This is a genomic window from Methylophilus sp. (assembly GCF_008015755.1).
Taxonomy (GTDB): domain Bacteria; phylum Pseudomonadota; class Gammaproteobacteria; order Burkholderiales; family Methylophilaceae; genus Methylophilus.
The window spans coordinates 1-57,671 of record NZ_SSGF01000001.1; the positions used below are offsets into that span (position 1 = coordinate 1).

Here is a 57,671-nt window from a genome sequence, read left to right on the forward strand (position 1 = left end):
GAATTGATGATGGCAGGTGCTTAAACCATGAATTATATGAACGCGAACGAAGGCATGATGCAACAACGTATGGAGCCGCAAGGTCTTGGCTATATTCCAATGGTCATTGAGCAAAGTGGCCGGGGTGAGCGTTCCTATGACATCTATTCACGCTTATTGAAAGAGCGCGTTATTTTCCTCGTTGGCCCTGTCAATGACATGACGGCCAATCTGGTTGTGGCGCAGCTTTTGTTCCTGGAAGCTGAAAACCCGGACAAAGACATTTCCTTGTACATCAACTCCCCGGGCGGTTCTGTAACGGCGGGTATGTCGATTTATGACACCATGCAATTTATTAAGCCGGATGTCAGTACCTTGTGTATTGGCCAGGCGGCCAGCATGGGCGCGTTCCTGCTGACTGCAGGGGCAAAAGGCAAGCGTTTTTGCCTGCCTAACTCCCGTGTCATGATCCACCAGCCATTGGGTGGCTTTCAGGGTCAGGCCTCTGATATCGAGATCCATGCTAAGGAAATTCTGTACCTTAAAGACAAATTAAATGGCATTATGGCTCATCATACTGGCCAGAACATTGAAACCATTGCCAACGACACTGATCGTGACAATTTTATGAGTGCTGACGCTGCCAAGGCTTATGGCCTGGTAGACCAGGTGATTGCCGCACGTAGCGCTGTTTAATCAGCGAGCAACCAGCAGGGGAATAGCATGGCAACTAAATCTGATAGCGAGAAGCTTTTATATTGCTCGTTTTGCGGCAAGAGCCAGCATGAAGTTAAAAAACTGATTGCGGGCCCGTCTGTCTTTATTTGCGATGAATGTGTTGACTTGTGCAACGACATTATTCGTGAGGAAATCCAGAGCCTCAACGAAATCAAGTCTGCAGACAAGAAACTGCCGACACCGCAAGAAATCTGCTCTATCCTTGACCAATATGTCATTGGCCAGGTGCAAGCGAAAAAAAACCTGGCAGTGGCAGTTTACAACCACTACAAACGCCTGGGATATAATCCTTTATCTGAAGGCAACCAGTCTGGTAAAGACGATGTCGAAGTGCAGAAAAGTAACATTCTGCTAATTGGGCCAACCGGTTCAGGTAAAACCTTGCTGGCGCAAACCCTGGCGCGTTTGCTGGATGTGCCATTTGTGATGGCTGATGCGACGACATTGACCGAAGCCGGTTATGTGGGTGAAGACGTCGAAAACATCATGCAGAAACTGCTACAAAAATGTGACTACGACGTTGAAAAAGCCCAGCGCGGCATTGTCTATATTGATGAAGTCGATAAAATTTCACGTAAGTCTGACAACCCGTCGATTACGCGTGATGTATCAGGCGAGGGTGTACAACAGGCTTTGTTGAAACTGATCGAGGGCACGATTGCCTCCGTCCCGCCACAAGGTGGCCGCAAGCATCCTAATCAGGAGTTTGTGCAACTGGACACTACCAATATCCTGTTTATCTGCGGCGGTGCCTTTGATGGCTTGGAAAAGGTGATCCGTCACCGCTCCGAAAAAGGCGGTATCGGCTTCGGCGCTGAAGTAAAAAGCAAGGAAGACGTACGCGCCGTAGGTGAAGTCTTGCGCGAGGTTGAGCCGGAAGATCTGATCAAGTTTGGCCTGATCCCAGAGTTCATTGGTCGTTTGCCAGTGGTGGCGACCTTGGAATCCCTGGATGAAGAAGCACTGATGACGATTTTGGTCGAACCGAAGAATGCGTTGACCAAACAGTATATGAAACTGTTCAAAATGGAAGGCGTGGAGCTGGAGTTTGAAGAGTCTGCCCTGCGTTTGATCGCTAAAAAAGCGCTTGAGCGTAAAACTGGTGCCCGTGGTTTGCGTTCCATCATGGAGCATGCCTTGCTTGACCTCATGTATGAGTTGCCATCGCTCAAGAGCCTGTCCAAGGTGATTGTAGACGCTGGTGTCATTGAACACACTTCTGAACCGATTCTGATTTACCAGGATACGCAAAAACGCGTCGAAAACGCACACTAAATCTTGCTTGCAATAGCCGTCCGGCTATTGCAAGATAGCATCTACAACATTAGATGCTGCTTCTATTGAATTCTCAAAGAATGTTCCCATCTAAATGCAAAGGGCTTGGTCCTTTGACACTTTACGAAAGAAGCTATGACTGAACACACTTTGCTTGACTCCGAGACGCCTGACACTGCTTTAATCCCGTTACTGCCGTTGCGTGATGTTGTTGTTTATCCACATTTGGTGATCCCACTGTTTGTTGGCCGCAGCAAGTCGGTCAAGGCATTGGAGCGTGCATCAGAGGGGGACAAGAAGATTCTGCTGGTGGCGCAGAAATCTGCCAATAAGGACGACCCGACGGCTGAAGATCTGTACGAGATCGGCACGCTGGCGACTGTATTGCAAATGCTGAAACTACCTGATGGCACGGTTAAAGTGCTGGTAGAAGGCCTGCACCGCGTACGCGTTTCCGATTTTGTCGAGACCGATGATTGCTTTATGGCATTGGGCGAAGAAGTCGAACAAACCGACCAGGACGATAAAGAAGCAGAAGCCTTGATGCGCACTGTCATGACGCAGTTTGACCAGTACGTCAAACTCAACAAGAAAATTCCGCCCGAAATCCTGACTTCACTGGCGACCATCAATGAGCCTGGCCGTCTGGCAGACACGATTTCTGCACACCTGACCCTCAAGCTGGAAGAAAAGCAAAAAGTATTGGAAATGCTTAGCGTGATTGAGCGTCTGGAGCATTTGCTTTACCTGATGGAGTCTGAAATCGACATCTTGCAGGTAGAAAAGCGTATCCGTGGCCGTGTGAAACGCCAAATGGAGAAAAGCCAGCGCGAGTATTACCTGAATGAACAAGTGAAAGCGATTCAGAAAGAACTAGGCGAGCAAGATGAAAACGCCGAGATGGAAGAGCTGGAACAGCGCATCAAAAATGCCGCCATGCCTAAAGAGGCGCTTGCCAAAGTGACTGCTGAGTTCAAGAAACTCAAATTGATGTCGCCGATGTCGGCTGAAGCGTCTGTCGTGCGTAATTACATCGACACTTTGCTTAACTTGCCATGGAAAAAGAAAACCAAGATCAGCAAAGATCTGCAGGCTGCAGAAGCGATTCTGGATGCCGATCATTATGGTCTGGACAAGGTTAAAGAGCGTATCGTTGAGTACCTGGCGGTGCAACAGCGGGTAGGTAAGCTAAAAGCCCCAATTTTGTGTTTGGTGGGGCCGCCTGGGGTAGGTAAAACTTCGCTTGGACAAAGCATTGCCAAAGCCGTGAACCGCAAATTTGTACGTATGGCTTTGGGTGGTGTGCGTGATGAAGCAGAGATTCGTGGTCATCGCCGGACTTATATTGGCTCCATGCCAGGTAAGGTGCTGCAAAGCATGACCAAAGTGGGCGTGAAAAACCCATTATTCCTGCTGGACGAAGTCGATAAGATGGGCCAGGACATGCGTGGTGATCCTTCTTCAGCCTTGTTGGAGGTGTTGGACCCGGAGCAAAACCACACATTTGCCGATCACTATGTGGAAGTCGACTATGATCTCAGTGATGTGATGTTTGTGGCAACCGCCAACAGCATGAATATTCCCGAGCCATTACTGGATCGTATGGAGATTATCCGTCTGTCAGGGTACACGGAAGACGAGAAAATCAATATTGCGCAGCGCTACCTGTTGCCCAAGCAGCTCAAGGCGCACGGTTTGAAATCCACTGATATTTCGGTGGCTGAAAGCGTATTGCGCGATATCGTGCGTTATTACACCCGTGAGGCTGGCGTTCGTCGTCTGGAACAGGAAATTGCGAAGATTTGCCGTAAAGCGGTAAAAGAGCAGTTACTGGCCAAAGGTAAGAGCAAAACCGTCAAGAAAATTAACGTCACCAGCAAAAACATTGAGCAATATCTTGGCATCAAACGCTACGACTTTGGTGTGGCAGCCAAAGAGAACCAGATAGGGCAGGTGACAGGACTGGCGTGGACCTCCGTGGGTGGTGAATTGCTGACGATTGAAGCCGTGACTTTGCCTGGTAAGGGTAAAACCATTACCACGGGTAAACTGGGTGATGTGATGCAGGAATCAGTGACTGCTGCCATGAGTGTGGTGCGTAGCCGTTCCGAAGGCTTGGGTATTCCTACTGATTTCTACGAGAAGAAGGACATCCATATCCACTTGCCTGAGGGGGCTACACCAAAAGACGGCCCAAGTGCCGGTATTGCGCTGACAACTGCCATTGTTTCAGTGCTGACAGGCATTCCAGCGCGCGCTGACGTGGCAATGACCGGGGAAATTACTTTGCGTGGTGAAGTGTTACCTATCGGTGGTTTGAAGGAAAAACTGCTGGCTGCGCATCGTGGTGGCATTAAAACGGTGTTGATTCCATCTGCCAATGAAAAAGATTTGGTAGAAATTCCGGCCAATATCAAAAAAGACCTGGATATTCATTGCGTAAAATGGATAGATCAGGTGCTGGATTTGGCGCTCGCCAGTGCACCACAGCCGTTAGCTGTGACTGCACCCGCCGTCGAGATTGTCGCTTCTGGTGATGCGAATCCGGAACAAGCGGTCACGCATTAGTAAAATTGATGCGAATTATTGTCAAAAGGCCGGATTAGCGCTTGACAGCTCGTTTTGCGGCTTGATATAAAGACGGTACAGGATGTACCTGTCTTTTTAACTAGTTATTAGGGGAAACACGTGAATAAATCAGAATTGATAGATCATATTGCAAGTGCAGCTGGTATTTCTAAAGCGGCAGCGGCTCGTGCTCTGGATGCAACAACTGAGGCTATTTCCGGCGCATTAAAAAAAGGTGATCTGGTAACCTTGATTGGTTTTGGTACATTCTATGTAGGTGAGCGTTCTGCACGTTCTGGCCGTAACCCGCGTACCGGCGCAACAATTAACATCAAAGCTGCTAAATCTCCTAAATTTAGGGCTGGTAAAGGTCTTAAAGATGCTGTAAACTAGCATTCTTTGGTTGAGCAGCTTTAGTTGCTCTGCCAGCAGTAGCACCACGCAGTGGTTGTTACGGGTGCTTAGCTCAGTTGGTAGAGCGTCGCCCTTACAAGGCGAATGTCAGCGGTTCGACCCCGTTAGCACCCACCAAACAATTTAAATTAAGAGTGCGATGTATGCGCTCTTAATTTTTTGAGTGACACTGCACTTAAGAAGTTACTTTAACAAGTGAAGCTAAGTGCAAGTTAATAATTAAAAAAAGTTGTTGATTTTATAATAAACAGTGTTATAATTTCAGCTTAACGATTACCGGGAGCGGTAGTTCAGTTGGTTAGAATACCGGCCTGTCACGCCGGGGGTCGCGGGTTCGAGTCCCGTCCGCTCCGCCAAATTAAAGCCCTGATTTATTCAGGGCTTTTTTCTTTTCAGCTTGCAAGGGTTCCAAGCCAGCCAACCCTAATCGACCAGCCTTGTTTATGCCTCTTTTAGTTTGGCGTGTTTTTACACACCAAACCCTGCCATGTGATTCAATACTTTATTTTCTGACGACAGCGCGTGTGAACATATTCATGCTGATGCCATAGTAAGCCTCCCGTCAAAAGGCGTGTGTTTTTCACCACGCCAGCAAAGTCAGCATTCGTCTATAGGCACTCGGCTTCAGTCCGGCGATATTGGCAGGTTTATGGTATAGTTTGCTGTTGTAAAAATCAGGTAATGGAAACCATAAAATGTTGGAAGCATTAAGAAAACACACACAAGGATGGATGGCAAAAATCATTCTGGCGCTGATTGTGGTGCCGTTTGCATTGTTTGGTATCGACTCTTATTTAAATCAGGCAGGTGGACAGGTCGCCGTGGCTAAAGTCGATGGTCAGAAAATCTCATTGCAAGAGTATTCAAATGCCGTTGAGAATGCCCGTAACTATTTGCAGTCACAAGGCCAAAAAGTCGATGCAGCCATGCTGGAAAGCCCGGCTTTCAAGCAATCTGTGCTAGATGGCATTATTACCCGCCGCCTGGTAGAAGGTGCGGTGCAGGATTACCGCTTCAGAATCAGTGATGAGCAATTGAGCCAGCACATTCTGGGCATGCCTGAATTTCAAAGCAATGGTAAGTTCTCTGAAGAGACTTATAACCAGTTGCTGACGCAAAACAAGCTGACCCCAGCCAAGTTTGAGCAAAGCGTGCGCAAGGATCTGGCGGTACAGCAAGTACGCGATGGCCTGACCAATCTGGTGTTTATGCCGAAAAAAGTGGCTGAGCAATCTCTGATGTCAGAATTTGAGCAACGTGAAGTGACCGTTGCTGACGTGAAAGTGTCTGACTTTATGAGCCAGGTGAACGTGACGCCAGAGCAGGTTCAAGCCTATTACAACCAGCATAAAACCAAATTCATTGCGCCAGCCAAAGTGAAACTGCAGTTTGCGTTATTGACCGCTGCTGGTTTAATGGGGCAGGTGAGTGCGTCAGATGAAGAAGTGAAGCAATTTTATGACGAAAATGCTGCCAAGTTGCAAGGCGATGAGCAGCGTCAAGCCAGCCACATTCTGATTGGTGTTAGCAGCACGGCGACGCCAGCGGAAAAAGCGGCGGCAAAAGAAAAAGCAGAAGCTATTCTCAAGCAAGCCAAAGCCAATCCTAAAAACTTTGAAAAACTGGCCATTGAAAATTCGCAAGACACGGGTTCTGCCAGCAAGGGTGGCGACTTGGGTAGCTTTGGCCGTGGCGCCATGGTCAAACCATTTGAAGATGCTGCCTTTGCCATGAAAGTGGGCGATATCAGTGACCTCGTTGAATCAGAGTTTGGTTACCACATCATCAAGCTGACTGGGATTACCGGCGAGTCCTCAGACTTTGACTCGGTAAAACTCAAACTCAAAGCTGAGTTGCTGTTCCAGAAGGCGCAAGCCAAATATGCAGAACTGGCCGATGACTTTGGTAATACCGTGTACGAGCAATCCGGTAGCCTGGACCCTGTTGCCAAGAAGTTTAATGTACAAGTACAAACCTCACCGGCCATGAGCAAAGAAGAAGTGTCCAAGTTCTTCAAGAGTGATCGTTTTGCAAGCCTGGTTTTTTCAGATGAAGTGCTGAAGGAGAAGCGTAACACTGAAGCCGTTGAAGTGTCGCCAAACAATTTGGTGGCTGGTCGTGTGGTTGAATACACACCAGAAGCCCCACGCAGCTTTGATGAGGTGAAAGCCGGCATTGAGACACTATTGAAAGTAGAAGCTGCAGGCAAACTTGCACAACAAAAAGGCGAGGCCTTATTGGCCGATCTTAAAGCAGGTAAAGCGACCGACACTGACTGGATCACCCCAGTGACGATTGACCGCAGAAACGCTCAAGGCCTGAGCGATGGTGTGATGCGTAACGTGTTCAAGGTCAATACGCATGCCTTGCCAGCCTATTACGGTTTTAACGAGGCTAACAAGGGTTACACCGTGATTAAAGTGATTGCGGTAAGTCAGAAGCTCAAAGATCAGCCTGATGTCGCTGACAGAGCGTTTAAAGCCTATCAGGCAGCGCTGGGTGATGAGATGTCACATGCTTATGTCGGCTCACTCAAAGCGAAAAAGGATATTCAGTTCAACGCGAAAGTATTGTTATCTAAAAATAACGAATAATTAAGCGTACTGAAGTAAAAAAGGAGGGCATTGCCCTCCTTTTTTTATTGCGGTGCTTTCGGTGTTTTAAATACTACGAACGATCAAGTCAAGAAAAGTCGCCCCTAGGGACGAAAGCAGCCAGGCAAATGCCAAACAGTTAAGCATGACCGTTGCCGAAAAAATGATTTGAAAAGACAGTTTTTTGGATTTGTGGCGAAATACTCTTTGCGCCAAAATTGCCCCCGGCCAGCCGCCAACCAATGCCAGTAGGTGTAGGGTTTTTTCTGGAGTGCGACTTTGGTAACGGATGGCAGCCGATTTATCTCGTCTGTAAACGATGAATGTTATGGCGCTTGCCACCCAATAACTCCAGAAAACCAATTCAGGCAGTTCGCCAGCCAGCATGGCAATGGTCACGCATGCAAGAAAGGTCATGGCAAAAAGCAGTTGCAGTGTGCCGTGATTGGATTGTGTTGACCGTTCCCTCTGTTGAAGCTTTGCTGGTTTGCGTATTTTTTTAGGGGTGTTTTTAGGATTGGTCACAATTGCTCACTTTAAGTCACCAGGTTTGATCAGTTCGCTGCACTTTTTTCTAAACCTTATTTCTAAACTTTATTTTTAATTGTCGAATCACGCCCTGAAGCAATGGTATGGACGCGTGACAATGACTTCAATGTGATTGTCATGAACATGCATTTTGATAATTATTAAGTGTGGTGTATATCAATAATATTTAAATATTATTATGATTAAAAACAATGAATTTTTTAATTTTATGGCACCTTTTTTTTGTTATTTTTGCCTAGGGATAGAGCGCCTATCCGCCATAAAAAACGCCTGTCTTTACAGAACAGGCGTTTTTGTTTGCAGCAATCCACTTAGTCGATTTGACCCGCAGCAGTGATATTCATACCACCATCTACATAGGTGATTTCCCCCGTCACACCAGAAGCCAGATCGCTCGATAAGAAGGCTGCGACGTTGCCGACTTCTTCAATGGTCACGTTGCGGCGCAGCGCTGCGTGTTTTTCGTTAAAGCCGATCATTTTGTCAAAGTCAGCAATACCGGAAGCGGCCAGCGTTTTGATCGGACCGGCGGATACTGCGTTGACACGGATGCCACGTGGGCCGAGGCTTTGAGCCAGGTAGCGCACGTTGGCCTCCAGGCTGGCTTTAGCGACGCCCATGACATTGTAGTTAGGCATGGTGCGCTCGGCGCCCAGGTAGCTCAGTGTGAGCAGGCTGCCGTTACGGCCTTGCATCATTGGGTAGGCGGCTTTAGCCATGGCGGAGAAGCTGTAGGAACTGATGTCATGCGCGATGTGGAAGTATTCGCGGCTGATGTTGTCCAGGTAATCGCCATCCAGGGCGACTTTAGGCACGAAGGCGATCGAGTGTATCAAGCCATCGAGGCCATCCCAGACTTTGGCCAATTCTACGAACAGATTGTCGATTTGTGCATCTTCGGCCACGTCACAGGGTAAAACGATGTTGGAGTCGAAGTCAGCGGCCAGGTCGCGTACACGCTTTTCGTGTTTGTCGACTTGATAGGTGAAGGCCAGTTCGGCCCCTTCACGTTTCATTGCGGCTGCAATGCCGTAGGCGATTGAACGGTTGCTCAGCAAACCGGCAATCAGAATTTTTTTTCCAGCAAGAAATGCCATGCTTGTTCCTGTTTGGTAGGTAGTTAGTTAAATCGGCTAGCGTGTGGTGTTGGAACGCGGGTCAAACACGTCACGCAGACCTTCGCCGAGCAGATTATACCCTAACACGGTAATTAATATGGCAAGTCCGGGGTAGAGCGAGAGCCACCAGGCAAACTGGATATACTCTTTGCCGTCGGTGAGGATATTGCCCCACGAGGCTTGTGGCGGCTGCACGCCCAGACCAAGAAAACTGAGGCCAGACTCAAGCAACACGGCACTGGCAATGCCTAGCACCACGCTGACGAGTACCGGCGTTAGGCTGTTGGGCAGGCAGTGTTTAAAAATCACCCGCCAGTCTTGCGCGCCGAGGGCGGTTGAGGCAGCGACAAATTCACGTTGAGTCAGGCTTAAAAACTCAGCCCTGACCAAGCGCGTGACACTCATCCACGAGGTGAGGCCGATCACAATCATGACATTGGTAATCGACGGGCTTAAAAAGGCAATCACCGCCAGGATGAGGAAAAAACTGGGGATGGAGAGCATGATGTCGACCAGGCGCATGATGACAGTGTCTACCCAGCCGCGGTAGTAACCCGCCAGGGCGCCCAAGATCACACCGATGGCCGTGGAAATACCCACCGCGACCAATCCCACCAGCAAAGACACGCGCCCGCCAAACAGCATACGGCTCCAGACATCGCGGCCGAGGCCATCGGTGCCCATCCAGTGTTCAGCAGAAGGGCCAATCAGAATTTGTTTGACTTGTACTGCATCGGGGTCATACGGCGCGATCCACGGTGCAAGCAGTGCTAGCAATAAAATGATGCCAATTAAACAGAGCCCGGTGACGGCGAGCGGATTTTGCAGGAGTTTTTGCATAGTGTCTGTGTTGCCTCGCGTATTGTTTGCCTAGCGTTGTGGCATGACGCCTCTGCGCAGACGCGGATCTGCCCAGGTATAAGCGAGGTCTGCCAGCAGGTTACCCATCAGCGTGAGCGCTGAGCCGATGGTGAGGATGCCCATCACCACCGGAAAGTCACGCATCATGACGGCGTCATAAAACAGTTTACCCATGCCGGGGATGGCAAAAATCGTTTCGGCAATCACTGAGCCGCCAATCAGGCCTGGCAGTGATAAGCCGACCAGGGTAATCAGTGGCAGCAGGGCATTACGCAAGGCGTGTCGATAGGTGACCGTGCGGTCACTGAGGCCTTTGGCGCGTGCAGTGGTGACGAAGTCCTGGCTGAGCACGTCCAGCATGCCGTTTTTCACAAACATAGTGACCCCGGCTAGGCCTGTGATGGCCGGAATGACCACAGGCAAGAATAAGTGCATTAACAGGTCTTGCGCTTTTTGCCAGGCATCCAACTGAGTATAATTCAGGCTGTGCAAACCAGAAATCGGAAACCACGGGTGTATGACACCCAGCCAATACATGAGCAGTAAAGACAGCCAAAAGCCGGGGATAGAGAAGCCGATAAAGTTAAACAGCGTAATGCTACGGTCTGGCCAGCGGCCATATTGTTTGGCCGCGATAACACCCAACGGTACGGCCAGGGTTAAGGTGAGCAGCAGGCCAACAATATTCATCAGCAGGGTGATGGGTAGCGCTTCCTGAATCATGCCAGGCGTGGTGTTGCCGTCTTTATCGGTTTCTGCCCAAAACACCGGTTTTTGGTGGCTGGCAAACGAGTGGCCAAAATCGAGGTGCACCATGCGCTCCAGCCAGAGCCCATATTGGACGATGATGGGTTTGTCCAGGTGATAGAGTTCGCGCAGCTTTTGGCGAGACTCTTCAGATGATTTAGGGTCAAAGGCGGCCTCGGTGCTGGTGATGTCGCCCGGAGCCAGGTGCATGATTAAAAAAGAAATCAGACTGATGCCGATTAGCATCGGAATCATCCACAATATACGTCTGACTAAATAATGAAGCATGCTTATTCTGCCTGTATTTGCGTGCGCCTGAGCGGCTCAGGAATATACCATTTTTGTGAATCATAACTCACCCCGGCGGGTGGCACCGGGTGCATAATGCCTTGCACGCGTTTGTGGATAGCGGTCAGGCCATAACCGGCAGACAAATACACCAGTGGGCTATCGTCATAAAGCCTTTTGGCGAAATCATGGTAAATCTGCATGCGTTTTTGTGGGTCAAATTCCAGGCGGCCTTGTTCCAGTAATTGATCAACAGCAGGATTGTTGTAACCAATAAAGTTAAACTGGCCCGGGCCTTGCTGGCTGGAGTGCCAGATCGAGTATTGGTCAGGGTCCAAGCCCAAGCCCCAGCCCATGACCACGGCGTCAAAGTCTCCAGGTTTGATAAAGTTCGTGAGCAGGCTAGCCCATTCCAGCGTGCGGATACGCGTATCAATACCGACTTCTTTTAAACGGCGCTGGATAATCACGGCCGTTTTTTCACGCTGTTTATTACCGAGGTTGGTCAGCACCTCAAAAGACAACGGTTTGCCGTTGCGCTCGATAATACCGTCACCATTGGTGTCTGTATAACCGGCTTCGGCCAGTAATTGCTTGGCTTTGGCCGGGTCAAACGGGTAGGGCGTTAAGTGTGGGTTGCTCCAGCGTGTGCCAGGCTTGTAGGGCGAGGCAATGGCAATGCCCAGGCCGAGATACACGCCGTCGATAATTTCTTGTTTGTCTATGGCGTAATTAATCGCTTTACGCACACGCACGTCGTCAAACGGTTTGCGTTTAAGGTTAAAACCAAGGTAAGTGTAGCTGTTGCCTAGCTCTTTATACTGATTCAATCTGGCCTGCAGCGCCGGGCGCGACGGGATAATGCGCGCATAGGTAATCGGGTCCAGCGTCATGCTGTCGATGTTGTCCGCCATCAGCTCCAGAAACTGCGCCGCCGGGTCCGGGATAATACGTTCAATTAATTGATCAATATTGGCAGGTCCTAGCACTGATTTAGGGTTTTTTTCGAGCTTGATATATTCGCCATGCCGCCATTCTTTTAACTGGTAGTAATGGCTGCTCAATGGTTTTTGCGCAAAATTGGTGGTGTGGATATCTTGCCCGGCCAGTTTGTGTTTGGGGAGCACTTGCAGGCTGGCCCAGCTTTCTAGGGCCGGTGCAAACGGCTGTGAATAATGCACAATAAACGTCTGTGCATCAGGCGCTTCTGCCTTGGTGACCAACTGGTAGTCAGACGCGTACGGGCTATGCGTTTTTTCGTCAGTAATCAGTTGCCACGTAAACAGCACATCGGCACTGGTCAGCGGTTTGCCATCCGCCCATTGCAAACCAGGTTTAAGCTTAAAGGTAATGGTTTTTTTGTCATCAGCCACTTGCCAGGCGGCCGCCAGCTCTCCAGCGAGGTCCAAGTGCTGGTCATATTTGAGCAGGGAGTTAAACAGGTTGGCGCCGATCGCCAGTGAGGCCGATTCGCCAGCCACCATGCCTATCATGCCACTCGGGTCTGACGGCATGGCGCTGATCATGGTGCCACCAGGCTGGGCAGGATAGGTTTGGTTTAGTGCTGCTGTCTGCGGGCCCTCTGACTCAGGGCTACAGGCAATCAGCCCGCTACACAGCAGGCCCAAGATCAGCCGCTGACCCGCCAACGCATGCGCTGTGGTGCAATTGAAATGCATACCGGGCAATGGTCGATGGGTCATGGTGGGTGGCCGTGTCAGTGTTTAGTCTATTTGGTTTTTTTACTATGCGAAGTACTTGTCTTTTTGTGCGAAGAAGACTGCGCACTGGATTGCTTTTTGCTTGAAGCCGATGTTCTTTTATGACTAGTATTAGCACTGCTTTTTGAGCTGCGAGACTGGCCACTGCTACTAGAGTTACTTTCCTGTTTTTCCAGCTGCAACACCTGGCCAACCGCCAGATTCTTCGATTTCAGATGATTTTGTTGCATGATCTGTTTACTGCTGATGCCGTAACGTTTCGCCAGTTTTGCCAATGTATCACCTTGTTTAACCTTGTGCGAGATAGCACTCGATTTACTCGACGATTCTCTTTCAACCGGTATCTCAATCGGCAATTGTGCCATGGCCGCGACATCAATCGGCCGGGTCAGCCCTGATTGCACACTGGCAGGGACCAGCAACGGCCTACGCACGATGAGATTACGGTTGGGTTTGAGGTTATTGGTCGCGCTTAGTTCATAAATACTGATGCCAAACTGGCTGGCAATGGCGCCCAGGCGCTCACCACGCTTGGGCTGGTAGCTATGCCAATTAGACAATGGGCGGTTATAACCACTGAGGTTGTTGGTGAAGTTGCTGGCCGCCCAGGTGGGCAGTAATAGCTTTTGATAGCTGTTTTCGGTAATCAGCACGGGGCGCGTAAAGCTGGGATTTAACGCATTAAATTCTTCTAGTGAAATCCCCGCCAGTTCCGCAGCCAGTTTGGCGTCAATCTTGTTCGGCGCTTGCACGGTGGTGAAATACGGCTTGTTAGGAATCTCGTTGAGCGTTAAACCATAATTTTCAGGGCGAAAAATAATGTTTTTAATCGCCTGCAATTTAGGTACGTAATTGCGGGTTTCGTCTGGCAAAGACAAATGCTGGTAATCAGTGGGCAGCCCTAGCTGGCGGTTGCGCTCAATTGCGCGTGCCACGGTACCTTCACCAGCGTTGTAAGCGGCGAGTGCCAGGTCCCACGCACCAAACATGGTATAGAGCTTTTGCAGGTAATTGAGTGCCGCTTGGGTGGCTGCCGTGACGTCTTTACGCGAGTCTTTCCAGTAATTTTGCTTGAGGCCAAAATCCTTACCGGTGGAAGGAATAAACTGCCAGATGCCTGAGGCTTTGCTGGTAGAAAGCGCCTTCGGGTTAAAGCCGCTTTCAATCATGGGCAGCAGGGCAATTTCGGTCGGCATGCCTCTTTTTTCAACTTCAACCACAATATGGTAAAGATATTTTTTGCTGCGCTCCAGCATGCGTGACACATAGTCCGGGCGCGAGGCATACCATTGCTCGTGCTTGTTGGTGTAGGTGGAGTCGATGTCCGGCATATTAAAGCCGTCACGCACGCGATCCCACAGGCTGTCCTGCAGGGTTAGTGAGTCTTCAAACTGGTAGCTGGAATTATAATTTTCTGTGTCCGGGCCGCCATAACTCTCATCATAACTGCCGTTGTCATCCGACATATTGGCTGGCTCTACATATTCAGCCAATGCCAGTAATGGAAAGGCTGAGAGTGCAGCACATAGCAATAATTTTTTAAAACGCATGACGGTAATACTTAATCCTGAGGCTGTTGCACAAGCTGATCCTTGGAAAAACTTGCACATGCATTGATAAACCGGGTGGCCGCTAAGGCCATACCAACCAGCACGTGATTGACGTAACGCACACAAGCGCCTGAAAGAGGACATCATTCTACGTTAATTTTTCAGTGAGACAAGCCCTTGCGACGGTGCGGGCTTTGTGTGTGCAAGCTGGCTTGTGCGCGCCATGCCTAGAATTGGTTGCGGCGTGCACGTAGTTCGGTAAAGACATCCAGCGTGGGCCAATTTAAAAAGGCAGGCAGATGTGACAATGCCTCGCAACGCAAAAAGGGATTGGTGGCTAGTTCCAGGGCGAGGGTGGTCGGCAGTGTTGGTCGTTCTCTGGCGCGTAAGGCTGCCGCGTCTTGCGCACGTTGTTGCAACTCCGGGTTGTCAGGGTCCACCGTTTGCGCAAAAGCAATGTTGTGCGCTGTGTACTCATGTGCAGGATAAATCAGCGTGGTAGTGGGCAGGGCGGCGATTTGTTGCAATGAGGCATGCATTTGTGACGGCGTGCCCTCAAACAGGCGGCCGCAGCCAGCACCAAACAGCACGTCACCGCTAAACAAGTGCTGACGATTAAGGTAGTAGGCGATATGGTCCAGCGTATGGCCTGGCAACGATAGCACGTCAATCGTGAGTGTGCCAAAGTGGCTAAAGTAGATTTGGTCGCCTTGTTGCACGCGGCTGGCTTGTAATGCGCGGTAGACCGGCAGATCACTGTACGGTGCGTAGACCGGGCACTGCCAGTGCTGTTGAAGCACGGCGGCACCGCCAACATGGTCAGAGTGGTGGTGGGTCAGCAAGATGCCGACTAGCTGCAACTGGTGAGCTTGTAACGCTTGTTCTACCACTTCGGCATCGCCAGGGTCGACCACCAGGGCATGCTGGCCGCAGTGAATCAGCCATAAATAATTATCGCTAAAAGCGGGCAGTGCGCTGATCGCTAGGCTTGCAGAAGTGTCGTGCATCCCGCATCATTGAAAAAAATGGTCATGCTTGTCAAGGCACAATCGTGTTTAACTGCTTGTTTGATCGCTTTAGGTTTATTTGTAGCGTGTTATTTTTGATTAGTGTTATTTCTGGCATTTTTGGGAGTTACTCTTGCAATCCAGCCAGCCTGTTACCTCGAGTGCGGCCACTTTTGATGCGATAGCGTTGGGCCGATATATTGCGCAGCACGAGATTCCGCGATATGCGCAAACCGTGGCTGATGTGTTTGGTTTTCACGCCTTGCAGATCGGCTGGCCGACCCATGATTTGCTTGAGCATTGCCGTATTCCCTATAAACACTCATTGCAGCTAAGCCCCACGCCCAATGCATCGCTGCTGTGTGAAAGCGAATTTTTACCGTTTGCCGAGCAGTCAGTCGACCTGGTGTGCATGCCGCATGTGCTGGAACAATGTGCTGATCCGCAACAAACCCTGCGCGAAGTGTTCCGCGTGCTGGTACCCGAAGGCACGTTGGTGCTGACAGGCGTGACGCCAGTGAGTGGCTTGGGAGTGCGTGCGCGTGTCGGTCAGTTTAAAGAGGCTGGTCACTTTCGACGCCTGTTCACCGCCAGGCGTATACGCGACTGGCTGAATGTGCTTGGCTTTGAAGTTGTGCACAGTGGTAGCTTGATTCACGCTTTACCCATTAATGATCCGCTATGGCTAGCACGACAATCTTGCCTCGAGCGCTGGGGTCGCCACACTTGTGGTATGACTGGCGGCGTGTATTTTTTGGTGGCGAAAAAGAGAGTGTTGAATGTCCGTTTGCTCAAACCAGAATGGAAAAAATCGCCGCTTAACCACGCCTTGCAGGTTCGAAAAGGCCAATCCAGCATACAAAAACAAGTACAAAAACAGTTAGAATGCGCGGATGTCGACTCAACAATGGATAGAAATGTACGCTGATGGCGCCTGCAAGGGCAACCCAGGCGTCGGGGGCTGGGGCGTTTGGCTCAAAGCGGGTGAACACGAAAAGTCACTGTGTGGCGGTGAGGCGCTCACCACCAATAACCGCATGGAAATGACGGCAGTGATTCAAGGGCTGCAAGCATTGAAAAAACCCTCACAAGTGAAGGTGTATACCGACTCTAGTTATGTGCAAAAAGGCATGACAGAGTGGCTGGCAGGCTGGAAAAAGAAACAGTGGCGTACGGCGGATAAAAAGCCAGTCAAGAATGCCGACTTATGGCAGATACTGGATGGATTGGCGGCCACGCACCAGATCGAATGGATCTGGGTAAAGGGCCATGCGGGCAATGAAGGCAATGAACGCGCCGATGCATTGGCTAATCAGGGCGTGCTGACCGTGGCGGCGAGTTAAAAGGACTGATTGATGAGACAGATTTTTCTCGATACGGAAACCACCGGTTTATACCCGGACCAAGGGCATCGCATTATTGAAATTGCCGCGGTGGAAATTTTTAATCGCAGACCGACCCAGCGTCATTTCCATATTTATATCAATCCAGAGCGCGAGATTGACCCCGGTGCGCAAGAGGTGCATGGTATTTCGCTAGAGTTTTTGCAAGACAAGCCTTTGTTTGCAAGCATTGCCGCAGAATTTATTGCGTTTATCCGTGGTGCCGAGTTGATTATCCATAATGCGCCGTTTGATGTTGGCTTTTTGAATATGGAGCTCGCCAAACTCGGCCAAGATAAGCTGGAAACTTATGTCAGCGGTATTGTCGATACCTTGAAAATGGCCAAGGACATGCGGCCAGGCCAACGTAACAACCTGGATGCCTTGTGCCGACACTTTGGTATTGATAACTCGCAGCGTACTTTGCACGGCGCGTTGCTGGATGCGGAGTTGCTGGCTGAAGTCTATATCGCCATGACGCGCGGCCAGGAGAGTTTGCTCATGGAGTTATCCAGTCCGGTCGAGCAAGCAACGCAGGCAACTCTGTCGGTAGATTTTTCTGCCTTAAAGTTGTTGCCTGCAGATGAAGAGGAGTTGGCCGCGCATCAACAATACATCGCCGGCTTGGCCAAGGCTGGCGCAACAAGCTGGTAAGGCAGTCAATCTTGATTAACGTGGTGTCATCTGTGTTGATCAAGTATTTGAAACGCTTACTGCTGCGCTAGTATTAAACAAATATCAATCAGCACAATCACTTTGAATGTAGGTCTTTTATGCTCACAGAAACCATTGTAGTGACCGGCGGCGCCGGTTTTATTGGCAGCAATTTTGTCAATGCCTGGGTCAGGCACCAATTGGGGACCGTGATCAATCTGGATAAGCTGACCTATGCTGGCAACATGGAAAACCTGGCCGACATCAGCCAACATCCTCAGCATATATTTGTGCATGCGGATATTGGTGATCGTGCCGCTGTGAAAAGCTTGCTGGAAACGCACCGGCCACGCGCGGTCCTTAATTTTGCGGCTGAGAGCCATGTTGACCGCTCCATTCATGGGCCGGATGCGTTTATTCAAACCAATGTCGTTGGTACTTTTAATTTACTGGAAGAGGTACGCGCTTATTGGCAGGCCTTGCCGGTAGACGAGCAACAGCAGTTCCGTTTTCTGCATGTCTCTACAGACGAAGTGTACGGCTCGCTGGGGCCGACTGATCCAGCGTTTAAAGAAACCAATACCTACCAGCCCAATAGCCCGTATTCAGCCTCAAAAGCGGCCTCTGATCATCTGGTCCGTGCCTATCACCATACCTATGGCTTACCCACGCTGACGACCAACTGTTCTAACAATTACGGTCCGTATCACTTCCCTGAGAAGTTGATTCCGCTAGTGATCCACAATGCCTTGTCTGGCCAACCATTGCCTATTTATGGCAACGGCAGCAACATTCGCGACTGGTTATATGTAGAAGACCATTGCAGTGCGATTCGTGAAGTGTTGGCTAAAGGCAAAGTAGGGGAAACCTACAACATTGGTGGCTGGAATGAAAAAACCAACCTGGAAGTCGTGCATACATTGTGCGACATCCTCGATCAGGAGCGGCCCAAAGCGCAAGGCAGCTACCGTGACCAGATGACTTTTGTGAAAGATAGGCCGGGCCATGATGCGCGCTACGCCATTGATGCCAGCAAGATTGAGCAAGCATTAGGCTGGAAGCCGCAAGAAACCTTTGAAACCGGCATCCGCAAAACCGTACGCTGGTACCTAGAGCACCATGAGTGGGTGGCGAGAGTGACCAGTGGTGAGTATCAACATTGGTTAAACAAGAACTACCATGAACGTGGTGAGGAGCTCGCATAATGGCAAGAAAAGGCATTGTATTGGCAGGGGGCTCCGGCACGCGTTTATACCCGGTGACACAGGTGGTTTCCAAGCAGTTATTGCCAGTGTATGACAAACCCATGATTTACTACCCGTTGTCGGCACTCATGCTGGCTGGCATACGAGAAGTGCTGATTATTTCTACGCCCATGGATACGCCACGCTTTAAAGAATTACTCGGCGATGGCAGCCAGTGGGGCATGCGGATTGAGTATCAGATACAACCCTCCCCAGATGGCCTGGCGCAAGCATTTATTTTGGGCGAATCTTTTATTGGCAACGATACCAGCGCGCTGGTGCTGGGTGATAATATTTTTTATGGTCATGAGCTGGGGGCCATGGCGATGGCGGCCGGGCAGCGCGCACAGGGCGCCACGGTGTTTGCCTACCCGGTGAATGATCCTGAACGCTATGGCGTGGTGGAATTCGATGCGCAAGGTGCTGCCATTAGCCTGGAAGAAAAACCGACCCAGCCAAAATCCCGCTACGCAGTGACTGGCCTGTATTTTTATGATCAGCGCGTGGTCGAGATTGCCAAAAATCTGAAACCATCTCCGCGTGGTGAGCTGGAAATTACCGACGTCAATAAACAGTACCTGGCTTGGGGCGACCTCAACGTTGAAGTGATGGGGCGTGGCATGGCCTGGCTGGATACTGGCACGCACGAGTCTTTGCTGGAGGCGAGCGGCTTTATTCAAACCATAGAAAAACGCCAGGGCTTGAAAATTGCTTGCCTGGAAGAGATTGCCTATCGCCAGGGCTTTATCAATGCCGAACAACTGGATAAATTGGCGGATAAATACGCCAAAAATGGCTATGGACAGTATTTGAAACAGATTCTTAAAGAGCAGGTGTTTTGATGCAGGTGGTGGCAACAACGATTCCAGAGGTGTTGATTCTGGAGCCCAAACTCTTTGGCGATGCGCGTGGTTTTTTTCTGGAAAGCTTTAATGCCAACACCTTTAAAAACTGCACCGGGCTCGATGTACAATTTGTGCAAGATAACCATTCGCGCTCTGGCAAAGGCGTGTTGCGCGGCCTGCATTACCAGATACAACAGCCGCAGGGCAAACTGGTGCGCGTGGTGCAAGGCGAGGTGTTTGACGTGGCAGTTGATATGCGTAGCCAATCAGCGACCTTTGGCCAGTGGACGGGCGCGCATTTGAGTGCAGACAATCACCGTCAATTGTGGATTCCACCTGGGTTTGCTCATGGTTTCGTCGTACTGACAGACACGGCAGACTTTCTGTATAAAACCACGGACTATTATGCGCCGCAGCATGAGGCCTGCTTAAAGTGGGATGACGCTAAGGTTGGCGTGCAGTGGCCATTAGCGCAGGCGCCTAGCTTGTCAGCCAAAGACCAGCAAGGATTGTCGTGGGCAGAGGCACCTAAATTTGATGCGATTTGAACAGTGTTAATGTCGTCATGAAAAAAATTCTATTAACCGGCGTCAGCGGTCAAGTTGGTCACGCATTACAACAGCAATTGGCCTTAGAACTGGCCGATGAGTGGCAGGTGGTGGCTTGTGATCGCCAACAACTGGATTTAACGCAGCCTGAGCACATCCGGCGTGTGGTGCGCGACATTGCGCCAGATTTGATTATTAATCCGGCAGCGTATACGGCGGTCGATAAAGCCGAGTCTGAGCGTGAATTGGCTGATGCGATTAACGCGACCGCGGCAGGCGTACTGGCCGAAGAAGCGGCAAGACTAAAGATCGGGCTGATTCATTTTTCAACAGACTATGTCTATGACGGTACAAAAAATGGCGTTTATACAGAAGATGATGCTGTCAACCCGCTCAGCGTCTATGGTGCCAGCAAACTGGCCGGTGAGGAGGCCATTAGACGCGTTGGATTGCCGCACCTGATTTTGCGCACCAGTTGGGTCTATGGCAGCTATGGCAAAAACTTTCTCAAAACGATTATCCGCCTGGCCCAAGCGCGTGAAAACCTGCGCATTGTGGCAGACCAATATGGGGCACCGACGGCGGATATTGCCATCGCCAGGGCGGTGACAGAATTAGTCACACGCTGGCATCCGGAAGATGCAGCGCAAACCGGTGTGTATCATCTGGTCAATCGCGGGGAAACTTCCTGGTGTGGTTTTGCCAGTGAAATTGTGGCGCAGTACCGAGCATTGGAAACTTTGCGTGGCTGGCCTGCATTGGCGGTGAAAGAGATTGCGCCGATTGCTACAGCCGAATATCCAACACCCGCCAAACGCCCGGCAAATTCAAGGCTGACTACAGCTAAGCTTGAGCAAACGTTTGGCGTGACCCTGCCTGAGTGGTCTATCGCCTTGAATCAGGTGATGGCTGAGTTAGTGGTGAGTGTGGCTGATTAATTAGAACGGCTAATTAAGCCAAAGCAACATTAAGTAGCGTCAAACGCATCCGTCCAGCTATTGGGCGTTTCGTAGAGCCTGACTTTCATAAGCTTGAGATGATTGCCAAAAGTGTCAGTATATTGTGCTTTGAGTAACCTGAATGCTTCCGCAGCCATGTTTTCGGCTGTCGGAATGGTCGGGAAGATAATGGTTTTGTGATTGGGCAGGCTATTTAAGAAATCCAGCACTGCCACGTCCCCCTTGTAGACCAGAAAAGCATGGTCCCAGCGGTCAACAATGGTTTCACGGGCAATCCGTTTAACGTCTGCGAAGTCCATCACCATGCCATTTTCTGAGGCATGCTCAGCATTGATGATCTCACCCGAGAGGGTAATCTCTATGGCGTAACGGTGGCCGTGCAAATTGCGGCATTGGCTTTTGTGATCAGGAATGCGATGTCCGGCATCGAATTCCAAGCGTGTAGTAATTTCCATCCAAGTATTATATCAGGCAACGATATATCAGTAACCTGACAACACAGCTAAACCAAAGTAATACCAGTCATCTTTGCGTGCGAGTTGCGTGATGATGACATCAGGCGCTCTTGGCCTGCATGCATACTGTCGGGCTGATTAATACAGGTCGTCAATATTCATCAGAACATCTTCATCCGCAGAGTAGTGCTTGTGGCTCTTTTCATAATTGCCGTAGCTGGACTCAAAGTCATCGACTTCATCGCCAGCAAAATCTTCCAGCATTTGGTCAATTTTTTTAAATTTGTCGGTAGGCGTTGCTTTTTGTAACATGGTGATCTCCCAGTACATCATTAACTTACTCAAACATGTCAGTCCTTGCTGTTCTTGGTAAAGCATTAGCATAGACTATGCCAATGATCATTTTTGTTCCTTACAATTTTATTAACGGCAACTATTAAAAAAAGTAAAATATGCGTCATTCATACAGAACAATCAAGCTAACTGATTGTCTGTAAAGGCACAACATAAACATAAGACTCAGGAGAGATGCAATGCGCGGTGTGATATTCATGTTATTAAGCTTAGGCAGCTATTCGTTGGCGCAGGCTGACTGTGCGCCGCTATATCAGCACCAATTTAAAACCTTGCAGGGGCAGACTGTCGATTTTTGTCAATTTCAGGACAAACCCATCCTGATTGTGAACACCGCCAGTAAATGTGGCTTTACGCCCCAGTTTGAGGCGCTGGAGGCCTTATATGAACAATATAAGGACAAAGGTCTGGTCGTGATTGGCTTTCCGTCAAATGACTTCAGGCAAGAGCCAGGGAATAACAAGCAAATTGGCGATTTTTGCAAGCTGACGTATTCAGTCAAGTTTCCCATGGTTGAAAAATCCAGTGTGGCTGGCAGCACGGCCAATCCCTTGTATCAGCAATTAATCAAACAAACCGGCCAGGCACCGCAATGGAATTTTTACAAATATGTGATCTTGCCAGGCGGCCAAAAAGTTTATTCATTTAATAGCATGACGCGGCCTGAGAGCGAAGAGATCATAAGCAAGATCAAACCTTATCTCAAATAGCACTTATGTTAGCAGCTGACCTGCTGCTTTTTTCAGCAGGTCAGGGCGCCAAATAAAACGATATGAAGTTTTTTTCATGTTTTGTCGTGAAAGCCGTTGACAAGACTTCTAGCCATCATTAATATGGCGCCTTCTTTGAATTGCACTGCAAAACGAAGAGCAGCATTACCAGAGATTCGGGGGTATAGCTCAGCTGGGAGAGCGCTTGCATGGCATGCAAGAGGTCAGCGGTTCGATCCCGCTTATCTCCACCAAGTGATTGAAAATATTGAATTTTTTAAAAAATAAATATTTTAATTATTTGAAAAACTGGTATAATGTTGAGGTTGTTAAATTTCTTAGGTCCCCATCGTCTAGAGGCCTAGGACACCTCCCTTTCACGGAGGCGACCGGGGTTCGAATCCCCGTGGGGACGCCAAAAATCACTTACGTGATTTCTAGCTTTAAATTCAAAGTATTTAGAAAAGCAATATGTCGTCATCTGTCGCACCAAGGTGCTTCCTTTATTGTTTTTTTTGATGCTATCTTAATAGCCTTTGTACATAAAAACCTCAGGGATTTTTCCGTGAGGTTAAATGCGTTTGTGCTGCGGCCTAGGCAGTATTATCATCTGTAGGTGACGCGTTATCACATGAGTAGCCTGTGCTGATCAACTTGAACAATCCCTGCAGTGGCTAGTCATTCAACCTTACCCAAACAAGGAAACAACATGAGAAAATTATTAGTCACTATCCAAGTGGAGTTAGATATTCCTGAAAGCTGGGATTTGGTCGAGCATCCAGACCAGGTGCAAGCGATTAAAATGGACGATGGGCAATACATGCACATGAGCTTTTTGCCGATGTTGACCAGAGACTTCACTGAAGAGGCTGAGTGGTCTAGCGAATGTTCTGAGGCGTTTACCGAGAAAGTATTAGATATGGTCGCCGATGAAGAAGTCTATATGAAGCTTGAAACGCACTAAAAGGTGACTGTCGTTTAGTCAACATCATAAAAAAGCCCGGCACTGCCGGGCTTGTTATTTCTGTCATTGCTTGGATTTATCCGCGGATATTACTTTGCGCAGAAAACTGCGATAACTCGACATAGGGTTGTGGCTGCCAACCTGCTGCGCGATGCTCTGCGACGACATTGGTAAAGATGCCGCCACGCACATAAAATTTGGCAGTGACGCGCATGAATTTTGGATCAATCGCGCTGACCAGATCATCTAGAATTTGATTGGTCACGGCTTCATGAAAGCAGCCTTCGTCGCGGAATGACCACATATATAGCTTCAGGCTTTTTAATTCCACACACAGCTTGTTAGGAATATAGTCCAAGTAAATGATGGCAAAGTCTGGCTGACCGGTTTTTGGGCACAGGCAGGTGAATTCAGGGATTTCCATGTGAATATGGAAATCACGGTGAGGATTCGGGTTATCAAAGGTTTCCAGTGTTTTCACTGGTTGGGCTGTCGGTTTGCCGCCAAGTAAATGTTCGTTCATCGCACTCATGTTTATTGATGGTTTCTGGGTAAAAATGGGTATTATAACGCTTAAGCAATCATTCAAATTCTTATAAGCGTTTTTCTTACTTTGCGTCTGACACATTTAAAACTTGCGGGGTTCAAGTCTTTTGTCGATCCGACCACCATACATCTGCACGGGCAGCGTGTGGGCGTGGTCGGCCCCAATGGCTGTGGCAAATCAAATGTCATGGAGTCGGTACGCTGGGTGCTGGGGGAATCCTCCGCCAGGGAAATGCGTGCAGATGCCATGGATGCCGTGATTTTTAACGGCTCGGCTAACCGTAAACCGATCTCCCGTGCCAGTGTTGAGCTGATTTTTGATAATAGTCTTGGCGGTGCCCATGGCGAATGGAGCCAATATGCCGAGATTGCCGTCAAGCGTGTGATCGAGCGCGATAAAGGCTCTACGTATTACATCAATAATATGGCGGTGCGTAGACGTGATGTTGCCGATTTATTTTTAGGCACTGGTCTAGGCGGCCGTGCCTATGCCATCATCGGCCAAAACACCATTTCTCGCATTGTTGAGGCCAGGCCAGAAGAGCTACGCGTGTTTCTGGAAGAAGCGGCTGGCATTAGCAAGTATAAAGAGCGTCGGCGTGAGACTGAGTTACGGCTGCGTGATACCCGCGAAAACCTTGAACGCGTAGAAGATATTTCGCGTGAAATGAACAAGCAGATTATCAAGCTGGAGGCGCAAGCGCTGGTCACACAGAACTTTCATGCTTTGCAGCAAGCGCACCAATTAGCCGAGGCGCAATGGTGGTGGTTACGCAAGCGCGATGCCGTGCTGGCGCATGAGGCGGCCTCACAGGTCGTTGAGCAAGCGGTGAATGCGCTTGAGGCGCAAATGGCTGGTTTACGCAATCACGAGTTGCAGCTTGAGCAGGCGCGCCAGCAGCATCAAGAAACTTCAAGCCAGTTGCACGCTGCACAAGCGGCATTTTATGAAGTGAATTCGCAGGTGTCTCACCTTGGCTTACAGGTCAAGCAGTCTGAAGAGGCAAGGGATCGCTTGTTGCAAGAGCAGCAGCAATTATTGCGGCAGATGGAGCATAGAAGCCAGCAACAGCAACAATTAAACAGTCAGCTCACTGAAAAAACAGCAGCCTTGGCCAGCGCTGCAGGTGCCGTGGAGCAGCATGTGCTGCATTTGCACACTTTGCAGCAAGGCTTGCCTGAACAGGCGAGCCAGTTACAGGCCATTCAGCAAGTGGCGAATCAGGCGCAGCAGGCGGTACAGCAGAGCCGTCAGCAGATGCAGCTTGAACAGAATAATGTGAATTTTATCCAACGCAACCTGACCGACGTCACGCAACGCCAGCAGCAATTGCAGCAAGAGCTAGGGCAGTGGGCATTGCCGGACATGCAGGCCTTGGATGTGCTTCAGCAGCAGCTTGCTGAGCAGCAATCGGCTTTACAGCATGAGGAGTCGCAATTGACGCTGTTGCGGGCAGAAGAAGCCGCGCAACAGCAGGCATTGCAAGAGGCGCGTCATCGCTGGCAACAGGCGCAACGTGCCTTACATCAGCAAGAGGCCGAAATTCAGTCGCTGCACAAGTTACAGCAAAGCATCAAGCAGGATCAGCAACTCGGGCCATGGCTGCAGAAAACAGGCATGCAATCGGCGCCGCGACTATGGCAGGCCATACAGATCGCTAGCCAATGGCAACCTGCGCTGGAGGCATTTCTGGGACATAAACTCAATGCCTTATTGCCGGAAACGCTCAGCGACTGGTCGCAATTGCCACATCCGCAAGCCGCGCTGGCGGTGGCCCAAGCCGCATCAGCGACAGAAGCCTTGCCAACGCAATGGCACGATTTACCTAGTTTATACAGCTTGTTGACGATTAAGCAGGCAGAGGCATCAGCTGCTTTGCAGCACTGGCTGGCGGGCATCTATGTGCTGGAGGATGTACAACAGCTAGCGCGCTATCAATCCCAGTTGCCAGTGGGCGTGAGTTTGCTGACCAAGAGCGGTGATGTTTACCAACGCCATAGCGCTGTGTTTCATGGTCGACAAAATCAAATACAGGGTGTGCTTGAGCGGCAGCAGCAATTGGATACCCTGCAAGTGCACTTTAGTGAGTCGCAGGCAGCTGTGACGGCTGCGCAGCAGCAGGTGCAATTGCTTGAGGCCAGCTTGCAAGCGGCTCGCCAGCAACAACAACACAGTCACCAGCGTATCAAGCAAATCACGGCCAGTATGCATGATACGCAAATGCAGGTGTCACGCCTGCAACAGGCTTATGACAATGCTGTGCGTCGACAGACGGCCTTACAGCAAGACATGGCTCAGACTGAAAGCCGCCACACCGCTTTGAGCGCAGAAATTGCGCAAGTACAAGCCAGCGTGATGCATCACCAGTCACAGTTTGCCGGGCTTGAGCACGCCGCGCGCGAAGCGCAGACACATAAACAACAAGCCGAGCAGGCTTATTTTAACTTGCGTGAAACGGTGCAACAGGCGGAAAAAGCGCATCAGGCGCAAGTGTTTGAGCAAACCTTACTGAGCAATACGGTCGCTGATTTGCAGCAACGCCTAACGCAAAATGAGCAAGAACATCAACACTTGCAGCACCGCCTGGTTGAGACCGAGCAGGCCTTGGCGATTAGTAATATGGAGGCGCTCAAGGCCAATTTGGCACATGCGTTAACGCAGCAGCATGTGTGCGAGCAAGCGCTGGCGCAAGCGCGCAACACCTTTGGTGAGCAAGAAGATGCTTTACAGGCGCTGGAGCGTCAGCGCTTGCAAGTCGAGCAGCAACTGCATCCGCTTAGAGACGCTCTGGAGCTAAAGCGCCTCAAGCAGCAAGAGTGCCGTTTGCAGGTCGAGCAATGTCAGTCTGCCTTGGCGGATACCGGGATGGATGAAGCGCTTATACAACAAGGCCTGGATATGTCAGGCACCGTGCAGGCTCTGGCGCAAACCACGCAAAAGTTACAGCAACAGATCCAACAGTTGGGCCCGGTGAATATGGCGGCCATTGAAGAACTGGCAGTTGAAAAAGAGCGCAAGGGCTATCTGGATAGCCAGCTTAAAGATTTGCTGACGGCGAGTGAAACGCTGGATGAAGCGATACAGAAAATAGACCGTGAAACACGTGGCAAACTGCGCGCAACCTACGATGCGGCCAACCGCAATTTTGGTGAGTTGTTCCAGACGTTATTTAACGGGGGCAATGCCAAGCTGGAACTGTTGGGAGATGAAATTTTGGATACCGGCGTGCAGGTATTTGCGCAGCCGCCTGGCAAAAAGAACACCACCATACAATTACTTTCTGGTGGCGAAAAAGCACTGACGGCGATGGCGCTGGTGTTTGCCTTGTTTAGATTAAATCCGGCGCCTTTTTGCCTGATGGACGAAGTGGATGCACCGCTGGATGACAGTAACACCGAGCGTTTCTGCCAGTTGGTGCGCGTGATGTCGGAAAAAACCCAGTTTCTGTTTGTGTCGCACAACAAAATCACCATGGAGATGTCACAACAGTTAATTGGGGTCACCATGCAAGAGTCTGGCGTATCGCGCATTGTCGATGTGGATATCGACGAGGCAATACGCATGCATGCGGCTTAATGTCAGTTTTGTTGTATCATTATGCAAGCGTTATTAAGGATTGTAAGGTCACATGTCTGATTTGTGGATGATATTGGTGTTGCTTGGGGTCAGCATCGTTCTGGCAGTGGTAGTTTTTAACTGGTGGCAGGAAAAAAAATATCGCAGAGATGTTGAATATCGTTTTAGCCATACCCGTGGTGATGTGTTGGATAGCGATGCTGCCGCGGTGAAAACTGCCGATGTTGCTCAAGCCGATGGCCAGAAAAAATCGCCGCTTAAAAAAGCCGATACCGATCAACGCGTGGTATCAGAAGACGTCGAAGGCTGGATGTCTGAGCCGCGCGTGCGCCAGTCAACCCAGTCAACCAAGATTGAGCCAGATTTCACTGTGGGTGAGTCAGCCAAAACAAAAATTAATGCTGCGACCACCGCTAGTTTTGATAAAAATGGCCTGAATTTACACAAACAGCCAGCGCAGCCACCTGCAAAGTCAACGGTGACGCCGTTGAAACCTGAGCCTGCAAAAACAGAACCCGCCAAAATTGAGCCCATCATTACTGCAAAGCCAGAGGTAAACGCCCCGGTTGCGCAATCTTTCGATGAGCCAGCTCCGGTGTTTGAACAACCAGTGTTGGACTTTCCAACCGCAGAAGAAGTTGTTACAGCGGAAGATGAGCCGCCATTGCCAGTGGCCGTGCATCCTTCTATGGATTGGATCGGCTTGATTGATGCGCCATTGGGCGTGATGCTGGCAGAACTAGAAGATATGCAAGCCGAAGTCAGAACCTTTCCTCAACATGCGGGCTTGTGGGCGCAAAGTTCGACCACGGGCGACTGGCAGGATGTGCTTGCACTGGATGCAAAAGCGTTGCAAGACCAAATACCCGCCAGCCAGGTTGCCTGCAGCTTGCAACTAGCTGACCGAGGTGGCCCGGTCGATGAGGAGACACTCAAGCGTTTCCAAAAGTCTATGGAAACCCTGGCGCGTTCGCTCGGCCTCACTGTGAACTGGCAAGGCGGCTATGAGCCCTCTACGCAGGCACAGTCTATCGATGCATTTTGTATCGAGGTGGATAAAGCGGTTGAGTTTCATGTGCTGGCCAATCAGGGCATGTTTCATGCCACCAAATTACGCGGACTGGCTGAAGCGTGCGGCATGGAATTAAGTGCGGATGGCCGTTTTGAGTGTTTTAATGCAGATGGTCAGCTTGCGTTTAGTGTACGCAACTACGAAGGCAAACCGTTTTCGGCCGAGATGCTGAAAACAGCAGTGATGACTGGCGTGACTTTTCAGCTGGATATCCCAACCACCCCAAATAATTTGCAAGTGTTTGACCATATGGTTGACATTGCTACCAGTATGGCGAGTAGCCTCAGTGCGAGCATGATTGATGTCAACCGCAAGGCCATCGGTGAGACGCAACTGGACAAAATTCGTCAGCAATTAAACAATATTTCTAAAGCCATGGCGGCACAAGGCATCATGCCTGGCAGCAGTCACGCCAAACGCCTGTTCTCCTGATCTTATGTCCGTTCCACAAGCTGCGCTGCATTTACAACAGCTCAAGCAACGCATTGCCGAATACGATTATCACTATTATGTGCTCGATGCACCACTGGTGAGTGATAGTGAATACGATGGCATTTTCCGTGAACTGCTAGCGCTTGAGCAGCAATATCCTGAACTGATTACATCAGACTCACCTAGCCAGCGGGTGGGTGGTCTGGCCTTGTCCGCGTTTGATAGTGTGCAGCATCGGCAAGCCATGCTCTCACTCAATAACGCGTTTAGCGACGAAGAGCTGGATGCTTTTGATCGCCGCGTGCGCGAAGGCACCGATCAACCGCAAGTAGAATACGCAGTTGAACCGAAATTCGACGGCCTGGCGATTACCCTGACTTACGAACACGGTGTGTTTGTGCAAGGGGCGACGCGTGGTGATGGGTATACCGGCGAAAATGTCACACATAACCTGAAAACCATCCGTGCGATTCCTAGTCGCTTAAACATGGTGCAGCCGCCAGCCTTGCTTGAGGTGCGCGGCGAAGTGCTGATGCTGAAAAAAGACTTTGAAAAGCTCAATCAACAACAAGCCGCCGCGGGCGCCAAACTATTTGCCAACCCACGCAATGCCGCAGCAGGCAGTTTGCGTCAGCTAGACTCGAATATCACCGCCAAGCGGCCTTTGCATTTCTTCGCCTATGGCCTGGGTGCCAGCGAGGGCGTGCCTGCCTTGCATTCACATGCTGAGGCTATGCAATATCTGGCCGATTTACGTTTCCCTGTTTCTGCCTTACGTGGTGTAAAAACTGGCGCACAAGGCCTGCGAGACTACTATGCCGAGATCGGTGCCAAGCGCAGCAGCCTGCCATTTGATATTGATGGCGTGGTATACAAAGTCAATGCTTTTGCCTTACAAGACGCGCTAGGCTTTGTGTCGCGGGCGCCGCGCTGGGCCATTGCACACAAGTTTCCGGCTCAAGAGGCCATTACGGTAGTAGAAGACATCACCGTACAAGTCGGCCGTACGGGCGCGATTACGCCAGTGGCGCGCCTGAAGCCGGTTTTTGTGGGCGGCGTCACAGTCACCAATGCCACTTTGCACAATGAAGATGAATTGCGCCGCAAGGACATTCATATCGGTGACACAGTCATTGTGAGGCGGGCAGGGGACGTCATCCCAGAAGTCGTGTCTGCCAAGCCTGAATTACGCCCGGCAGATGCTCGTGTCTTTGTCATGCCTGCAAGCTGCCCAGAGTGTGGCTCACACGTGGTGCGGCCTCAGGATGAAGCCGTAGCGCGCTGTACTGGCGGCCTGATTTGCCCGGCACAACGCAAACAGGCGATTACGCATTTTGCCTCTCGCCGCGCCATGGATATTGAGGGCCTCGGTGAAAAGCTGGTCGATCAACTGGTCGAGCGTGATCTGGTACATCACCTGGATGATGTGTATCGCTTGAGCCTGCCCGTATTAAGTGCGTTAGAGCGCATGGCTGAGAAATCTGCGCAGAATGTGCTGGCGGCCATTGAGAAAAGCAAACAAGCCACTTTGCCGCGGTTTATTTATGCGCTAGGCATCCGCAATGTCGGTGAGGCAACAGCCAAAGACCTGGCGCAGCATTTCGGTAATCTCGATGATTTAATGACAGCAGACGTGGAAGCACTGATGCAAGTCAACGACGTCGGCCCGATTGTGGCGGAAGGCGCTTACCAGTTCTTTCAGGAGCCGCACAACCGTGAAGTCATTGCCGCCATGCGTGCACTGGGGGTGCATTGGGCCGATATCACCAAAACGACCGCATCAGCCACTTTTGCCGGAAAAACCTTTGTGCTCACCGGCACCTTGCCGTCACTCAAGCGTGACCAGGCACAAGCCATGATTGAAGCCGTTGGTGGAAAAGTCAGTGGCAGTGTCTCGGCCAAAACCAGTTATGTGGTGGCCGGAGCAGAAGCCGGTAGCAAGCTGGAAAAAGCACTACAACTCAATGTGCCAGTGCTGGACGAGGCTGCTTTGCTCGCCCTGCTGCAAGCCTCTGCACCGTCCTCAGGCGTGACTGAAGAGACCGAACAATTAGCGACACCAACGCCATCAACCCAGCCGGATTTATTCTAAAATGTACTTAAAAACCACTTTAATATTAATTTTTAATTGTCTGATTATTAATGAGTCTTTGGCTAAAGATGCCGCGTTAGAGTCTTGTGATACGGCGCTGCGCAACCGCCAATATGCGCAAGCCATTCAAATGGCTGAAAAGCACGCGAATCAGGCAGAATTTTGGCTATGTAAGGGCCGCGCACAGTCTGGTTTGGCACAAAACGCTGCCGCGCAACAAAGTTTTAAACAAGCGATTAGCCTAAAGCCAGAAGGGCTAGACCTGATTTCTGCCCACATGCTGCTAGGCAACGCTCAGCTTGAAGCCAAAGTGCATGAAGCGGCGATCGATAGCTATCAACAAGCGCTCAAATTCAGTGAGCAGCAAAATATGCGCCGCTACACCCGTATTGCGCACAACCTGATTGGCGAAGCCTATTTTGACCTTGGCCAATATGCACAAGCCCTTAACGCGTTTGAAAACGGCGAAAAACTAGCCATGAACGATGACGAGCGCGCAGATAGCCACATCCATGAAGCCATGGCCTACCAGCAACTGCAACAAGCTGACAAAGCGATTGAGTACCAGCTCAAAGGCGTGATGATGCTCCGCAAGTCAGGTACGCCTGACCAGTATGCAGAAGCCAGCCTGACGTTGGGTAAACTGTTTGCCGAGAAAAAAGACTACGCCAGCGCAGACAAAACCTATCAACGCCTGATGGAATACGCCCACGACAACGGCGGTGACTTCTATGAAGCAAAAACTTCGATTTACTGGGCAGAAAGCAAGCGTGCACAAGGCGATACATCTGGCGCACAGCAGTTAATGCAACAAGCTGAAACCATGGCGGCCAGGTTAAAAGATGCTGAGTTAGATGCGTTGCTGCTGAAAGCAAAATAGCTAAGTATTTATCTAGTTAAGGCTAAATGTGCGAGGTTAAGCGATGTTTGTTTAATTGCGTGAGCCATTCATAGTGGATATCGGCAGCACGCAACGACCAAACATCAATTCCCGCAATTAAAAGATTTACCTTTTCTCACGAATCCCCTGTAAGGTTTTCCTGTCATACGCGACTAACACGTACAAGCAATCACTTAGACTGGAAACGCTATGCTACTGGATAACAATCGCCGCAATCCTAGCGGTATTTTGCCCTCAGAGATCACGCCACAAGCCTTGTTTGAGCAGCGTCGCACGGTGCTGAAAGCGGCTGGTGCAGCGGCGGCGAGCCTGCTGTTGCCCACGCAAGCCTATGCGGCGCAAACGCTGGACTTTCAAAAGACCGCCTATGGCAAAGAAGAAAAACTAACCAGTTTTGAGGATGTGACCAGTTATAACAATTACTATGAATTTGGCACCGGCAAAGAAGACCCAGCGCGTGAAGCTGTGTTGCTTAAACCAACGCCATGGACACTCAAGATTGAAGGCGCAGTGAAGCAGAATAAAACCATTGGCATTGAGCAATTGATGAAGCTGGCGCCGCTAGAGGAGCGGATTTACCGCATGCGTTGTGTCGAGGGCTGGTCTATGGTGATTCCCTGGGTGGGATTGCCATTAAAGGCATTGATTGACTGGGCGCAGCCGACAGGCAATGCCAAATATATTGAGTTTATTTCTTATAATGACCCGCGACATATGCCAGGCGCGCGTATTCCGGTGTTGGATTGGCCTTATGTTGAGGGGCTGCGTATGGATGAAGCCATGCAGCCGTTAACCATTCTGGCGGTCGGCTTGTATGGCAAAGTGTTGCCTAACCAAAACGGTGCGCCTGTGCGTCTGGTGGTGCCTTGGAAATATGGCTTTAAAGGCGCCAAAGCGATTAGTACGATTCGCTTTGTTGAGCACATGCCGCATACCAGCTGGGTGAAAGCTGGCGCGCGTGAATATGGTTTTTATGCCAATGTGAACCCGTCGGTGGATCATCCGCGCTGGACACAGTCCTCAGAAAAACGAATCGGCTCAGGCTTGTTTGCCGGACGCATTAAAACCAGAATGTTTAATGGCTACGATGAAGTGGGGCAGTTATATGCCGGCATGGATTTACAGAAAAACTTTTAGCATGGGATTGTCACAGCGACTCTCTGCGATCTCTCCCAAAACTTGCATTCGCTGGCTCAAAGCGATGATTTGGCTGGGCGCGCTGGTGCCAGTGTTGCGCTTGGTTTATTTGGGCGTGAGCGACGGTCTGGGGGCGAACCCGGTTGAATTTATTGAACGCTCAACCGGCACCTGGGCATTGGTTTTTTTATTGGTGTCGTTGAGTATCACGCCGCTGCGGCAATTGACGCAACAAGCATGGCTGATTGCCGTGCGCCGCTTGCTAGGCTTGTGGATGTTTGCTTATGCCTGTTTGCATGTGACTAGTTATTTGTGGCTGGATTACCAGTTTGACTGGGCAGACATTGTGAAAGACATTATTAAGCACCCTTATGTGCTGGTTGGCGCCGCCGCTTTGCTGCTGACGGTGCCTTTGGCAGCCACGTCTAACCAGCAAGCGATCCGTATGCTCAAGCAGCGCTGGAAAAGCCTGCACAAACTGGTGTATGTGATTGCTATTTTAGCTTTGCTGCACTTTTGGTGGTTGGTGAAAAAAGATGTGACTGAGCCTGTTATTTACAGTGTGGTTTTTGCGCTATTGATTGTTTTGCGCTGGCCATTATTGTCTAAAAAATAGACTGCCTTGTCCGGCGGACAATACGCGAAAATGCTGATTTTAAGACATGTTGTCACATCAATGTGACGGTTGCCGATGACAGTTGTTAATGTCTAGGTTTTGACAGCAATTTATCTTGACACCAATTTGCTTTTTGACACATTATCGCAAAGATAAATGGGAGCAGTCATGCCAGATTGACTCCCAACTACAATTCCCAGGGGGTGTGGCTTCTTAACAACCGATGAGCAGAGCGCGCTCCGTTGTCGGCAGTTAGATTTTGCACTGCGGTTGTGAAAGTTTGCGATGTCTATAGTCAATCTCATGCCAGGTGCAGTGGCGCTGGCAGACCATGTTTTGAACGTTTCACCGGAGCCAGGTGTTTCATTAAGCCTCTCCTCTCCTTTAGACCTGCTCGCTGCTTTAGATCAGTGGCGTTCACTGGTCGATGATTCCGCTTTTTATCTTGGCGTAGAAACAAATAGTGCGGGCGAATGCCTGAGGGTGTTGGCTGGTGATCTCATTGAGTCGGCAGATGACTTTTGGTCTCGTCTGCCACGGCTGACGCATGACCCGATTAAAGCCATTTTGTCACAACCCTCACCTCAAGTCGGCCAGCGCGTGTTACAGATTGCCTGTGATGAAGGCCAAAGCCGTTGGTTGGAGTGTCGTGTCTATTATTGCCGTATCAACACAGGCGAGTTACGCAGCCTGCTACTGGTGCGAGAGACCACCCATGAACACCTGTCGCTCTTGGCCTTTCAACAAGAAAAATTAAGGGCGGTTGCTTATGAGCGCTTTAACTTTTCTATTCTTGAATTGATCCTGAAGGAACAAGACACCGTTAAGGTGTTAGAAAAAATCGTGCGTGACATTGAGGCGATGCACAAAGATGTCTATTGCGCGATGGTCTTAACCGAAAATCTCGGCAAATTGGTACAGACTGTGATTGCGCCATCGCTACCGCCTGCCTTGCTGCAAACACTGCGCCAGTTACAGTTGCAGGCGGGCAATGGCTCCCTGGCAACCTCAATTGCCATGAAGCAGCGCGTGATTGTCGAAAACGTAATGACACACCCTTATTGGGTCAATCATCGTGAGGCTGCGTTTGCTTCTGGTGTACAGGCTGGCTGGTCAGAGCCTATCTTAAACGCCGATGGCGAAGTACTGGGCGCGTTTGCACTGTATTATCGCCAACCGCAAACTCCGAGTGCGCTTGAACAGTCGCTAATAGAGCAGGCAGCCAAGCTGATGAGTATTGTCGTGGATAGACACCTGTCACAAGAGTCTATACAAAGCCTGGCTTACCTAGAGCCGGTGACGGGCCTGCCTAACCGCAAACGGGTCTATGAGGTTTTGCAGCAATTGCGCAGCCAGCCTGTGGTAGGCGGCGAGCATTGGGGGCTGATATACATAGACCTCGATCATTTTAAATGGATTAATGAGGCGCATGGCCATACTGTAGGCAATATCTTGCTGCAACAGGTGGCCGAGCGCCTGCAAAAAGTGGCTGAGGCACACTTTATTGCCTGTATGGGCGGTGACGAGTTTCTAGTGTTGTTGTCTGGCCTGGCAACCCCGGCTGATAAGGCCTTGCAGCAGTTGTGGGCCATGCAGCACAAATTGCAAAAGGCGCTTGAGCGACCGTTTAAAATCGGCAGCCAAAAGCTGCCAATCACCGCTAGCATGGGTTTATGCAGCTTTGATACGCTGACCTCTGGCGACAAAGACTATGTAAAGGCCGCAGATATCGCCATGCACAAGGCCAAGCAGGCTGGGCGCAACCACGCCTGCCTTTATGAGCCAGGCATGCAAACTGAAATTGCAACACAAGTGATGCTTGAAGCGGAATTGCGCGAAGCCATTGCCCAACAGCAATTACGTTTGCATTATCAAGTCCAGGTTGACCATACCGGTCGCCCGTTTGGCGCTGAGGTGTTGCTCAGATGGCAGCATCCGCAGCGTGGCATGATTTCACCGCTGCAGTTTATTGGTGTGGCTGAAACCAGTGGCTTGATTATTGAAATTGGTATGTGGGTGCTCGACCAGGCTTGCGCGCAAATCGCGCTCTGGCAACAATCATTAAAAACACGTGAGCTGAGTTTGTCGGTGAATATCAGCGCGCGCCAGTTCTCCCAGGCTAACTTTATTGCCATGGTCAAAGCCTGCATCCAGCGCCATCAGATTAATCCGAATGCATTGCGGTTAGAGCTCACTGAAAGCGTATTGCTGGAAAATGTCGATGATGCGGTGCGCGTGATGGCCGAACTCAGTCAGATCGGCATTCAGTTCTCGCTTGATGACTTTGGTACCGGTTACTCTTCTTTGCAATACCTCAAAAAACTACCGTTGTATCAGCTTAAAATTGACCGCTCATTCGTCAATGATATTGTTACCGACAGCCATGACCGCACGATTGTCCGCACGATTATCGCCATGGCGCAAAGCATGTATCTGAGCGTGATTGCGGAAGGGGTAGAGACCCAGGAACAGATGGAGCTGTTGTTGAATAACGGTTGTCGCCGCTATCAAGGCTTTTTGTTCGGCAAACCCTTGCCCATTGAACAATTCAACACCTGGCTGCAGGACGCGCTGACTTAAGGTGGGGTGTTACCGGGCGTCGCCGCGGTTGGTGGCGCAAGCTCAGGAGCTGGCGTTGTATCAATAGACTCTGCTGTTAGCTCTTGCCGGGTGGCGATATTGCTGGTTTGTTGGGCACTGCTTTCAGCGGTTAACACACGTATGGTGATGCGGGTATTGAGCGCTTGCGCCAATGCGTTATCGCTGCTGGAGACTGGCTTGGTATCTGCTATGCCTATCGCGGTCAGTTGTTTGCTGGCAATGCCTTGTGCCACCAGACTGGCAGCAATATGCGCGGCTTGTGCGGCAGTCAGTTCCCAGCGTTTGCTATCGGCATTGGCCTCTCCACTAAATAGCTGTTTATCACTATGGCCTTCGACCTGTAGGGTACGGTATTCATTTTTAAGCTGTGCACTCAGGGCGTTTAAGACAGGCAGCGCCTGTGCAGAATATGTGGCCTGGTTGCCACTAAACAGCAAGCTGCTTTGAATATCTACTTCAACCCCGCGCTCAGACTGGTAAACCGTCACCAATTTTTGCTCAACCCAAGGCATGAGCGCATGGGCGATTTGTCTGCCAATCGCACGTACTTTTTCCTGGTCACGCTGTTTCTTTTCCTGATACAAATAACTGAGGGGCAGGGGCTTGAGTACCGCGCTCTGGTTTTGCAGCGTGGCTTGCGATTGCGCCTCAGGCGTATTTGTCTCGCCTGGCTTGCCTTGAAAAGCCGTCACAACGGCACTGGAAAGCGCCCGGTATTTATTCAGGTTGATGGTCGAGGTGGCATACATCACCACAAAAAAAGCAAACAGCAGGGTGATAAAGTCAGCGTAAGAGATCAGCCAACGTTCGTGGCTTTCATCGTCTTCGTCCAGCTTGCGGCGTCTATACATCACGATTCTCGCAAGTGCAGATATGATTCCAGGCGCTCAGTAACCAGTTTCGGGTTGTCACCACGGGCAATCGACACCCAGGCATTCAGCAACATCTCGCGCCTGGACATTTCGTGTTGAATATGACCTTTTAATTTGTTTGAAATCGGCAGAAACACCAGGTTAGCCAAGGCGACGCCATAAATAGTCGCGACAAACGCCACGGCAATGCCGCTGCCAATTTTGGCCGGGTCAGACAGGTTTTCCATGACATGAATCAGGCCCAATACTGCGCCCAAAATACCCACGGTGGGTGCATAACCGCCCGCAGCCGACCAGATTTTGGCAGCTTCTCGTTCTTGCAGTTCGTAGTAATACATATCAATCGCGCAGACTTCACGGATGCGGTCGGGTGGGGTGCCATCTACCAGCAGTTGCAAGCCTTTGCGTACAAACGGGTCTTGCTCGCGTTTGATATAACTTTCCAGGGATAACACGCTTTCTTTGCGCGCCTGCAGGCTCCATTGGTTAATTTTAATGGCGAGTTTTTTTCTGTCGTCTTGTGGGTGCACAAATACCAGACGCAGCATGCGGATGCCTTTGATAAACAACTTGAGTTCGGTTTGCAGTAGCACGGCGCCGGTGGTGCCTAAAATCACCACGGCAAACGCGGCGGGCTGCATCAACGAGTTGAGACGACCGCCATCAATGAGTTGCCCAAAGACCAGCCCAGCCAGCGCAATGACCAGCCCGGCGATACTGCCCCAATCCATCAGGCCACTCCGGTCCAGGACTTATCACGCATAGACGCACGCAAACGGGCCACTGCCTGGCTATGCAACTGGCAGACACGTGATTCTGAGACGCTCATAATGGCGCCGATTTCTTTGAGGTTGAGCTCTTGCTCGTAATACAGGCCCATAAGCATTTTTTCACGCTCGGGCAAGTGGTCAATCGAATCAATCAATGCTTCGCGGAAATCACTTTCCAGCAATGATTTGACCGGATCACTGGTGTCGTCATCGACATAGCGGTCAAGAAAGTGCTCGCCGCCATCGTCATCCTGAAAATCTTCGTAGTAAATCAGCTGGTGACCCTGGCAGTCGCTCAAGACATCATAGTAGTCCTCGAGCGTGAAATTCATGTGCTTGGCAATTTCAGATTCGGTCGGTGGGCGACCATGCTTTTGTTCCAGCTGTTGCACGGCCACCTCAATATCGCGCATGTTTTTGCGTATGCCGCGTGGCAGCCAGTCGGCACCGCGCAACTCATCGAGCATGGCACCACGCACACGCTGTGAGGCATAGGTTTCAAATTGCGCGCCGTGATTATCCTCGTAACGCTGAATGGCATCCATCAGACCGATCATACCGGCTTGCACCAGGTCATCGAGCTCGACACAAGAGGGCAGCTTGGCTTTTAACTGATAAGCCATTTTTTTGACCAAGCCGCTATGCTGTTTCAGCATCTGGTCTGTATTGTTAGTCTTGCCTTTAGCGGTATACATGTTTTTCCTCTTTTACTTTAGGCAACGGCCATGGATGGCGTGGTAATCCGTTGTTTTTCAAGACGATGTGCCACTGTTTTAAAAGCCAACGCGGTCTGGCCAAGTTTAGAAGCCGTCGCGTTTGAAGCCGCTTGTTTCACTTGCCCGTTCTGTGCTTTGGCTGAGACAGGATCCTCTACCAGCATGGCGCCGACAAAGTCGAGCGATACGCCGAGAAACTGTTTGCACACCTGATTCAAGCGCATAAAGTATTGTTGACCTTGCTCATGGTTGGCCCCTGTTACCACCACGCCCAGCGGAATCTGGCCATGTTGCTGGCTGATGTGCTTAATGGTCACATAAGCGGCTTTAATGGCGGCTTCAGACCTGTCCATTTGAATCACCAGCTCATGCTCGGCAATCAAGGGCATGATCAGGCTGTGGTCTTGCGTATCCAGTTGTGCTTCAATCATGACGGTATCGTAATCGTATGAAAGTTGTTTCACTATACCGTCCAGCTGTGCTTTTAAATCTTGAGATAAAGGCGAGGTTAACAGGTCATTTTCAGTCAAGCAGGTCAGGTCGTAGCCTTGCGGATGTCTGACGATGCCGCGCTTAAGCGCACTGTTGTTGGTTACAATCGATTGCAAGGAATGTGCAAGTGCGGGTTGGCGGTTGGCATGTATTAACAGCAAACGCTGCTCTGGTGCCAGCATGCTTAGCGCCAGATTGCGCATCCATGGCGTCGCAGGCTGGCCATTGGCGCCAATCACGCTAATGATGCGTGCAGAGGTTTTGGCCATGATGCGGCGCAAGCCATCGGCCTGATCGCGGTAATTAAACATGTTGCTGCTCCTGACCAGCGGTTTGCATCATGCTCGAAATCACCAGTGGCAACTCTTCATCCAGATATTGGTAAGGCAAGCTGGCTTGGTGTGGCGTTAACACGCGCTCGATCAAGGCTGGCTTGTCCGCCAAGTCAATATCTTCCGGCACGCGCTGGCCGCTGGTGGTGTAGAACAAACGCATGCGTTCGCGGATCAACACATCCAGTACATTACCAATGGCGGCGGCTTCGTCCAGCTTGGTGACGATACAACCGGCAATATCATGTTTTTTGTAGCTACGCATCACATCGGTCAACGTGTCACCGGTGGAGGTCGCATTCAGGCAGAGCAATTTCTGAATCGGGCTGTCTGCGCGGCTGAGCATGGATAATTGCTCAGTCACGGCCTGGTCACGCTGGCTGACACCTACGGTGTCTACCAAAATCATGTGCTTATTTTTCAGTTCATTCAGTGCAATTTTCAGGTCTTCTTCGTCTTTGACGGCATGCACCATCACGCCCAAAATTTTGCCGTAAATGCGTAATTGCTCGTAACCCCCAATCCGGTAGCTGTCAGTGGTGATCAAGCCCAGGTTTTGGGTGCCATGCTTCATCACATAACGAGCGGCCAGTTTAGCGGTCGTGGTGGTTTTGCCAACGCCGGTTGGGCCAACCAGGGCATAGATGCCGCCACGGTCCAGCAGCGCGTCTTCATCGTCCAGCGTATGCAGATTGCGGCTAATCACTTCCTTGGCCCACATTGGCGCCTTGTTGACATCAATGTGGTTTGGCATTTTTTCCGCAATCTGGCGTGACAGTGAGGCGCTGAAATTGGCAGAGAGCAGGGTGCTCAGCACTTTGGACTTGGCTGGGCTATGTTGCAAATGGTGTTGCCAGGTCATGGCGCTCATCTGGGTTTCAAAATGGCTGCGCATCTGACGCATTTCCTGCATCATGCCCATCATTTTGTCTTCCAGCGTTTGTGTCGCCACTTGATAGGCTTGTTCTTGCTGCTCGCTATGCTGTTTCAGCATATCCAGAATGGCACCTTCATTGGCGGCAGGCTCTTCAACCGCAGGCGTATTGTGTGTCACGCCAGGTGCTGACATTGCCGCTTGTGGTGCTGCCTGGCGCCCTAGCTGGCTTTGTGCATTGGCCTGGCCTTGTCCATTCACAAAGTCGAGCAAGCTGCGGGATTGTTCCAACCCCATCTCGGCAGGCGCTGAATTCGCATTAGACGCAATGTCTGTTTCCAGCATGGCCATGATTTCGGTGCCGCCATTGACGCTACGGTTCGCAACAATAATGGCATCATCGCCTAATGCCTGTTTGACTTGCGCCAATGCTTCGCGTGCATTTTTGCCAAAAAATCTTCTGATGTTCATATTATTGCGCTCCGATTAAACTGGTGACACGAATGGATTTGTTATCTGGCAGCTCGTCATGTGACAACACTCTGAGATGCGGGACGGTTCTTCTTAAAAATCTGGATAATGCCTGGCGTAGCGGGGCAGCCACCAGTAACACCGGCGTCAGGCCCATTTGCTCTTGTTGTCTAGCTGCGACTTCTGTCTGTTGTGACAGTCTTTCAGCGATGCCAGGCTCAATCACGTTCTGGTTAGACTGGTTGTTTTGCAAGGCTTGCAGCAAAAGTCTTTCCAGTTGGCCATCCAGCGTCATGGCGGTAATTTCATTGCTGTAGGGGAACAGGTCCTGCACGATGGCGCGGCCGAGCTTGATGCGCACCATAGACGTCAGGTCATTGGTATCTTGTGTATATTGCGCATGGTCAGCCAGCGTTTCCAAAATGGAGCGCATATCACGGATATGCACACCTTCGTTGAGCAGGTTCTGCAATACTTTTTGCAGGCTGGACAGCGTAATCATTTTTGGCACAATCTCTTCAATCAGCTTGCTGGATTCTTTACCCAGGTGATCCAGTAATTGTTGTACTTCTTGGCGGCCCAGCAGCTCGCCAGCATTGAGCGAAATAATATGGTTGAGGTGGGTGGCAATCACCGTGCCTGCATCGACCACGGTATAACCTAGGCTCTGCGCATATTCTTTGCGGTCTGGCTCGATCCACACAGCTGGCAGACCAAACGCTGGGTCCGTCGTTTTGGCACCATCCAGCTCGCCAGTCACGGCACCTGGGTCAATCGCCAGCATCTGGTGGTAGTTAGATTCACCACTGGCCATTTCGACCCCTTTCATGGTGATGCGATAGGCATTTGGTTTGAGGGTCAGGTTGTCGCGAATGTGCACTGTTGGTGCCAAAAAGCCGATTTCCTGGGCAAACTTTTTGCGGATACCTTTGATACGCTTGAGCAGTTCACCGCCTTGTCCTTTATCCACCAGCGGAATCAGTCTGTAACCGACTTCCAAACCGATGGTATCTACTGGCAATACATCGTTCCAAGTGGCTTCTTCCGCCTCGCTGGCTGGTGCCAGTTTATCTTCTGGCACTGGCTCAACGATGGCTTGTTGTTTGGCTTTTTCCTGCTTTTGCTTGACGTTATAAGCCATGCCACCAAGCAGTGCGCCCAAGCCGATAAAGGCCAGATGCGGCATACCAGGAATCAAACCAATGCCGCCGATAATGCCAGCCGTGACAGACAGCACGCGTGGATTTTCAAACAGTTGCGTAATCAACTGGCCACCAATGTCTTCGTTGTTGGCGACGCGGGAAACCACCACACCGGCAGCAATGGAAATCACCAGCGAAGGAATCTGCGCCACCAGGCCATCGCCAATTGCCAGCATGGTGTAGTTTTTAACCGCTTCATCAAACGCCAGGTCATGTTGCACCATACCCACAATCAGACCACCGACGATGTTAATGATAATGATCAAAATACCGGCAATGGCGTCACCACGCACATACTTACTGGCACCGTCCATTGCGCCATAAAATTCGGACTCCTGACCGACTTCTTTACGGCGGCGGCGAGCTTCGTCTTCGCCAATCAGGCCAGCGTTCAAGTCGGCATCAATCGCCATTTGTTTACCAGGCATCGCATCCAAAGTGAAACGGGCGCCCACTTCAGCAATACGGCCAGCACCTTTGGTGATGACGGTGAAGTTAATAATGGTGAGGATCACAAACACCACGATACCGACAGCGTAGTTACCGCCAATCAAAAAGTGGCCAAACGCTTCAATCACTTTACCGGCGGCATCCGGGCCAGCGTGACCTTCTGTTAACACCACGCGTGTAGAGGCCACGTTGAGCGCCAGGCGCAGCATGGTGGTCATCAACAGCACGGTAGGGAAGGCGATAAAGTCCAGCGGTTTGGTGGTTTGCAAACCTATCATCAAGACCAGGATAGACAGCGCAATATTAAAGGTGAAGAACACATCGAGCATGATGGCCGGTAACGGCAGGATCATCATGGCCAGCAGCAAGACAATAATGAGTGGCGCGGCGATCGCTCTGCCGTCCATTTTCCCCATCCATTGTTGCCAATTGTTCATCGTAAACTCCTCAACCTGCAATTATTCAATGTCTGCCGCAGTGGCAGTTGTCGCATTCAGCGCATGTGGATCCAGCGCGTCTGGAACGGGCACGTTGGATGGCATCGCAGGACGCACACCACCGTGTTGTTTAAACACACGCAGCTGGAACACATAGGCCAGAATCTCGGCCACCGCTGCATACAGTGTTTGCGGAATCTCGCGTTCCAGCTCGGCATGTGCATATAGGGCACGTGCCAGTTTTGGCGATTCCAGCGTCATCACTTCATGCTCAGCGGCAATTTCTTTAATCTTTTGCGCAATCACATCTGCACCCTTGGCCACCACAATCGGTGCGCCGTTTTCACCTTCTTTGTAGCGAATCGCCACTGCATAGTGGGTCGGGTTGGTAATCACCACGTCTGCTTGCGGCACATTGCTCATCATTCTTCTGCGCGCCATTTCGCGTTGTTGCTGTCGGATACGGCCTTTAATCTCAGGGCTGCCTTCAGACTCTTTAGATTCATCCTTCAGCTCTTGTTTAGTCATTTTGTGCTTTTGCGCATATTGATAGAGCTGGTAGGGCACATCAATCACCGCAATCAGCACCAGTGCAGAAGCAATGGTCAGAAAGCCGGTCACCATATAATCGCTGACGGTGCTGAGGCTGGTTTCCAGTGGCATCTGCGACAGGCTCAGCATCGGCTGCAAATCTTTTTTCACGATGGTGTAGCCCACAGACGCCACCAGAATGGTTTTGGCCACCGACTTCAACAGTTCTACCAGTGAGTTCTTGGAGAACATATTGGCCAGGCCTTTCATCGGGTTGAGCTTGCCAAAGTTAGGCACCACCGATTTTTGTGACATCACCCAGCCACCGACCAGAATAGGGGATGCGACGGCCACAGAGACAATAATCACGGCCAGCGGTAGAAACGCCCACAGCGCCTGCTCAACCACTTTCATCATGTGCACAATCAGCAATTGTGGTTCAAAGGCCATAGCCTGGTCTATGCGCAAGCCTTGTTTCAGTATGTTTTTCATGGCATCACCCATCGGGCGGCTCAGCATCATGAGCGCCATGCCAGTGGTAAACAGCACCGCACACGCAGCCAGTTCGCGTGAGCGGGGAACATCGCCGTCCTCGCGTGCCTTCTCCAATCGCTTGGGGGACGCGTCTTCGGTTTTTTCCATATCGCTGTCTTCAGCTGCCATGTCCTAAACTTTCTCGTTTGCCGGATACAACACACAAGTTGTATTTCTTGTGAGTGATTATTGGCCAGAAAAACGCTTTTTTATGTCTGGAATAAAAGGGCTTATTGACCGCTTTCTATCAGTTGCCGCTTGTTCTTTGTTAAGAAATGCAAAAACAAAAAATATTTATTTATATAAAACAGATACTTATCAAATAAATAAACTTTTTTTGCATGGGCGCCCTAAAGTTTTAGTTTGGCCTGTCGTTAACCGGGTTAGCACAAATAGTTTTTATTGAGGCACTAAACGCAGATTCAACAGACAAAAAACAGTTGTTTACGGAATACAACAAGAAAACTTTAATTATTTATTGAATTGGATAGATGAAAATGCTGAGAGCATAGACGTAAAGTTGTTGCGGTGTAACATTAAATTTACGCCATAACTTATTGATATTTATAGTTGTGGTCATTGCCATGTAGGGGTTTGTCAGACAAACACCTACATGGCTGTTTTCGTCTGTCTTACAAAAGAAACCGACAAACCCTGATTGTTGCTCTTCATGATTGCGCGCAAAGTACGTCTAACGCTCAGGCGTACTTAAATTAACGCTAAAAAAAACGGAGACAAGATCATGACCATGCAAAACGATTTACTCGCTGAAATCAAAGATGCCAACCTGAACTATCTGATGTTGGCTCAACAACTGATCCGCGCTGACAAAGCCACTGCGATTTTCCGCTTAGGCATCAACAAGGAAATTGCAGACCTGCTGGAAAGCTTGACCAATCTGCAATTACTCAAACTCTGTAATACCAATATGTTGCTGACTCGCTTCCGTTTTGATGACAGCGAAATTCTGGGCATGTTGACCAGCTACTCCAAAGACCCAGCCCAAGCGCATCTGCATACAGCGGTATTGATGTCAGCCCAAGCTGCAGAATCTACTGTATAGCAAGTGTAGACATTTCCATCTGGCGATAAAAAAGAGAAAAGAGGGTTATCATGCAAAAGAAGAGTGTAGTAAACGAAGCAGAACAAATTCAACTGGCAATGAAATTGATTGAATTGGGCGCACGCCTGCAATTGCTGGAATCTCAAACTAACTTGTCTCGCGAGCGTTTGATCAAGCTGTACAAAGAGATGAAAGGCGTTTCTCCTCCAAAAGGCATGTTGCCATTCTCAACCGACTGGTTCTTGACCTGGCAGCCTAACATTCACTCCTCCATTTTCTACAATATTTATCGTTTTATGGTGGATTACGCTGGCGTAGATGGTATTCAGGCGATTATCAAAGCCTATACGCTCTACATGCAGCAAGTTCAAAATCCTGATGCTGCGCAACAAGACGAGCCTGTGTTGTCACTGACCCGCGCCTGGACCCTGGTGCGCTTTATTGAAAGCAAAATGCTGACAACCAAAGTCTGTCATTGCTGCGGTGGTAACTACATCGTTAATAGCTACGACCTGAACCAAAATTACGTCTGTAACCTGTGCCACGTGCCTTCACGTGCCGGTAAAACCAAAAAAGCCAAAGAACTCAGCTACAAACTGGTGTCTATGACTGCTTAACTGGTGACAAGCAGGGGATGATCATCACCTGTGACATGAAGGATTTAGCATGCACTCGATAAAATTGCCGGTAGGGGCGTTGTCATCCCAGTCATGGATGCAGCGTCTCTTACCAAAAAGATTGTGGTGTCAGGCATTGCTAATCCAGTCGGTGAGTATGCTGTTGATCACGGGCCTGGCGCCTAGCGTGATCAACAGTGTATTTGCATTTGAGTTGCGTAGCCTGGGGATTCAGCTCGATTCGATCTGGTGTTGGCTGCTAATCCACATGTGCGTCGTCAGTGGGCTGGCCAAGTTAGCCCGCATGCCGGTCTGGTGGCGCTGGATACATGTGATTTTTCCGCTGGCGGTGGTGTTTATGCAACAGGTGGCTTTACCTGCCAGTGTCTATTTCACCGGATTTATCATCACGTTGACCTTGTATTGGTCTGTGCACAACACACGCGTCCCGTTTTACCCCTCTTTTCCTGCCACCTGGCGTGCCTTGCAACGCATTCTGGAACAGCACGCAGGCGACAAATCATTAAAAGTACTCGATATTGGCAGTGGCATTGGCGATATCGCCATGTTTTTAGCCAAACAGCGCATGCACGATCAGGTCTCCGGCATTGAGATCGCGCCTTTACCCTGGGTGGTGAGCGCGGTGCGCGCCTTATTTTCTGGCACCAGCGTCACTTTTACCTTGGGCGATTATCGCTCGATCAATTTTGCCGAGCTTGACGTAGTCTTTGCTTATTTGTCACCAGCAGTGATGCAGGACGTCTGGCAAAAAGTCCAACAAGAAATGCGGCCAGGCTGCCTGTTTGTCACCTCGGAGTTTCCAGTGCCAGACACAGTTGCCGAGCATATTGTGTTCCCCAGCGCACATTCACCAGCGTTGTACGTTTATCTCAAGCAGTAGTTTAATCAAACTTTACATGGCGGGCGATGTACAGGCCCCCAGTATTTCTGTTCCTATAAGAAGCTGGTCGTTAAATATATGCGTGCTATTCACATGTTTCGCTGATGCTACGCATAGACACTTGTTCATCAATACAAAAAACAGTCGATATATCTAAATAAGCTAGGTCTGGGGGACATGCAATTGGCAGATTCGCAGCAAAAACAGGGCGCGACATCGTTTTTCTCAGCTTTGCTCGATTCGGTGAGCCAGGCCATTGTGGCTGAGTCTGTGGACGGGATGATCATCTACTGTAATCCTGCCGCAGAAGCCTTGCTCGGTTACGCGGCTGCAGACATGATAGGCTTGCCTTTTAGCAGAATATTGCCCGACCCTGAACTCCATACCCATAAAACTTTGCTGGCAAAACAAGGCCAAGGCCATTTGCCCAACCATTATCAAACACTGTGTTGTAGCAGTCAAAACCCGGCGTTAGACGTCATGGTGACCGTCACGCCGCTGCTGAGTCAAGACGGCATTCTGATTGGATGTTCGACTGAAATCGAGCTCGTGGAGTCTACCGGCGCCAGGCAGCAGGCGCTGAACGAACTCACGCGCTACAAGCAAAACCTGGCCGCCATCGTCGAGTCCTCTGATGATGCGATTATTAGCAAAACGCTAGAGGGCATCGTGACTAGTTGGAACAAGGCGGCTGAAAAAATCTTTGGCTACACGGCTGAAGAAATGGTCGGCCAGCCCATGCTAAAAATCTTTCCGCCAGACCGGGTAGATGAAGAGATGCATATCTTGAGCAAACTCAAGTCTGGCGAAAAAGTCGATCACTTTCAAACGATCCGTTTGCATAAGTCAGGGCGGCAAATCCATATTTCTGTCACCGTGTCGCCAATTTACAATACCGATGGCGAGATTATTGGTGCCTCCAAAATTGCCAAAGACATCACCGAAAAACTCAATACCGAAAAGCTGGTCTGGCGGCAGGCCAATTATGATGCTTTGACCAACTTGCCGAACCGCCGATTGCTGATGGATAGGCTAGCGATGGAGGTGAGCAAGGCGCATCGTGAAATGCATGGCCTGACGATCATGTTTATTGACCTCGATCATTTTAAAGAGGTCAATGATTCGCTAGGGCACAATATCGGTGACGAGCTGTTGCAAAAGGTCAGTCACCGTATTCGCGACTGTTTCCGGCAATCCGACATGCTGGCGCGGTTTGGCGGTGACGAATTTGTCGCACTGATGCCTTGCCTGAGCCAACGCAAAGACATAGACACCGTCTGCTCAAAACTATTAAAAGTACTGAGTGATCCTTTTACACTGGAAGACGCCAATACCGTCTATGTCTCCGCCAGCATAGGCATTGCCGTCTATCCGATGGACGGCGAATCTGACCAGGAACTGATCAAGCATGCCGATCAGGCCATGTATGAGGCCAAAAGAAAAGGCAGAAACCAGGCCAAGTATTTTATCCCGGCCATGCAAACCTCTTTGGACAAACACCACCAGCTGGGCGTGGACTTGCGCTTTGCTTTGCAAAATAATGAGTTTTTTCTCACTTACCAGCCGATTGTCGATTTAAGTAACGAGCAAATTGTGAAGGCAGAGGCCTTGATCCGCTGGAATCACCCGCTGTTAGGCGTGCTGGCGCCGATGGAATTTATCCCGATTGCTGAAGAAACCGGCATTATCCATGGCCTGGGTGACTGGGTCTTCAGGACAGCCGTCAGGCAGCTCAAACGCTGGCAGGAGGACTTTAGCTTTCCTTTGCAGCTCAGTATCAATAAATCGCCAGTGCAATTTAATATTGGCAATGACGTGCCTCAACATTGGCGCGCCTTTTTGCAGGAAGTTGGGTTGTCGGGGGAGCACTTGATTATCGAAATCACCGAGTCGACCATGATGACGCAACAGGAATCTACGCAAAACAAACTATTGAGTTTTGCTGAGCTGGGCATTCAAGTCGCGATTGATGATTTTGGCACCGGGTACTCCTCATTGGCTTATTTGAATAAGTTTGACATTGACTACATCAAGATTGATAAAGCGTTTGTGCAAGAGATGAAAAAAGACTGCCAAAGCTTTCATCTCTGTGAGGCATTAGTGGTCATGGCGCACAAACTAGGGTTAAAAGTCGTTGCAGAAGGGGTTGAGACACAAGAGCAACACCAGCTGTTGCGTGACATGCAATGTGACTATGGCCAAGGCTACTATTACGCCAAACCACTTACGCACGAGCTGTTTGAACAACTCCTGCATGACCAATCGCAAGCCAACTGATTGCCCGCCTAATCGTTTCTGCCCGCGCTTGGCCGGGCAACTCATCTTCATTCCTCCACCTGCCAGGGTGATTTAACTGGCTAAATCCCTTTTATTTGAAAAAATGAATCGGGGGATGCATTGCTATGCTTGATACAGTTAACTGCTAAAAGTGGAGCAAAAGCATGTTTGTCATCATTGGATATGTGGTTGTTTGTGGCATGGTGTTCGGCGGGTATGCGCTTGCTGGTGGCCATCTGGGGGCCTTGTGGCAACCGCTGGAAGTCATGATGATTTTCGGCGGCGCGTTTGGTGCCTTTATTGTTGGCAACGACACCAAGGCGATTAAAGCGACCTTAAAAGCCTTACCAACCTTATTTAAAGGCTCTAAATACAATAAGCAGTTGTATATGGATTTACTGGCCTTGCTCTTTGAAATCCTCACCAAAATCCGCAAGGACGGTCTGATGTCGATTGAAAAAGACATTGAAGACCCGGAGTCAAGTGCCTTATTCAGCAAATATCCCTCTATAGTGCACGACCATCACCTGGTCGAATTCATTTGTGATTATCTGCGTTTGATGGTCTCCGGCAATATGGATGCCTTCCAAGTTGAAAACCTGATGGATAACGAGCTGGAAACCCACCATATGGAAGGTCACGTGCCTGCCCATTGTATTGCCAAATTGGGCGACGGTTTGCCAGCGTTCGGGATTGTGGCAGCGGTGATGGGCGTGGTTCACACCATGGAAAACGTGGCCTTGCCGCCAGCTGAGCTAGGCATCTTGATTGCCCACGCGCTGGTCGGTACCTTTTTAGGGATTTTGCTGGCCTACGGTTTTGTGGGGCCGTTATCCGGCTTGCTGGAGCAAAAGCTGGAAGAATCCAGCAAGAGTTTTCAAACCGTCAAAGTAGTGTTGCTGGCCAGCCTCAATGGCTATGCACCGCCAATTGCAGTGGAATTCGGCCGTAAAGTGCTGTACTCCACCGAGCGCCCTGGTTTTACTGAGCTAGAAGAACACGTCAAACAGGCTAAATCCAAGTAAATATTAAGACCGCCGGGAGAGCGTCATGGCAGAAGAGCATATTGCCCCGATTATTGTTAAAAAGATCAAAAAGGGTGGCGGTGGCCATCACGGCGGCGCCTGGAAGATTGCTTATGCTGACTTTGTGACAGCGATGATGGCGTTTTTTCTGTTGATGTGGCTGTTAGGCTCGACCTCCAAAGCGCAAAAAGAGGGTATTGCTGAATACTTTCAAACACCGTTGCATGTGGTGTTGATGGGGCCGTCCATGGGCCAGAGTGATTCGGCGCTGAAAAATACCGGCGGTAAAGACATCACCAAAAAACAAGGCCAGGTCAAGCCGGTAGAGGGCGATCCGGGCAAACTTAAAACGGTCAAATTGGAAGACGTTAAAGAAGCCTTGAAACAGGCCGAAAAAGTCAAATTGGAAGCGCTCAAGGCCAAGATTGAGCAGGCCATTGAAGATAACCCGACCTTGCAGCAATTTAAGTCTCAACTCAAGCTGGATATCACCAGCGAAGGCTTGCGCGTACAGATTATTGACGAGCAAAACCGGCCGATGTTTGAAAATGCCAAGGCCGAGTTGCAGCCGTATGCCAAAACCATTTTGCGTGAGATCGGCAAAACACTCAACGGGGTGGATAACAAAATTAGTCTGTCCGGCCACACTGATGCCGCTGGCTACGCCAATGGTGACCACGGCTACAGCAACTGGGAGTTGTCTGCCGACCGGGCGAACGCCTCCAGGCGCGAGCTGATTGCGGGCGGCATGGATGAAACCAAGCTGATGCGGGTGGTCGGTCTGGGCTCCGCCATCATGATGGATAAAGAAAATCCGTTTAATCCGATTAATCGCCGCATCAGTTTAATTGTGATGAACAAGGAAACCGAAGAGGACTTACTCAAGGATAACGATCAGATTTCTGTCAGTGAGCATGACAAAACGCAAGTCGAAGCATTGCAGAACAAGGCGGAGAAGCCTGCACCTTAAAACAGGGCAACGCAGGCGGAACCTTAATCATAAAAGAAATAAGTCATTTTTACATTGTTTATTTCTTGATTGAAAAACCGGGGAATCAGGCAAGATAGGATCACTATGAAAACATTGCCCATAGAAGAATTAAGAGAATTACTGGCTGCAGTCTCGCGTCACGGTGACTGGCATTTGCTTGAGATCGAAACCGATTTGCAGCAAACCGCCTTTTTACTCAACGAAGCGATAGAAAAGCTCAGTGCCAGTTTTATGACGGTGTATGCCCAGCTGACAGACCAGCAGGCTGCTTTGCAGCTATTGGCAGAGGCGGGCAAATTGCAGCCGGAAGAAATGCAGCAGTTGCAGGTGTTTCAGGACAACATTGGCCAGGAGGTCAATAAAGTGGTCACAGGCATGCAGTTTCAGGACATGACTAACCAATTGTTGCAGCGCACCATCAACCGTGTGCATGGTTTAAAAGATTTGTTACATGAGCTGTCCAGTCATCAGTTTCCGATGGCTGCGGATGACGAGCATGAAGAAATCAGACGCTTCATCATGCAGCTAAACCAGAATTTTGATCAGGGTAGCCAGCACCTGACCGGCAATTTACGTAAGTCGGTCAATCAGCAGGATTTGGCAACCGGTGACATAGACTTATTTTAATACAGCGGCGTTTAACGAAATTAGTGAAAAAGGCGAATCAAACATGGCGAAAACAATTTTAACAGTAGACGACTCAGGTTCATTGCGTCAGATGGTGGCTTTTAGTCTGAAAGCGGCTGGCTATGATGTCGTGCAGGCCGTCGATGGTCAAGACGGCCTCAATAAAGCCAAAGAGAAAACTGTTGATCTGGTACTGACCGATCAAAACATGCCGGTCATGGATGGCCTGACACTGATTACCAATTTGCGCACGCTCGCTTCCTATCAAAAAGTGCCTATTCTGATGTTGACCACTGAGTCTTCTGATGAGATGAAAGCAAAAGGCAAAGCGGCAGGCGCCAATGGCTGGTTAGTGAAGCCGTTTGATCCTAAACGCCTGATTGAAGTGGTTCAAAAAGTAATCGGTGCCTAAGCGCCCTTGGGTAAACGACTGGAGTAAACAATGACAGTGGATATGAGCCAGTTTTATGAGGTGTTCTTTGACGAAGCCGAGGAGTTGTTAGCTGAGGCAGAGCATCTCTTGCTGAGTATCGATGTGGAATCGCCCGATGTTGAGCAGTTAAACGCTATTTTTAGAGCGGCACACTCGATTAAGGGCGGTGCTGCGACGTTTGGTTTTATGGACATGACAGAAATCACGCATGTGCTGGAAAACCTGCTCGACAAAATCCGTAAAAACGAGATGGCGTTAACCACCGAGCATGTGGATGCGTTTTTGGCCGCCAAAGATGTGATCAAGATGCAGGTGGATGGCCACCGCCATGGTTCTGACGTCAATGCTGAGCAAGTGAGTGATGTCGCCATGATGCTTAAATCACTGTCAGAAGGCAAAATCGCCGAGCTTGCTGAGGCGGCACCAGCTGCCGTCGCTGAAACGGCGCCTAGTACCGCAGCGCCAACAGTGGCTATGGCAAAACCTGCGTTAACGATCACGGCCGACGAAAAAGCCAAGGGCATGACGCTGTATGACGTAGGTCTACCCACCGTCACTGAAAAAGACTTGGCTAACCTCAAAGATGAATTGGCGTTGTTGGGCGAAGTTGCCGAATATCAACGCAGTGAAAATGTTTATGCCTTGCTGGTTAAAACGGACTCCAGTGCTGATGACATTGTGTCTATCTGTTCATTTATTGTGGACACTGATGCCCTGGTGATTCAAGTGGCAGGTGACACTGCCAGTGACGCGCCTACAGCAGCCGTGGAAACGGCACCTGCTGCCGCGCCAGTAGAAGCTGCGCCAGCTGCTGCAGAAGCAGATCTTGGTTATGGTTTCTTTAATGATGATCCGATCGTTACAACGGATGCTAAAGCTGATGATGGCAAAGTAAAAGTAGCTGAAGAAATGGGCTACGGCCTGTTCGCTAGCAATGGTGAAGAACAGCAGGAAGAGGGCTATGGTTTCTTTGCGCCGTTTAAGCCGCATCCAGATGCGCCTAAGGCGCAAATGATTGGCGATGATAATGCCGCCGCTGCCATGGCAAAAGCCAAGGCAGAAGCCGCTGCTACCCCTGTAGCTGCCGCACCGCAAGAAGAACGTCGTCAGCAACAAGGCCGTCGTGAAGGCGACAAGCCTGTTGCAGCCGCACAAAGTGCTGAAAGCACCTCTATTCGTGTCGGCATTGAGAAAGTTGACCAGTTAATTAACCTGGTTGGCGAGTTGGTGATTACACAAGCCATGATTGAGCAGCGTGTGAATGCGCTTGACCCGGTCGATAACGAAGCCTTGATTAATAGTGTTAGCCAGCTAACCCGTAACACGCGTGACTTGCAAGAGTCTGTGATGTCGATTCGTATGATGCCAATGGACTTTGTGTTCTCGCGCTTTCCACGCATGGTGCGTGACCTGGCGGGCAAGTTGGGCAAGAAAGTTGAATTTGTCACCAGCGGTGCAACCACTGAACTGGATAAGAGTTTGATTGAACGGATTGTCGATCCATTGACGCACCTGGTGCGTAACAGTGTGGACCACGGCATTGAAAAACCGGAAGTCCGCCGCGAGATGGGCAAACCAGAGAGTGGTACGTTAACCCTGTCTGCAGCGCACAAAGGCGGCAGTATTGTGATTGAAGTGACCGATGATGGTGGCGGCTTGAACCGCGACCGGATTCTGGCTAAAGCAGCTTCAAACGGCTTGCCTGTCAATGAAAGCATGACAGATAACGAAGTGTTTAGTCTGATCTTTGCCCCAGGCTTCTCCACCGCAGAAGTGGTGACTGATGTGTCTGGCCGTGGTGTCGGCATGGACGTGGTGAAACGGAATATTACCTCCATGGGCGGTCATATTGAGATTCGCTCCGCGCTTGGCTATGGCACCACCATTTCGATTTCATTGCCACTCACGCTAGCAATTCTGGACGGTATGTCTGTGTCCCTAGGCAAGAGTGTGTATGTGGTGCCTTTGAACCTGATTGTGGAAACATTGCAGCCACGTGCCGAAGACCTGAAAACAGTCACTGGCGAGGGCCTGATGGTGCATGTGCGTGGTGAATATTTACCGATTATCGCCTTGCATGCCTTGTTTAATCATCCGACCCAGATCACCACCCCGACGGACGGTGTGTTATTGATCCTCGAAGCCGATGGCAAGAAATCTGCCTTGTTTGTCGACCGTTTAGTGGGCCAGCAGCAAGTAGTGATTAAGAGCCTGGAAACCAACTTCAAGCGTATTCCTGGCGTCTCTGGCGCCACCATTATGGGCGACGGGTCGGTGGCATTGATTCTGGATGTGCCCGCCATTATCCAAATGGGGCAAACCACAAATTATGTGACGGGTGGCATGGCATTTTCCAACCAGAACTATTTAACTTCACAAAATACCATCAATGCATAAGGAGCACATGCAATGAGCACAAGTACAGAAATGAGCAACTCCTCAAGCGGCAACGCAGGCAACGGCCTGAAAACAGCCGCCGGTGAATACCTGACCTTTGTTTTGGGCAGCGAACAATACGGCATCGAGATTCTCAAGGTGCAGGAAATTCGCGGTTACGACGCGGTGACCCAAATCGCTAACATGCCGTCCTTTATTAAAGGCGTGATTAACCTGCGCGGCAAGATCGTGCCGATTGTTGATCTGCGCATCAAGTTTAATCTGGGCAAGGTGGAATACAACGAATTCACCGTGGTGATTATTCTCAACCTCAACGGCCGCATCGTCGGCATTGTGGTCGATGGCGTGTCTGATGTGCGTGAGTTGCGTGAAGAACATTTGCGCGAAGTGCCCTCACTGGTGACGCGCATTGACACCAAATATATCGTCGGCCTGGCCACCATTGAGCAAGAAATGCTGATCCTGGTAGACATTGATAAGTTGATGACCAGCGATGAGATGCAGTTGATGGAAGCAGCAGTACATTAATTAATTAAACAAAACTATAAAAACGTGCACAACAGCAATCAACATAAGCACGATGACTCTTACATAGAGATACTTTTTCAAGGATAAACATTATGTTTTCTACCATCGTGAACAAGCTGGCGGCAGGGACTCGGGATTATAGGAACACTCTAGATCAAGTAGCGGAATTTAGCGCACTGAAGACTGAGATCAGCAAAGCTAGAGCCATTATTGAGCTGAGCGCCAAGGGTGATATCAGCCACGTTAATGACAACTTGTGTGCCTCATTAGGCTACAGTGCCAAGGAGTTGCTTGGTCAACACCATCGCACGTTATTGGCGCGCGAAGAGGCGGCTAAGCCGGACTACGAGCAGTTCTGGAATGCCTTGCAAGGCGGCAAGTCACAAGTGGGCAGCTTTAAGCTGATCAACAAAGAGGGCGCAGAGACTTGGTTTCAGGGCTATTACGCGCCTGTAATGCAAGGTGCGCAGTTGCGCAAAGTGGTGGCTTATCTGACCGATATTACGGCAGATAAAAAGCGTAATCTGACGCTGCAAGAAGAAGAAAATGCTTTAAACCAATCGTTTGGTGTGATGGAGTGTGATCTGCAAGGCCATATTCTGACTTGCAACGAGGTGTTCCTGAAACCACTGGGGTATCAACACAGCGAAGTGGTTGGCAAGCATATTTCGATGTTTTTAAAAGAAAATACGGCGCAAAGTGCTGAATACAAGCAACTTTGGCAGAAGTTGAGTAAAGGCGAGAATGCCAAGCTGGAAATCTGCCGCGTGGCTAAAAACGGCAGTGAGTTCTGGTTTAGCACCAGTTACGTGCCTATTATGGGCGCGGATGGCACGGTCTCCAAAGTCAAAGTCTATTCATATTGCATCACTGAAGAAAAACAAAAACAACTTAACTTTCAAGGTCAAGTCGCGGCGATTAATCTATCACAAGCGGTCACTGAGTTCGATATCCACGGCAATGTGTTGGCCGCGAATCAGAATTTTTTGGCATTAACCGGGTACACCCTGGATGAAGTACTAGGCAAGCATCACAGTATGTTTGTGAGTGCGCGTTATAAGGCCAGCCAGGAATACAAGGACTTTTGGGCCAAATTAAGCCGCGGTGAGGCCGATGTCGGCGTCTATCACCGCTATGGCAAACAGGGTAAAGATATTTACCTGCAAGCGTCTTACAACCCTATCTTGGGCTTGGACGGCAAGCCGGTCAAAGTGGTGAAATTCGCTACAGATATTACTCCAGCGGTATTGGCTGATCAGGCGCAAAAGGCCAAGGCGCGCGAAGCGACCATGATTAAAAACGCACTCGATGCCTCCTCTAATAGCTTGATGATGGCGGACAAAGACGGGTTTATTACTTATATGAACCCGGCAGCACTCGATTTGATGCGCGAATCCAGCAAAACATTCAAACAGTTGTTCCCGCACTTTGATGCTGAAAAACTGATCGGCCAGAACTATGATGTGTTTCATAAAAACCCATCGCACCAACGCAATTTGCTTGGTGGCCTGACCGGTAAACACCAAACTGAAATTGGCGTGGGCGATATGTTCTTCCGCTTGACGGCTAACCCGATTTTTGAGAGCGATGGCGAAAGACTGGGCACCGTGATTGAGTGGGTAGATCAAACCCAAGAAAAACGTGTTGAAAACCAGATCAGCCAGGCCTTGAAATTGGCCGTCGAAGGTGACGTGACTTTCCGATTGGACACCTCGATTGCCAAAGGCACCGCGGTTGAGACCATGAATTCGATCAACCAATTGCTGGATATCATGAATGATATTCTGGTGAATGTGCGCGAAGCCGGTGAGACGATTAACACGGCAGCACACGAGATTTCCAGTGGTAACAACGATTTGTCAAGCCGCACGGAGCAACAGGCTTCTAATCTGGAAGAAACCGCGTCCAGCATGGAGCAACTGGCCTCAACCGTGAAACAAAACGCTGAAAATGCACGTCAGGCCAATCAAATGGCTGAAGCGGCATCGCAAGTGGCGATTCGTGGTGGTGAGGTGGTCGGTAATGTGGTGACAACCATGAGCGCCATTAATGAAAGTGCCCGCAAAATTGAAGACATTATTTCTGTGATTGACGGCATTGCCTTCCAGACCAATATTCTGGCCTTGAACGCGGCGGTAGAAGCGGCGCGTGCTGGCGAGCAGGGTAGAGGTTTTGCGGTGGTGGCAGGTGAAGTGCGTAACCTGGCACAACGTTCAGCCAGTGCTGCGAAAGAGATTAAAGAGTTGATTACCGACTCTGTAAATAAAACAGCTGACGGTACCAAACTGGTGGAAACCGCCGGTGAAACCATGCATGAAGTGGTGACTTCGGTCCAACGTGTCACCGATATCATGAGCGAAATTACGGCGGCTTCTGCCGAGCAAAGCTCAGGCATTAATCAGGTCAACGATGCGGTGAACCATATGGATGAAGTCACCCAGCAAAATGCGGCCCTGGTCGAAGAAGCGGCAGCCGCTGCTGAATCACTGGTAGAGCAGGCGTCTAACCTGATGGATACGGTCAACAGATTTAAAGTGAGTGGCGGCCCTACGCAAGCTAAACGCGCTGCACCAGCCCGAGTTGCGGTTGCCAGCCGTCCGGCAGCCCCTGTCAGCAAACCTAAACCAGCCGCC

General features: G+C 50.1%; 50 protein-coding genes and 4 tRNA genes (1 of these 54 running past the window's edge). 37 read left to right on the forward strand and 17 right to left on the reverse strand.

All coding sequences use genetic code 11. From position 1 onward, the window contains the following. Positions 1 to 27: 27 nt before the first annotated feature. From clpP to E6Q52_RS00035, 7 genes are all read left to right on the forward strand, one after another. Positions 28 to 675: an ATP-dependent Clp endopeptidase proteolytic subunit ClpP gene (gene clpP, locus E6Q52_RS00005; RefSeq protein WP_018985284.1), complete on the forward strand. Its 648-nt coding sequence runs from the start codon at positions 28 to 30 to the stop codon at positions 673 to 675. Between the two features lie 27 nt (positions 676 to 702). Next, positions 703 to 1,992: an ATP-dependent Clp protease ATP-binding subunit ClpX gene (gene clpX, locus E6Q52_RS00010; protein WP_018985283.1), complete on the forward strand. Its 1,290-nt coding sequence runs from the start codon at positions 703 to 705 to the stop codon at positions 1,990 to 1,992. 135 nt (positions 1,993 to 2,127) lie between these two features. Then, complete coding sequence (gene lon / locus E6Q52_RS00015) at positions 2,128 to 4,560, forward strand: endopeptidase La (RefSeq protein WP_292817124.1); 2,433 nt, start codon at positions 2,128 to 2,130, stop codon at positions 4,558 to 4,560. A gap of 120 nt (positions 4,561 to 4,680) precedes the next feature. Then, positions 4,681 to 4,953, forward strand: coding sequence for an HU family DNA-binding protein (locus E6Q52_RS00020; RefSeq protein WP_019882242.1), 273 nt, complete (start codon positions 4,681 to 4,683; stop codon positions 4,951 to 4,953). A gap of 62 nt (positions 4,954 to 5,015) precedes the next feature. After that, positions 5,016 to 5,091: transfer RNA gene (locus tag E6Q52_RS00025), tRNA-Val, on the forward strand. Positions 5,092 to 5,253: 162 nt separating this feature from the next. Then, a tRNA-Asp gene (locus E6Q52_RS00030) sits at positions 5,254 to 5,330 on the forward strand. A gap of 339 nt (positions 5,331 to 5,669) precedes the next feature. Beyond that, positions 5,670 to 7,568, forward strand: coding sequence for a SurA N-terminal domain-containing protein (locus tag E6Q52_RS00035; RefSeq protein ID WP_292817126.1), 1,899 nt, complete (start codon positions 5,670 to 5,672; stop codon positions 7,566 to 7,568). 66 nt (positions 7,569 to 7,634) lie between these two features. Here E6Q52_RS00035 and E6Q52_RS00040 read toward each other — a convergent pair whose 3' ends face one another. The 7 genes from E6Q52_RS00040 to gloB form a co-directional block, all read right to left on the reverse strand. Continuing rightward, entirely contained in the window at positions 7,635 to 8,093 is a 459-nt protein-coding gene (locus E6Q52_RS00040) for a DUF1294 domain-containing protein (protein WP_292817128.1), read from the reverse strand. A gap of 335 nt (positions 8,094 to 8,428) precedes the next feature. Next, entirely contained in the window at positions 8,429 to 9,214 is a 786-nt protein-coding gene (locus E6Q52_RS00045) for an SDR family oxidoreductase (RefSeq protein ID WP_194753547.1), read from the reverse strand. A gap of 36 nt (positions 9,215 to 9,250) precedes the next feature. After that, positions 9,251 to 10,075: an ABC transporter permease gene (locus tag E6Q52_RS00050; protein WP_292817132.1), complete on the reverse strand. Its 825-nt coding sequence runs from the start codon at positions 10,073 to 10,075 to the stop codon at positions 9,251 to 9,253. A gap of 30 nt (positions 10,076 to 10,105) precedes the next feature. After that, positions 10,106 to 11,131: an ABC transporter permease gene (locus E6Q52_RS00055; RefSeq protein ID WP_292817134.1), complete on the reverse strand. Its 1,026-nt coding sequence runs from the start codon at positions 11,129 to 11,131 to the stop codon at positions 10,106 to 10,108. Between the two features lie 2 nt (positions 11,132 to 11,133). Further along, entirely contained in the window at positions 11,134 to 12,834 is a 1,701-nt protein-coding gene (locus tag E6Q52_RS00060; protein WP_292817136.1) for a peptide-binding protein, read from the reverse strand. Positions 12,835 to 12,860: 26 nt separating this feature from the next. Next, entirely contained in the window at positions 12,861 to 14,402 is a 1,542-nt protein-coding gene (locus tag E6Q52_RS00065) for a transglycosylase SLT domain-containing protein (protein WP_292817138.1), read from the reverse strand. A gap of 227 nt (positions 14,403 to 14,629) precedes the next feature. Continuing rightward, complete coding sequence (gene gloB, locus E6Q52_RS00070) at positions 14,630 to 15,409, reverse strand: hydroxyacylglutathione hydrolase (protein WP_292817140.1); 780 nt, start codon at positions 15,407 to 15,409, stop codon at positions 14,630 to 14,632. A 133-nt stretch (positions 15,410 to 15,542) separates the two neighbouring features. Between gloB and E6Q52_RS00075 the strand changes: the two genes are divergently transcribed. The 7 genes from E6Q52_RS00075 (at position 15,543) to rfbD (ending at position 21,020) form a co-directional block, all read left to right on the forward strand. Further along, a complete protein-coding gene (locus tag E6Q52_RS00075; RefSeq protein ID WP_292817142.1) occupies positions 15,543 to 16,337 on the forward strand; it encodes a class I SAM-dependent methyltransferase in 795 nt (264 codons plus the stop codon). Further along, complete coding sequence (gene rnhA / locus E6Q52_RS00080; RefSeq protein ID WP_292817144.1) at positions 16,303 to 16,752, forward strand: ribonuclease HI; 450 nt, start codon at positions 16,303 to 16,305, stop codon at positions 16,750 to 16,752. Before E6Q52_RS00075 ends, rnhA begins: the two co-directional genes overlap by 35 nt. A gap of 12 nt (positions 16,753 to 16,764) precedes the next feature. Then, a complete protein-coding gene (gene dnaQ / locus E6Q52_RS00085; RefSeq protein ID WP_292817146.1) occupies positions 16,765 to 17,445 on the forward strand; it encodes a DNA polymerase III subunit epsilon in 681 nt (226 codons plus the stop codon). A gap of 119 nt (positions 17,446 to 17,564) precedes the next feature. Beyond that, positions 17,565 to 18,650 (forward strand): dTDP-glucose 4,6-dehydratase, encoded by a 1,086-nt coding sequence (gene rfbB, locus E6Q52_RS00090; protein WP_292817148.1) that lies wholly within the window; start codon positions 17,565 to 17,567, stop codon positions 18,648 to 18,650. Continuing rightward, positions 18,650 to 19,531 (forward strand): glucose-1-phosphate thymidylyltransferase RfbA, encoded by an 882-nt coding sequence (rfbA, locus tag E6Q52_RS00095; RefSeq protein ID WP_292817150.1) that lies wholly within the window; start codon positions 18,650 to 18,652, stop codon positions 19,529 to 19,531. Before rfbB ends, rfbA begins: the two co-directional genes overlap by 1 nt. Then, positions 19,531 to 20,082: a dTDP-4-dehydrorhamnose 3,5-epimerase gene (gene rfbC / locus E6Q52_RS00100; RefSeq protein ID WP_292817152.1), complete on the forward strand. Its 552-nt coding sequence runs from the start codon at positions 19,531 to 19,533 to the stop codon at positions 20,080 to 20,082. Before rfbA ends, rfbC begins: the two co-directional genes overlap by 1 nt. Positions 20,083 to 20,099: 17 nt before the next feature. Continuing rightward, positions 20,100 to 21,020: a dTDP-4-dehydrorhamnose reductase gene (rfbD, locus tag E6Q52_RS00105; protein WP_292817154.1), complete on the forward strand. Its 921-nt coding sequence runs from the start codon at positions 20,100 to 20,102 to the stop codon at positions 21,018 to 21,020. A gap of 29 nt (positions 21,021 to 21,049) precedes the next feature. On the opposite strand, the gene queD is transcribed toward rfbD, so the two are convergent. Further along, positions 21,050 to 21,496 (reverse strand): 6-carboxytetrahydropterin synthase QueD, encoded by a 447-nt coding sequence (gene queD / locus E6Q52_RS00110; protein WP_292817156.1) that lies wholly within the window; start codon positions 21,494 to 21,496, stop codon positions 21,050 to 21,052. A 138-nt stretch (positions 21,497 to 21,634) separates the two neighbouring features. Further along, positions 21,635 to 21,808, reverse strand: coding sequence for a hypothetical protein (locus E6Q52_RS00115; RefSeq protein ID WP_292817158.1), 174 nt, complete (start codon positions 21,806 to 21,808; stop codon positions 21,635 to 21,637). Positions 21,809 to 22,047: 239 nt separating this feature from the next. Here E6Q52_RS00115 and E6Q52_RS00120 point away from each other — a divergent pair, with 239 nt between their 5' ends. The 4 genes from E6Q52_RS00120 to E6Q52_RS00135 all read left to right on the forward strand — a co-directional run bounded on the left by E6Q52_RS00120 (position 22,048) and on the right by E6Q52_RS00135 (position 23,524). Beyond that, positions 22,048 to 22,560, forward strand: a complete 513-nt coding sequence (locus E6Q52_RS00120; RefSeq protein ID WP_292817160.1) for a glutathione peroxidase — start codon at positions 22,048 to 22,050, stop codon at positions 22,558 to 22,560. Between the two features lie 178 nt (positions 22,561 to 22,738). Then, positions 22,739 to 22,814, forward strand: a tRNA-Ala gene (locus tag E6Q52_RS00125). Positions 22,815 to 22,902: 88 nt separating this feature from the next. Then, a tRNA-Glu gene (locus tag E6Q52_RS00130) sits at positions 22,903 to 22,978 on the forward strand. Between the two features lie 291 nt (positions 22,979 to 23,269). Next, complete coding sequence (locus E6Q52_RS00135) at positions 23,270 to 23,524, forward strand: hypothetical protein (protein WP_292817162.1); 255 nt, start codon at positions 23,270 to 23,272, stop codon at positions 23,522 to 23,524. Between the two features lie 76 nt (positions 23,525 to 23,600). On the opposite strand, the gene queF is transcribed toward E6Q52_RS00135, so the two are convergent. After that, positions 23,601 to 24,047, reverse strand: a complete 447-nt coding sequence (queF, locus tag E6Q52_RS00140) for a preQ(1) synthase (RefSeq protein ID WP_292817164.1) — start codon at positions 24,045 to 24,047, stop codon at positions 23,601 to 23,603. Positions 24,048 to 24,137: 90 nt separating this feature from the next. Here queF and smc point away from each other — a divergent pair, with 90 nt between their 5' ends. From smc to E6Q52_RS00175, 7 genes are all read left to right on the forward strand, one after another. Further along, the gene (gene smc / locus E6Q52_RS00145; protein WP_292817166.1) at positions 24,138 to 27,647 is read left to right on the forward strand and encodes a chromosome segregation protein SMC; all 3,510 of its coding nucleotides are present in this window, start codon (positions 24,138 to 24,140) and stop codon (positions 27,645 to 27,647) included. A 52-nt stretch (positions 27,648 to 27,699) separates the two neighbouring features. Then, positions 27,700 to 29,151, forward strand: coding sequence for a cell division protein ZipA C-terminal FtsZ-binding domain-containing protein (locus E6Q52_RS00150; RefSeq protein WP_292817168.1), 1,452 nt, complete (start codon positions 27,700 to 27,702; stop codon positions 29,149 to 29,151). Positions 29,152 to 29,155: 4 nt separating this feature from the next. After that, complete coding sequence (ligA, locus tag E6Q52_RS00155) at positions 29,156 to 31,243, forward strand: NAD-dependent DNA ligase LigA (RefSeq protein ID WP_292817170.1); 2,088 nt, start codon at positions 29,156 to 29,158, stop codon at positions 31,241 to 31,243. A gap of 58 nt (positions 31,244 to 31,301) precedes the next feature. Continuing rightward, positions 31,302 to 32,123, forward strand: a complete 822-nt coding sequence (locus E6Q52_RS00160; RefSeq protein ID WP_292817172.1) for a tetratricopeptide repeat protein — start codon at positions 31,302 to 31,304, stop codon at positions 32,121 to 32,123. Positions 32,124 to 32,333: 210 nt separating this feature from the next. Then, positions 32,334 to 33,281, forward strand: a complete 948-nt coding sequence (gene msrP / locus E6Q52_RS00165; RefSeq protein WP_292817174.1) for a protein-methionine-sulfoxide reductase catalytic subunit MsrP — start codon at positions 32,334 to 32,336, stop codon at positions 33,279 to 33,281. 1 nt (position 33,282) lies between these two features. Further along, positions 33,283 to 33,897 (forward strand): sulfite oxidase heme-binding subunit YedZ, encoded by a 615-nt coding sequence (locus E6Q52_RS00170; protein WP_292817176.1) that lies wholly within the window; start codon positions 33,283 to 33,285, stop codon positions 33,895 to 33,897. A 285-nt stretch (positions 33,898 to 34,182) separates the two neighbouring features. Continuing rightward, positions 34,183 to 36,477, forward strand: a complete 2,295-nt coding sequence (locus E6Q52_RS00175; RefSeq protein ID WP_292817178.1) for a bifunctional diguanylate cyclase/phosphodiesterase — start codon at positions 34,183 to 34,185, stop codon at positions 36,475 to 36,477. On the opposite strand, the gene E6Q52_RS00180 is transcribed toward E6Q52_RS00175, so the two are convergent. From E6Q52_RS00180 to flhB, 7 genes are read right to left on the reverse strand one after another with little or no spacing between them, the layout of a single operon-like run. Then, on the reverse strand, positions 36,474 to 37,349 hold the full coding sequence (locus E6Q52_RS00180; RefSeq protein WP_292817179.1) for a flagellar motor protein MotB: 876 nt from the start codon (positions 37,347 to 37,349) through the stop codon (positions 36,474 to 36,476). The genes E6Q52_RS00175 and E6Q52_RS00180 overlap by 4 nt on opposite strands. Further along, the gene (locus E6Q52_RS00185) at positions 37,349 to 38,101 is read right to left on the reverse strand and encodes a flagellar motor protein (protein WP_292817181.1); all 753 of its coding nucleotides are present in this window, start codon (positions 38,099 to 38,101) and stop codon (positions 37,349 to 37,351) included. Before E6Q52_RS00185 ends, E6Q52_RS00180 begins: the two co-directional genes overlap by 1 nt. Further along, entirely contained in the window at positions 38,101 to 38,835 is a 735-nt protein-coding gene (locus tag E6Q52_RS00190; RefSeq protein ID WP_292817183.1) for an RNA polymerase sigma factor FliA, read from the reverse strand. The genes E6Q52_RS00185 and E6Q52_RS00190 overlap by 1 nt, the downstream gene beginning before the upstream one ends. Positions 38,836 to 38,852: 17 nt before the next feature. Beyond that, a complete protein-coding gene (locus tag E6Q52_RS00195; protein WP_292817185.1) occupies positions 38,853 to 39,659 on the reverse strand; it encodes a hypothetical protein in 807 nt (268 codons plus the stop codon). Beyond that, the gene (gene flhF, locus E6Q52_RS00200) at positions 39,652 to 41,025 is read right to left on the reverse strand and encodes a flagellar biosynthesis protein FlhF (protein WP_292817187.1); all 1,374 of its coding nucleotides are present in this window, start codon (positions 41,023 to 41,025) and stop codon (positions 39,652 to 39,654) included. The genes E6Q52_RS00195 and flhF overlap by 8 nt, the downstream gene beginning before the upstream one ends. Position 41,026: 1 nt before the next feature. Further along, positions 41,027 to 43,114: a flagellar biosynthesis protein FlhA gene (gene flhA / locus E6Q52_RS00205; protein ID WP_292817189.1), complete on the reverse strand. Its 2,088-nt coding sequence runs from the start codon at positions 43,112 to 43,114 to the stop codon at positions 41,027 to 41,029. A 21-nt stretch (positions 43,115 to 43,135) separates the two neighbouring features. Beyond that, positions 43,136 to 44,308, reverse strand: a complete 1,173-nt coding sequence (gene flhB / locus E6Q52_RS00210) for a flagellar biosynthesis protein FlhB (RefSeq protein ID WP_292817191.1) — start codon at positions 44,306 to 44,308, stop codon at positions 43,136 to 43,138. 49 nt (positions 44,309 to 44,357) lie between these two features. Between flhB and E6Q52_RS00215 the strand changes: the two genes are divergently transcribed. From E6Q52_RS00215 to E6Q52_RS00270, 12 genes are all read left to right on the forward strand, one after another. Continuing rightward, on the forward strand, positions 44,358 to 44,585 hold the full coding sequence (locus E6Q52_RS00215) for a hypothetical protein (RefSeq protein ID WP_292817193.1): 228 nt from the start codon (positions 44,358 to 44,360) through the stop codon (positions 44,583 to 44,585). 336 nt (positions 44,586 to 44,921) lie between these two features. Further along, positions 44,922 to 45,242 carry a flagellar transcriptional regulator FlhD gene (gene flhD, locus E6Q52_RS00220; protein ID WP_292817195.1) on the forward strand — a complete coding sequence of 107 codons (321 nt, stop codon included), beginning with the start codon at positions 44,922 to 44,924 and terminating at the stop codon, positions 45,240 to 45,242. Between the two features lie 50 nt (positions 45,243 to 45,292). Beyond that, positions 45,293 to 45,859 carry a flagellar transcriptional regulator FlhC gene (gene flhC, locus E6Q52_RS00225; protein WP_292817197.1) on the forward strand — a complete coding sequence of 189 codons (567 nt, stop codon included), beginning with the start codon at positions 45,293 to 45,295 and terminating at the stop codon, positions 45,857 to 45,859. A gap of 49 nt (positions 45,860 to 45,908) precedes the next feature. Further along, entirely contained in the window at positions 45,909 to 46,760 is an 852-nt protein-coding gene (locus E6Q52_RS00230) for a class I SAM-dependent methyltransferase (RefSeq protein ID WP_292817199.1), read from the forward strand. 177 nt (positions 46,761 to 46,937) lie between these two features. Continuing rightward, positions 46,938 to 49,037, forward strand: a complete 2,100-nt coding sequence (locus E6Q52_RS00235; protein ID WP_292817201.1) for an EAL domain-containing protein — start codon at positions 46,938 to 46,940, stop codon at positions 49,035 to 49,037. A 164-nt stretch (positions 49,038 to 49,201) separates the two neighbouring features. Further along, a complete protein-coding gene (motA, locus tag E6Q52_RS00240; protein ID WP_292817203.1) occupies positions 49,202 to 50,062 on the forward strand; it encodes a flagellar motor stator protein MotA in 861 nt (286 codons plus the stop codon). A 25-nt stretch (positions 50,063 to 50,087) separates the two neighbouring features. Further along, the gene (motB, locus tag E6Q52_RS00245; RefSeq protein ID WP_292817205.1) at positions 50,088 to 51,032 is read left to right on the forward strand and encodes a flagellar motor protein MotB; all 945 of its coding nucleotides are present in this window, start codon (positions 50,088 to 50,090) and stop codon (positions 51,030 to 51,032) included. A 105-nt stretch (positions 51,033 to 51,137) separates the two neighbouring features. Then, positions 51,138 to 51,680: a chemotaxis protein gene (locus E6Q52_RS00250; RefSeq protein WP_292817207.1), complete on the forward strand. Its 543-nt coding sequence runs from the start codon at positions 51,138 to 51,140 to the stop codon at positions 51,678 to 51,680. 43 nt (positions 51,681 to 51,723) lie between these two features. After that, entirely contained in the window at positions 51,724 to 52,092 is a 369-nt protein-coding gene (locus E6Q52_RS00255; RefSeq protein ID WP_018985223.1) for a response regulator, read from the forward strand. 30 nt (positions 52,093 to 52,122) lie between these two features. Continuing rightward, the gene (locus tag E6Q52_RS00260; protein ID WP_292817211.1) at positions 52,123 to 54,510 is read left to right on the forward strand and encodes a chemotaxis protein CheW; all 2,388 of its coding nucleotides are present in this window, start codon (positions 52,123 to 52,125) and stop codon (positions 54,508 to 54,510) included. 12 nt (positions 54,511 to 54,522) lie between these two features. Continuing rightward, on the forward strand, positions 54,523 to 55,038 hold the full coding sequence (locus E6Q52_RS00265) for a chemotaxis protein CheW (RefSeq protein ID WP_292817213.1): 516 nt from the start codon (positions 54,523 to 54,525) through the stop codon (positions 55,036 to 55,038). A gap of 92 nt (positions 55,039 to 55,130) precedes the next feature. Continuing rightward, positions 55,131 to 57,671, forward strand: the 5' portion of a protein-coding gene (locus E6Q52_RS00270; protein ID WP_292817215.1) for a methyl-accepting chemotaxis protein. The gene runs 81 nt beyond the window's last position; only the first 2,541 of its 2,622 coding nucleotides appear in the window; its start codon is at positions 55,131 to 55,133; its stop codon lies beyond the right edge, outside the window.

Bases quoted from the DNA above. Each gene is read 5' to 3' on its own strand.
- flhC (WP_292817197.1), top strand. From the start codon at position 45,293: ATGCAAAAGAAGAGTGTAGTAAACGAAGCAGAACAAATTCAACTGGCA.
- E6Q52_RS00120 (WP_292817160.1), top strand. From the start codon at position 22,048: ATGTTATTAAGCTTAGGCAGCTATTCGTTGGCGCAGGCTGACTGTGCG.
- rfbA (WP_292817150.1), top strand. From the start codon at position 18,650: ATGGCAAGAAAAGGCATTGTATTGGCAGGGGGCTCCGGCACGCGTTTA.
- E6Q52_RS00060 (WP_292817136.1), bottom strand. From the start codon at position 12,834: ATGACCCATCGACCATTGCCCGGTATGCATTTCAATTGCACCACAGCG.
- E6Q52_RS00230 (WP_292817199.1), top strand. From the start codon at position 45,909: ATGCACTCGATAAAATTGCCGGTAGGGGCGTTGTCATCCCAGTCATGG.
- rfbC (WP_292817152.1), top strand. From the start codon at position 19,531: ATGCAGGTGGTGGCAACAACGATTCCAGAGGTGTTGATTCTGGAGCCC.
- E6Q52_RS00050 (WP_292817132.1), bottom strand. From the start codon at position 10,075: ATGCAAAAACTCCTGCAAAATCCGCTCGCCGTCACCGGGCTCTGTTTA.
- E6Q52_RS00265 (WP_292817213.1), top strand. From the start codon at position 54,523: ATGAGCACAAGTACAGAAATGAGCAACTCCTCAAGCGGCAACGCAGGC.
- E6Q52_RS00250 (WP_292817207.1), top strand. From the start codon at position 51,138: ATGAAAACATTGCCCATAGAAGAATTAAGAGAATTACTGGCTGCAGTC.
- E6Q52_RS00195 (WP_292817185.1), bottom strand. From the start codon at position 39,659: ATGTTTAATTACCGCGATCAGGCCGATGGCTTGCGCCGCATCATGGCC.
- rnhA (WP_292817144.1), top strand. From the start codon at position 16,303: ATGTCGACTCAACAATGGATAGAAATGTACGCTGATGGCGCCTGCAAG.
- E6Q52_RS00170 (WP_292817176.1), top strand. From the start codon at position 33,283: ATGGGATTGTCACAGCGACTCTCTGCGATCTCTCCCAAAACTTGCATT.
- E6Q52_RS00045 (WP_194753547.1), bottom strand. From the start codon at position 9,214: ATGGCATTTCTTGCTGGAAAAAAAATTCTGATTGCCGGTTTGCTGAGC.
- ligA (WP_292817170.1), top strand. From the start codon at position 29,156: ATGTCCGTTCCACAAGCTGCGCTGCATTTACAACAGCTCAAGCAACGC.
- msrP (WP_292817174.1), top strand. From the start codon at position 32,334: ATGCTACTGGATAACAATCGCCGCAATCCTAGCGGTATTTTGCCCTCA.
- flhF (WP_292817187.1), bottom strand. From the start codon at position 41,025: ATGAACATCAGAAGATTTTTTGGCAAAAATGCACGCGAAGCATTGGCG.
- flhD (WP_292817195.1), top strand. From the start codon at position 44,922: ATGACCATGCAAAACGATTTACTCGCTGAAATCAAAGATGCCAACCTG.
- E6Q52_RS00260 (WP_292817211.1), top strand. From the start codon at position 52,123: ATGACAGTGGATATGAGCCAGTTTTATGAGGTGTTCTTTGACGAAGCC.
- motB (WP_292817205.1), top strand. From the start codon at position 50,088: ATGGCAGAAGAGCATATTGCCCCGATTATTGTTAAAAAGATCAAAAAG.
- E6Q52_RS00055 (WP_292817134.1), bottom strand. From the start codon at position 11,131: ATGCTTCATTATTTAGTCAGACGTATATTGTGGATGATTCCGATGCTA.
- queF (WP_292817164.1), bottom strand. From the start codon at position 24,047: ATGAACGAACATTTACTTGGCGGCAAACCGACAGCCCAACCAGTGAAA.
- E6Q52_RS00180 (WP_292817179.1), bottom strand. From the start codon at position 37,349: ATGTATAGACGCCGCAAGCTGGACGAAGACGATGAAAGCCACGAACGT.
- E6Q52_RS00035 (WP_292817126.1), top strand. From the start codon at position 5,670: ATGTTGGAAGCATTAAGAAAACACACACAAGGATGGATGGCAAAAATC.
- E6Q52_RS00135 (WP_292817162.1), top strand. From the start codon at position 23,270: ATGAGAAAATTATTAGTCACTATCCAAGTGGAGTTAGATATTCCTGAA.
- E6Q52_RS00190 (WP_292817183.1), bottom strand. From the start codon at position 38,835: ATGTATACCGCTAAAGGCAAGACTAACAATACAGACCAGATGCTGAAA.
- flhA (WP_292817189.1), bottom strand. From the start codon at position 43,114: ATGAACAATTGGCAACAATGGATGGGGAAAATGGACGGCAGAGCGATC.
- E6Q52_RS00150 (WP_292817168.1), top strand. From the start codon at position 27,700: ATGTCTGATTTGTGGATGATATTGGTGTTGCTTGGGGTCAGCATCGTT.
- E6Q52_RS00065 (WP_292817138.1), bottom strand. From the start codon at position 14,402: ATGCGTTTTAAAAAATTATTGCTATGTGCTGCACTCTCAGCCTTTCCA.
- E6Q52_RS00175 (WP_292817178.1), top strand. From the start codon at position 34,183: ATGTCTATAGTCAATCTCATGCCAGGTGCAGTGGCGCTGGCAGACCAT.
- rfbB (WP_292817148.1), top strand. From the start codon at position 17,565: ATGCTCACAGAAACCATTGTAGTGACCGGCGGCGCCGGTTTTATTGGC.
- lon (WP_292817124.1), top strand. From the start codon at position 2,128: ATGACTGAACACACTTTGCTTGACTCCGAGACGCCTGACACTGCTTTA.
- motA (WP_292817203.1), top strand. From the start codon at position 49,202: ATGTTTGTCATCATTGGATATGTGGTTGTTTGTGGCATGGTGTTCGGC.
- E6Q52_RS00115 (WP_292817158.1), bottom strand. From the start codon at position 21,808: ATGTTACAAAAAGCAACGCCTACCGACAAATTTAAAAAAATTGACCAA.
- E6Q52_RS00255 (WP_018985223.1), top strand. From the start codon at position 51,724: ATGGCGAAAACAATTTTAACAGTAGACGACTCAGGTTCATTGCGTCAG.
- clpX (WP_018985283.1), top strand. From the start codon at position 703: ATGGCAACTAAATCTGATAGCGAGAAGCTTTTATATTGCTCGTTTTGC.
- queD (WP_292817156.1), bottom strand. From the start codon at position 21,496: ATGGAAATTACTACACGCTTGGAATTCGATGCCGGACATCGCATTCCT.
- E6Q52_RS00235 (WP_292817201.1), top strand. From the start codon at position 46,938: ATGCAATTGGCAGATTCGCAGCAAAAACAGGGCGCGACATCGTTTTTC.
- flhB (WP_292817191.1), bottom strand. From the start codon at position 44,308: ATGGCAGCTGAAGACAGCGATATGGAAAAAACCGAAGACGCGTCCCCC.
- clpP (WP_018985284.1), top strand. From the start codon at position 28: ATGAATTATATGAACGCGAACGAAGGCATGATGCAACAACGTATGGAG.
- rfbD (WP_292817154.1), top strand. From the start codon at position 20,100: ATGAAAAAAATTCTATTAACCGGCGTCAGCGGTCAAGTTGGTCACGCA.
- gloB (WP_292817140.1), bottom strand. From the start codon at position 15,409: ATGCACGACACTTCTGCAAGCCTAGCGATCAGCGCACTGCCCGCTTTT.
- E6Q52_RS00185 (WP_292817181.1), bottom strand. From the start codon at position 38,101: ATGGATTGGGGCAGTATCGCCGGGCTGGTCATTGCGCTGGCTGGGCTG.
- dnaQ (WP_292817146.1), top strand. From the start codon at position 16,765: ATGAGACAGATTTTTCTCGATACGGAAACCACCGGTTTATACCCGGAC.